35 protein-coding genes and 1 other annotated feature are annotated in these 47277 nt (G+C 55.3%); of the genes, 5 read left to right on the forward strand and 30 right to left on the reverse strand.

Going from position 1 to position 47277, the window contains the following annotated elements; genetic code table 11:
• Positions 1–209: 209 nt before the first annotated feature.
• The 3 genes from AC3Y2E_RS30345 to AC3Y2E_RS30355 all read right to left on the reverse strand — a co-directional run bounded on the left by AC3Y2E_RS30345 (position 210) and on the right by AC3Y2E_RS30355 (position 3680).
• Positions 210–974, reverse strand: coding sequence for a Cof-type HAD-IIB family hydrolase (locus tag AC3Y2E_RS30345; RefSeq protein ID WP_379217052.1), 765 nt, complete (start codon positions 972–974; stop codon positions 210–212).
• 78 nt (positions 975–1052) lie between these two features.
• Complete coding sequence (locus AC3Y2E_RS30350; RefSeq protein ID WP_379217053.1) at positions 1053–2396, reverse strand: ABC transporter substrate-binding protein; 1344 nt, start codon at positions 2394–2396, stop codon at positions 1053–1055.
• A gap of 126 nt (positions 2397–2522) precedes the next feature.
• Entirely contained in the window at positions 2523–3680 is a 1158-nt protein-coding gene (locus AC3Y2E_RS30355; protein ID WP_379217054.1) for an ROK family protein, read from the reverse strand.
• A 562-nt stretch (positions 3681–4242) separates the two neighbouring features.
• Here AC3Y2E_RS30355 and AC3Y2E_RS30360 point away from each other — a divergent pair.
• The gene (locus AC3Y2E_RS30360) at positions 4243–4434 is read left to right on the forward strand and encodes a hypothetical protein (RefSeq protein ID WP_379217055.1); all 192 of its coding nucleotides are present in this window, start codon (positions 4243–4245) and stop codon (positions 4432–4434) included.
• A gap of 149 nt (positions 4435–4583) precedes the next feature.
• Here the strand turns inward: AC3Y2E_RS30360 and AC3Y2E_RS30365 are convergent, their stop codons facing one another.
• From AC3Y2E_RS30365 to AC3Y2E_RS30415, 11 genes are all read right to left on the reverse strand, one after another.
• Positions 4584–5147 (reverse strand): NUDIX hydrolase, encoded by a 564-nt coding sequence (locus AC3Y2E_RS30365; RefSeq protein ID WP_379217056.1) that lies wholly within the window; start codon positions 5145–5147, stop codon positions 4584–4586.
• A 400-nt stretch (positions 5148–5547) separates the two neighbouring features.
• Positions 5548–6837 (reverse strand): UDP-N-acetylglucosamine 1-carboxyvinyltransferase, encoded by a 1290-nt coding sequence (gene murA, locus AC3Y2E_RS30370; protein ID WP_379217057.1) that lies wholly within the window; start codon positions 6835–6837, stop codon positions 5548–5550.
• A 27-nt stretch (positions 6838–6864) separates the two neighbouring features.
• Positions 6865–7491 (reverse strand): FHA domain-containing protein, encoded by a 627-nt coding sequence (locus AC3Y2E_RS30375; RefSeq protein WP_379217058.1) that lies wholly within the window; start codon positions 7489–7491, stop codon positions 6865–6867.
• 738 nt (positions 7492–8229) lie between these two features.
• Positions 8230–9150 (reverse strand): DUF6612 family protein, encoded by a 921-nt coding sequence (locus tag AC3Y2E_RS30380; RefSeq protein WP_379217059.1) that lies wholly within the window; start codon positions 9148–9150, stop codon positions 8230–8232.
• Positions 9151–9343: 193 nt separating this feature from the next.
• Positions 9344–13318, reverse strand: a complete 3975-nt coding sequence (locus AC3Y2E_RS30385) for an FIMAH domain-containing protein (RefSeq protein ID WP_379217060.1) — start codon at positions 13316–13318, stop codon at positions 9344–9346.
• A gap of 1076 nt (positions 13319–14394) precedes the next feature.
• Positions 14395–15450: a chorismate synthase gene (aroC, locus tag AC3Y2E_RS30390; RefSeq protein ID WP_379217061.1), complete on the reverse strand. Its 1056-nt coding sequence runs from the start codon at positions 15448–15450 to the stop codon at positions 14395–14397.
• Between the two features lie 108 nt (positions 15451–15558).
• Entirely contained in the window at positions 15559–15720 is a 162-nt protein-coding gene (locus AC3Y2E_RS30395; RefSeq protein WP_379217062.1) for a hypothetical protein, read from the reverse strand.
• Between the two features lie 17 nt (positions 15721–15737).
• Positions 15738–16892 (reverse strand): Ger(x)C family spore germination protein, encoded by a 1155-nt coding sequence (locus AC3Y2E_RS30400; protein ID WP_379217063.1) that lies wholly within the window; start codon positions 16890–16892, stop codon positions 15738–15740.
• Positions 16885–17991: a GerAB/ArcD/ProY family transporter gene (locus AC3Y2E_RS30405; RefSeq protein WP_379217064.1), complete on the reverse strand. Its 1107-nt coding sequence runs from the start codon at positions 17989–17991 to the stop codon at positions 16885–16887. Before AC3Y2E_RS30405 ends, AC3Y2E_RS30400 begins: the two co-directional genes overlap by 8 nt.
• Positions 17988–19505 (reverse strand): spore germination protein, encoded by a 1518-nt coding sequence (locus AC3Y2E_RS30410; protein ID WP_379217065.1) that lies wholly within the window; start codon positions 19503–19505, stop codon positions 17988–17990. The genes AC3Y2E_RS30405 and AC3Y2E_RS30410 overlap by 4 nt, the downstream gene beginning before the upstream one ends.
• A 228-nt stretch (positions 19506–19733) precedes the next feature.
• Positions 19734–20990, reverse strand: a complete 1257-nt coding sequence (locus AC3Y2E_RS30415) for an MFS transporter (RefSeq protein ID WP_379217066.1) — start codon at positions 20988–20990, stop codon at positions 19734–19736.
• A gap of 218 nt (positions 20991–21208) precedes the next feature.
• On the opposite strand from AC3Y2E_RS30415, the gene AC3Y2E_RS30420 reads away from it, so the two are divergent.
• Positions 21209–24496 carry a DEAD/DEAH box helicase gene (locus tag AC3Y2E_RS30420; protein ID WP_379217067.1) on the forward strand — a complete coding sequence of 1096 codons (3288 nt, stop codon included), beginning with the start codon at positions 21209–21211 and terminating at the stop codon, positions 24494–24496.
• A 503-nt stretch (positions 24497–24999) separates the two neighbouring features.
• On the opposite strand, the gene AC3Y2E_RS30425 is transcribed toward AC3Y2E_RS30420, so the two are convergent.
• The 8 genes from AC3Y2E_RS30425 to AC3Y2E_RS30460 form a co-directional block, all read right to left on the reverse strand.
• Positions 25000–26022 carry an FUSC family protein gene (locus tag AC3Y2E_RS30425; RefSeq protein ID WP_379217068.1) on the reverse strand — a complete coding sequence of 341 codons (1023 nt, stop codon included), beginning with the start codon at positions 26020–26022 and terminating at the stop codon, positions 25000–25002.
• A 142-nt stretch (positions 26023–26164) separates the two neighbouring features.
• Entirely contained in the window at positions 26165–27052 is an 888-nt protein-coding gene (locus AC3Y2E_RS30430; protein WP_379217069.1) for an STM4011 family radical SAM protein, read from the reverse strand.
• Positions 27049–28425, reverse strand: a complete 1377-nt coding sequence (locus AC3Y2E_RS30435; RefSeq protein WP_379217070.1) for an STM4012 family radical SAM protein — start codon at positions 28423–28425, stop codon at positions 27049–27051. Before AC3Y2E_RS30435 ends, AC3Y2E_RS30430 begins: the two co-directional genes overlap by 4 nt.
• Before the next feature lie 92 nt (positions 28426–28517).
• Positions 28518–29303, reverse strand: coding sequence for an STM4013/SEN3800 family hydrolase (locus AC3Y2E_RS30440; protein ID WP_190928516.1), 786 nt, complete (start codon positions 29301–29303; stop codon positions 28518–28520).
• The gene (locus tag AC3Y2E_RS30445; protein ID WP_379217071.1) at positions 29300–30574 is read right to left on the reverse strand and encodes an STM4014 family protein; all 1275 of its coding nucleotides are present in this window, start codon (positions 30572–30574) and stop codon (positions 29300–29302) included. The genes AC3Y2E_RS30440 and AC3Y2E_RS30445 overlap by 4 nt, the downstream gene beginning before the upstream one ends.
• A 1-nt stretch (position 30575) precedes the next feature.
• Positions 30576–31421: an STM4015 family protein gene (locus AC3Y2E_RS30450; RefSeq protein ID WP_379217072.1), complete on the reverse strand. Its 846-nt coding sequence runs from the start codon at positions 31419–31421 to the stop codon at positions 30576–30578.
• A gap of 141 nt (positions 31422–31562) precedes the next feature.
• Positions 31563–32216 (reverse strand): carboxylesterase family protein, encoded by a 654-nt coding sequence (locus AC3Y2E_RS30455; RefSeq protein ID WP_379217073.1) that lies wholly within the window; start codon positions 32214–32216, stop codon positions 31563–31565.
• Between the two features lie 51 nt (positions 32217–32267).
• On the reverse strand, positions 32268–33161 hold the full coding sequence (locus AC3Y2E_RS30460; RefSeq protein ID WP_379217074.1) for an AraC family transcriptional regulator: 894 nt from the start codon (positions 33159–33161) through the stop codon (positions 32268–32270).
• 156 nt (positions 33162–33317) lie between these two features.
• Between AC3Y2E_RS30460 and AC3Y2E_RS30465 the strand changes: the two genes are divergently transcribed.
• Complete coding sequence (locus AC3Y2E_RS30465; protein WP_379217075.1) at positions 33318–34148, forward strand: phytanoyl-CoA dioxygenase family protein; 831 nt, start codon at positions 33318–33320, stop codon at positions 34146–34148.
• Between the two features lie 57 nt (positions 34149–34205).
• Here AC3Y2E_RS30465 and AC3Y2E_RS30470 read toward each other — a convergent pair whose 3' ends face one another.
• Both AC3Y2E_RS30470 and AC3Y2E_RS30475 read right to left on the reverse strand, forming a co-directional pair.
• Positions 34206–34754, reverse strand: coding sequence for a hypothetical protein (locus AC3Y2E_RS30470; protein ID WP_379217076.1), 549 nt, complete (start codon positions 34752–34754; stop codon positions 34206–34208).
• A gap of 182 nt (positions 34755–34936) precedes the next feature.
• Positions 34937–35773 (reverse strand): hypothetical protein, encoded by an 837-nt coding sequence (locus AC3Y2E_RS30475; RefSeq protein WP_379217077.1) that lies wholly within the window; start codon positions 35771–35773, stop codon positions 34937–34939.
• A gap of 330 nt (positions 35774–36103) precedes the next feature.
• Here AC3Y2E_RS30475 and AC3Y2E_RS30480 point away from each other — a divergent pair, with 330 nt between their 5' ends.
• Positions 36104–36904, forward strand: a complete 801-nt coding sequence (locus tag AC3Y2E_RS30480) for a PSP1 domain-containing protein (RefSeq protein WP_379217078.1) — start codon at positions 36104–36106, stop codon at positions 36902–36904.
• A gap of 221 nt (positions 36905–37125) precedes the next feature.
• Here the strand turns inward: AC3Y2E_RS30480 and AC3Y2E_RS30485 are convergent, their stop codons facing one another.
• The 6 genes from AC3Y2E_RS30485 to AC3Y2E_RS30510 all read right to left on the reverse strand — a co-directional run bounded on the left by AC3Y2E_RS30485 (position 37126) and on the right by AC3Y2E_RS30510 (position 45360).
• Positions 37126–38280, reverse strand: coding sequence for a response regulator (locus AC3Y2E_RS30485; protein ID WP_379217079.1), 1155 nt, complete (start codon positions 38278–38280; stop codon positions 37126–37128).
• Between the two features lie 74 nt (positions 38281–38354).
• Positions 38355–38648, reverse strand: a complete 294-nt coding sequence (locus AC3Y2E_RS30490; protein ID WP_379217080.1) for a Dabb family protein — start codon at positions 38646–38648, stop codon at positions 38355–38357.
• 80 nt (positions 38649–38728) lie between these two features.
• Positions 38729–39709: a DUF3895 domain-containing protein gene (locus AC3Y2E_RS30495; RefSeq protein WP_379217081.1), complete on the reverse strand. Its 981-nt coding sequence runs from the start codon at positions 39707–39709 to the stop codon at positions 38729–38731.
• 66 nt (positions 39710–39775) lie between these two features.
• Positions 39776–41410 carry a methionine--tRNA ligase gene (metG, locus tag AC3Y2E_RS30500; protein ID WP_379217082.1) on the reverse strand — a complete coding sequence of 545 codons (1635 nt, stop codon included), beginning with the start codon at positions 41408–41410 and terminating at the stop codon, positions 39776–39778.
• A 48-nt stretch (positions 41411–41458) separates the two neighbouring features.
• Positions 41459–41724 (reverse strand) — a binding site (T-box leader).
• A gap of 131 nt (positions 41725–41855) precedes the next feature.
• A complete protein-coding gene (locus AC3Y2E_RS30505) occupies positions 41856–42665 on the reverse strand; it encodes an MBL fold metallo-hydrolase (protein ID WP_379217083.1) in 810 nt (269 codons plus the stop codon).
• Positions 42666–42930: 265 nt separating this feature from the next.
• Positions 42931–45360 carry a hypothetical protein gene (locus AC3Y2E_RS30510; protein ID WP_379217084.1) on the reverse strand — a complete coding sequence of 810 codons (2430 nt, stop codon included), beginning with the start codon at positions 45358–45360 and terminating at the stop codon, positions 42931–42933.
• A 442-nt stretch (positions 45361–45802) separates the two neighbouring features.
• Between AC3Y2E_RS30510 and AC3Y2E_RS30515 the strand changes: the two genes are divergently transcribed.
• Entirely contained in the window at positions 45803–46963 is a 1161-nt protein-coding gene (locus tag AC3Y2E_RS30515; protein WP_379217085.1) for an AI-2E family transporter, read from the forward strand.
• Positions 46964–47277 lie beyond the last annotated feature (314 nt).

Raw genomic sequence — 47277 nt, forward strand, 5'->3', positions numbered from 1 at the left:
GCCTTCGCTACCTCCGCACCCATCCTCACGGACTGAGCACTATGCGTCAGCTACTACTTCCGCCGCCACGCGGTGTAGAGGAGACTTTCACTCCTTAGTCGAAGCGCTGCCAAGCGCACAAAAAGCCTCCGCTCCCACTACAAAGTGGATATAGAGGCTTTCGTTCCGGTATGGATGCCTGGCCTGTCTAATTGCGTGCTGCCCTCCCCTTATCCCGCTTGCGACTCTGAAGGGTCCAATTGAAAAATATATTTCTGAATCGCCTTCGCCACTCCGTTGCGCTCGTTCGTATCCGTCACCCCGTCAGCGGCCCGCTTCAACGCTTCGTCCGCATTGCCCATCGCGATCCCGAGTCCCGCCGCGCGGATCAGCTCCATATCGTTATGCTGATCGCCGACCGCCATCACCTGGTCCATCGTAATTCCGAGCAGCCCGCACACTTTTTTTACGCCGGACGCCTTGCTGACGCCCCGTACCGATATTTCCATATTGGTATCCGCCGACCGGGTAACCTCCAGATGCCCCCAGCTTCGCACCTCTTCCCGCAGCGGTTCGATGACGTCAATCTCCTGATGATGGATGCCGAACTTCATCCAATCCCGGTCGAACATCTCGTCGTTCCAATGCTTGCTGCCGGTCAAGCTTTCGACGCTGTAGCCCCAGTAGCGCGCCCCCGACACAACCGCCAATTCGTGAAGCTTGCGGATATCTTCCCTGCTGAGAAACGTCCGTTCATGCAGCCGCCCCGGCCCTTCCCATATCTCCGCACCATTCAGCAGAACCATCGGAGACAACAAGCCAAGCTCGTCCCAGAACGCTCCGGCCGTCTGCATCCCGCGCCCGGTAGCGAGCATGACCGTGACCCCCGCTTCTCCAGCAAGCCTGATCCAGTGGGCCGCCTCCTCCGTTATCGTTTTATTGTCGGTTAACAACGTGCCGTCCATATCCAATGCCAGCAACCGGTATGCGGTCATGATATCCCTCTTTCCCTGTAAGATTTGCGAATGCAGTGACGCAAATGCGGGGCTCCGCCCGGGAGCCCCAACCTCGCATTATCTCGCCTTCACTTCTTCAATGTGTTTGTTCGCTTTCTCATTCGCCGTACGGAGCGCGGAGTTGATATCCACACCGCCAAAGATCATGCTTTCCGTAGCCTCGCGCAAAAACTTGTAGTTTTCGCTATCATACTCCGAGGCGATTGGCGCTTCGGCCGGTCTCACCGAGAATACACCCGATAAGTTTTTGTTTTTGAAAATGTTCGTCGTTGAAGCATACTGTGTGCGCAGCTCCGGCTTGTTCAGGATCGTCAAATTCCGGTCTTTGTTCATCACCTCCTGCGACTCTTCGCCGATCATCGTCAAAATGACGCGGTAGGCGGCTTCTTTGTTTTTGGCCGTCGGCGGCACCATCAGCGACTGGAACTCAATCTCTCTGCCCACGCCGGGCTTATCCGAGAATACCGGGTGTCCGGCGACGTCCCAATCGAACGTTTGCCCTCCTTCTTCCGCCGTCTTCAACCGGCTTGTAATCGCTGCCAACCAGGACGGGAACATGGCCAGCTTCTGATCCTTGATCAAATAATCGACACCGTACGTATATTTGTTCTTATCGCCGATCATCCCCGGTATCTCATAGACCGATTTCATAAGTCCGAACATCTTCTTGTAGCCGTCCGAATCGAAAGCCGCCTTGCCCTGCTTGTCGACCGTTCCGAGCGAATAGCCGCGGGCAAGCGTCCGGTCGGTCCCGAGATCGAGTCCGATAAACTGTGTTTCGCCGTCTTTGCGGGTCAGCCTTTTGCCCAGGTCGATCGCCTCTTCCCAGGTCATGCCGTCTTTCGGGAACGGAACCCCGAACTTGTTAAAAATCTCTTTGTTGTACAGCAGCACCCCGTAATTTAACGTATACGGAATCCCGTACAATTCGCCGTTTTTGCCATAACTTTTCACAGCATTGACGGCTTGGGGCTCGAACTGGCCGAGATCCACTTTGTATGTTTTGACGAATGCATTCAAATCGCTGGCAACCCCGAGAGGCAGCAGTCCGTTCATATAAAAATGCGTCGTAGCGATCAGATCGGGAACTTCGCCGGCTGCAATCATATCGTTCAGCGTAATTCCTTTAATCAGCTCGATCTTGATGTTCGGATGCTTCTGGTTGACGGTGCTGAACAATGCGTTCAGATCGTTCTCGTTGTTGATCGCCGCGTAGTGGGAGTATAGCTTGACGGTAACCGGCTCCGTGATGTTTAACTCGGGAACGGTCTGCGGAGCGCCCGGCTCCGTCGTTCCGGCGGACGGAGTGCCGCCACTGCCAGACTGGCTGCAGCCCGACAAAGCGATGGAAACGGCGAGCAGCATGGTGCCGTACGTTGCAATCTTTTTATGAGACAGCATCGGAATCACCCTTATTTGATTAATATATTTGATTTAGTAATGTGCCGAAAAAGAGGAACGCGCAGCTCCGCCTCATTAAGGGAGGCGCAGGAAGACGACACGTACCGGCATCCTCTCCCCCGTTCGCTACAGAGACAGCTGCTCCAGCGGCACCTCGAAAAAGTCGTTCATGACCAATCCGGCCGCCGATATCGATTCATTCGGGGTCTCCGGCAGGCATATGATTTCGACCCCTTTGCACGTATCCGGGACGGAGCTTGCGATCCGTTCTTTGACGGCATCGATCAGCGTGTCCTTGAACGCATCTACAAGAGCGCCGGTTACGAGCACATGCTCGGGATTCAGCATCGTTATCATGTTGCTCAGCGCCAGGCCGATACCGTCGATCATCGAACCGAATCGCGCTATCGCCTCCGGTTCCTGCTCCAGCACACGGGTCCGGAAATCGTCCAGCTTCCAGCCGGACCGCCGCAAGCTGCTGATCGAAGCGATCGTCGTCAGACAGCCTTTGCCGCCGCAGTGACATTTTACGGCCTGTTCGCCGACAACGACTTTGTAATGTCCGAATTCCCCGGCCACATGATTCGCGCCGGAGCATAGCTGGTTATTGGCTACGATCGCTCCGCCGATCCCGTAATCCAGCTTCAGCGTCATATTATTCTGGGATGCGGCCAGCCTGCCGTTCAGGTTCTCCACAAGCGCGAGCAAATTAACGTCGTTATCGAGCAGCACCGGCAGTCCGTACTTCTCCTCCAGCCGGTCTCTAAGCGGGAAATCGCGGTAGCCGAGCCCCGGCGAGTAAAGCACAATCCCTTGCTTGGAGTCGACAAGCCCTTGAATGCTGCAGCCGATTCCTTGCAGCCGGCTTTGGTCCGGCACGTGTTGCAGCAGTTCGTCCACAACTTGAATGATATACGATAGCGGATAACCTTCCCGGTCGATCTTCTCCCGTTTGACTTCAAAAATCCGTTTGTTCTGAAAATCCATCAGCGAGCCGCGGATATACTGGACCGCCACCTCGATCCCGATCGCGTACATGCTGCTTCCGTCGACGATGAGCGGGACCGGCTTGCGGCCGACGCTGCTTGTGGTCGGAGTCATCTCCAGCACGATCCGATCCTGCAGCAGCCGGTTCACGATATTCGTAATCGTTTGTTGGGTCAGTCCCGTTTTCTCCGCCAGCTCCACCCGGGAGATCGGGCCGTCTGTGAAGATAAGGCGCAGAACCTTTTGCTGATTAATCGATTTCAACAATTTATTGCTTGTCGGTTTGTTAGCTTGCATAGTTTCCTCCGGTTCGGTACTTCTTCCTTTCGTATTATAAATTAAATGATTTGAATAGGAAAGGAACATCCCCAGCTATGGATGGTTCGGAAAACCCGGAGGGTCCGGTCCTGTACTCTTTTACAGTGTATACGTTCATCTGCTGCTGTCATGCATAAATACCCAGTTGCCGTGCTTCTTCGCGATGTGCCTTTTTGTGTTCAGCGCGGCAGGTCGGAGGGTCATCTTCACCTTTTCCGATATCGCGCGGTCGAAACCAAAATACCAAACGCCCCCTTTTAATTAATAAATCAATTTGTTTTATTAACTACTTACAATCTCTATTATAAGGATCATTTGTTAAAGCACAATCCCGAATTTGTCATCGCAGTGTAAAATTTTTTCGCGGCATGTCTATCCTATCAAGTTCATAATCTCGATTCCCGGCAAGTATAGCTCGACTCTCCCACGTCCCCTTTCTTTACCGAACGGATACGGGTAGAATAGAAAGATGAACAGCTATTCGACTGAAACGGGAAGGGCCGAACGAACGATGTAAGGAAGAACGACCAGAGGGGGACCGATGATGAGGTTCGTCACGGAAACGAGGTTTAAACAGCTGGAAGAGATCATTCAGTCCATTCCCGACCAGTATGAACGAAGTTATGCGCTTCACCTGATCAAGTCGATCCAATCCGATATCGACGACAATTATGCGGAAATTCAGAGACCGATTCGCCTGGAACGCACTTCCAGAAGATCGGACAATTCGTAACCGCCCTGTCAAGCTAACCGGCTCCATCATCGATCGTCGTCGCGGTTCCGGGCTCCCCGGTGCTAGTTCAATTCGAAGGAGCCCGTCGAAGCATGTGCCGCTGCTCAGGCGCCGCCTGCGTATACGAAGGTTTCGGTCCGGAGGATGCGTCAATTGTCCGCGCTGCCGGGCTTCCTTTGTTCGAGCTTTTCCTTGTACAGCTTCAACGTCCGGGTGCTTCCGCCCCGCTTGGGCGAGACGGGCGGAAACCGGTCGAGTTCGAATACCGCTGCAATACCTTCTTCACTTCCCCGTAATACGCCGCCAACCGCTTTCGCTTCGAAATAAAAGTTAAGCATCGGCCCCGGATACGATTCGTTTCTCGCAAATTCCCAGCCTAACAATTGGGTGATCGCCACGTGCAGTCCGGTCTCCTCATAGGCTTCCCGTACAGCCGCTTCCTCCGGCGACTCGCCGTACTCTCCGTGACCGCCCGGCAGCGCACCCGGAAATGAAGCCGGGGCGTCCGGCGGCAATAACCCGACAATCCCATGATCCGTTGTTATCAGGACCACAACCCCCATCGCATTCGACGGATAATGCGTCCAGCGGCATGACGGACAGCTCACCCGCTCAATCCCGTCGTCGCCTATCACGGCCCGGATCAGCTTCGTGCGGCACATTGGACAATATTGATAACGCAGCCGGGGTAATACCAGTTCGGGATAATCCATCGGAATACCTCCTACTGTTTGTGGAGAAGCGGATATGTCTACGCTGAGTTTTATAAGTTATGGGACAATTTATGTCCCTATAGGTCATTTAACGACCCATATACAAATCTTAACACCTGTATACCCATAAATCAATTCAAATTATGTCATCTCCTCTTCTTCAAAAGCGGTTACTTTTCCGTAGCAGAGGGGCTGTTCCCTTAGTCCTTTCGCAATTTAGTGCCCGCCCGAAACGGCTTTTCCACGACTAAAAAGGACCCCGGCCTCCGTTTTGCAACGGAATTTGAGGTCCTTTTGTTTGAAAGTCGGGACGTTTCCCTGTCATCCGACACTTTGGGGATAGCATGATACGTGTGCCTGTTCGAATCTCTACGCGCCTGAACGACACATGGAGCCTTCTCTAGCCGATGTGCGAGCCGAAGCCCGGCTCCGCTGCCTGCTCCATAAAGCTAAGCTGCGCTCCTAACGAACGGAAGCTGCCGATGACATCGGCGTATCCGCGCTCCAGATGCTCGACGCCCGTAATACGCGTCGTTCCTTCCGCAGCGAGTCCGGCGAGCAGCAGGCACGCCCCTGCGCGCACATCGGTCGCATGCACCCAGTTGCCTTGAAGCGGCCGGCCGCCGCGAATCGTTGCAGTTTCTTTGCGTTGTTCGATATCGGCGCCCATCCGCCTCAGCTGCGGAATATGATTGAACCGGTCCGGGAAGACGGATTCGGTCACTACGCTTTTCCCTTTGGCCATGACGAGCAGCGCGGTCATCGGCTGCTGCAGGTCGGTGGCGAATCCCGGGTACATCGACGCCCGTATGCGCGCAGGCTTGATCGTGTCGGCTCCGTAAGCGGTTATACGGCTGTCCGTCGTCTCGATCGTCAGCCCGATCTCCTTCAGCTTGGCAATGCAGGACCCCAAGTGCTCGGGAATGACCTGATCCACCGTCACCTGTCCACCTGTGATTCCCGCCGACATCAGGAACGTACCGGCAATGAGCCGGTCCGGGATGACTGTGTGGTACCCGCCGTTCAGATACGGGACGCCATCGATCCGGATACGGCCTGTGCCGGCTCCGACGATTTTTGCGCCCAGCTGGGACAGAAATGCAGCCGTGTCGACAACCTCCGGGTCAACAGCCGCATGGTACAGATGCGTCCGGCCCTTCGCCCGGACAGCGGCCAGCATCGCGTTGATCGTAGCGCCGCATGTGATCGTATCGAAATAAATATCCGCGCCGTGCAGCTCGGCGGCTTCCACCCGGTAGCCCTCCTCCTGGAAGACGACCTTGGCTCCCATCGCTTGAAACACCTTGATATGCTGATCGATCGGACGCGATCCGAAATTGTCGCCACCCGGATAACCGATCGTAACTTGTCCGAATTTGGCCAGCAGGGCACCGGCAAAGTAATATGAAGCTCTGTACGAGGAAGCTCTCCCCGGATCGATCACGGCGCTGTGAATATACCGGGGATCCAGCTCGATCCGCCCGTCTCCGTGCCGGGTCAGCTTCAGCCCGATCTCCTTGCCGATCTGCTTGATGACCTTCACGTCCTCATTGTAGGGGACGCCTTCCAGCGTGACAATATCGTCCGCCAGACAAGATGCCGCAAGCAAGGCAAGCGAGCTGTTTTTGGAGCCCGGTACTTGAATAACGCCTTGAAGTTTGCCGGCAGGCTCGATCTGTATATATCGCATTCCCGCTCCACCCTCTTCTCATATGTCCTATGTCGATTGGTTGTCCATAATATATCCGCTCCCGCGTACCGCACGGATCGGAAACGTGTCTCTCCCGTACTTTTTACGAATCCGGTATATAAGGGCGTTCAGCTCGTCCATCGTAACGTCGGGGCTTCCGTCGGGACCGGGGTTGCGATCCGGCCATACGGTCTGCTTGATGACGGGGATGGTTACGAGACGCCCCGAATGATCCTGCAGCAGCTGCAGGAACAAATATTCCTTCTCCGACATCGCCATCCGTTTACCGTCGATGACGCATTCCCGCTTCTCCCAATCTACAACGGGCTGAACCGACGGAAGGTCTCCCGGCTCGGCCAGACGGATCGGCTCCATCTCCAGCGTCTGATCGCCGAATGAATACGAGAATTGAATGACGGTTAACCCTTTGGCCAGCTTGATCATATCCCCTGTCTCCAAAGGATAAGGCGTGTGGGCAACCGCTCTGACTCCGTTTATCTCGGTGCCATGACGGCTTCCCGAGTCGTACAATACCGCTTTCTGCCGTTCCTTGCGAATAACAAAATGGTTGCGGGAAATAAACGTGTTCGTAAATGCAACGTCCGGGGAATTGGCAGCCGAAGCTCTTCCGACCACGGTTTCTTCCGCCGTCAAGTTCAAGCATGTCCCGGGCTGAAAGGGCTCCCCTCTAACAATATATAAACAAGCGAACGTCTCCAAGTTGCGATTCCCTCCGATTCTGCTATCATCCTCATCTTATCCCATTTTGGCCTGATTAAAAATCGGGAATCACTGACGGCTCCCTGATAAATCAATAATAAGCCAAATCGTATACCATAGGCTTATACGCTTCAAGCGGTAATTTGTTTTACGGCCCCCTGTTTTGCCTCGTAATAGGGCTTTTGGTTCGGAGCTGACTGCCTTCCCGTCACCGGACAGGCTGCACGACGATAGGAAAAACCGCCCGGTGAAAGCGAAAGCCGGACGGTCCATTATTGGTGTTCTATTTCCGGTCATTTCGACAAGCGAAAACGGATAGAGGTGGTTTGTACCCCTTATTTCAACCAACTGATGGGGGGATGCCCGTTTCGAGGATTTTAGCAGTCTCAAACCGCTCTTATTTCTCCATCCAAGCGGGTTTTAAATAAAATAACGGGTACAAACCGCTCTTAATCGAAAATCGGTTGCTTCCCCGCTTGACCGGACAGCAAAACCAACCGGCCCCCGCGAGGAGCATCCTTGCGTCACCCGCTGACTCTGGCTGGACAAGGAAGTAGCCTTCTTCTCCGCTTTACCCCGGTGAAGAACTTACACCTTCGGGTCTTTCACAAAAAAACAGCTTTGCGGAGCCGTTATTCACGACTTCACCGCAAAGCTGTCCGGGACCGGCGCTTAGCCGGCTGCTGGAGCTTCCAGCGCTTCCTTCGGAACCGTAATTTCTTTTACGCCGTTGTAGTTGGCGTACGTGCCGTCGATCGCTTGAATCATGCGCATCTTCTGGCCTTGAACGTCCATGTCGAAATCCATGTTCACTTTCATGTTTTTCGGATAGTACGTCTTTTTGTCGATCGTAAACGAATACTCCATCTTCGTAATCTTCATGCCGGAAGCCGCCTGCTTCACCACTTCTTGCATCGCCGGATCGCTGCCCATGTTGTTTTGAATCTCTTTTTGGATAAAATCGTTGAATTTATCTCCGTTTGCTGACAAAACGACCGTGTACGTATCGCCGCTTTCCGTCATTGTGAAGTCATTGGCGAATTCTTTCAGCTTCTCGAACTGCTTGGCCGGATCGAGCTGCTCGCTGGACATCGCGCCCATTACCGCGTCCATTTGCTCCTTAGGCATCTTCATCCATTGTCCGGTTGTCGATTCCTTCATGAAGACGCCGTCTTTGGTCATATAAATCTCCATCTTCATGTCTTGGCCCATCATGTTCATCGACATCGTTTGTTTAAACGACATTTGCGGCTTCATGACGACATCCATATCGATTTTGGACTGGATGTCCATTTTGTTAGCGCCCTGCTCGATATTTTGCTTGGCGTTCATGTTTACCGTATAGCTGTCCAACTTGGCCGTTACTTCCATCGACTTCATAAAAATTTCCGAAGCGGAACTCGCTTTTGGCGTTTCCGCCGGTTTTGGAGTCTCGCCCGTCTTCGCCGGCGAAGACGCTTCCGTACCGTTCGGTGCCGCAGGCGTCTGGCCGGCAGGCTCGGCGGGTTTTTGGCCGCATGCGGCCAAAGCGGCTACGCAAAGTACCAGCAGTACAGAGGTTGCCGTTTTTTTCAGTTTTGTCTGTTTTTTCATATTTTTATCTCCTCCCTATCCGTTGAGGATTTTACCACACGGTTTCTTCCAAACATAGGGAGCTTAGGACCTATTCCCGATAAAAAATTCGTCACACTCCGACAAATTCCCCGTTCGCCTGGCGCGGAAAACGCCGCTCAAGCCTTACGGCTCAAGCGGCGTCCGGTTCTCCTTCCGCGTTGCGATAAAGGGGTCAGCCGCCCAGCAGACCGATCATTTCCTGGACCGCCTGTTGAATCTTCGAACGGATCTCCTGCGGCAATACGGTTAACAGCGGCGGTTTGTTCAGATGATCCTGGAGCCGCTCGAGACGCGCTATCGCTTGTTCGGTATTATCCCGATTCCAGTGATGCAGCATCTGCCGAACCGTATTCGAGACGATCTGAGAGGCCGGAGGAGTGAGTCCCCACGATTCGATCATCGCATCGATCCGTGCCGAGAGCGACACGATCCGCACCTGATGACGTCCCGCCGTCAACGCCAGCTCGACCGTCCCCGCCAGCTCGTTGACCGTGTAACTGCCTTGGCCCAGCAATTGACCGTCCACATAAATTAGAGCGTCGGCCGGCGCATGGATGCTGATGTTTTGCGCGGCGGCGGTGTCTACGATCCCTTCGGTCTCCAGCGTCTCGCTGCTCGTATCGAACGAGGCGCTGAACGCCGAGCTGCCCGCTAACAGGACGCTGCCGCCGGAGAGCAACGAGCTTCCCCGTGTCATCTTAAATCCGACGATATCGTCATTGCTGTCATAACTGACGACTGCTTGCTCGGCATCGCCGGTCACAGCGCCGACGGTGAATCCGGAAGTTCCGGTGCGGAACACGACGAGATCGCGCACGCCGCTTCCGTCCTCGCGGTCGACACTCGCTCCGACCCCGTTCGTGCCGGTAACCATCGCCGCGCTAACCTCCAGCTGCTCCAGCTCGGGAGAATTGGCAGGCAGCAGCGTAACCGCGTCAAGGCCGATAAAGTAGTTGCCCGACAACGCATTTTTACCGGTTACTTCGTACCGGATCGTATGCGTTCCGGCCGTCAGTTGAAGGTTGCCTTGATCGGCCGTAACCGGCCCCGTCACATCGGGAGCATAACCGTCGAACGCTCCGCCGGCCGGCTGTCCGTCGACGTACGTTTGGACGATGCCGTACAAGGGCGATTGTAAAAATCGGCTCTTCAGCGAATAGGTGCCGTCTTCCGGAACGTTGACGGTGACAGTCATGTAGTCGCCCGCCCCGGCTCCGCGATAGAAAATAACGGTGCTGCCCGACGCTTGAACGAGCTTCGCTTCACGGCCGGAGCTGTCTGTGAGCGGCAGCAGGTTGGACTCGTCGAACAGACCTTGCGGCTGGTACGGACGGGCCTTCAGCACGGTCAGGAACCGGTGATCGGCGGTGGCCGCGCCGCTGCCTACTTTCGTATAGTAGCCGTACGATTCCGCCCCCGGATGCTGGGTGACCGTGATCGGCAATGTCGTATCGGCCAAAAACTTGGCGGCCAGCTCGGCTCCGCCGCTGCGCACATACAATCCGTTGCCTTGCGTCGTCTGGCCGGCTTGCACCTCCTGGCCGTTTACCTCGAAATGGTTCAGCGCTCCGCTGAACAGCACCCAGTCGTATACATGAGGGGCGTCCGCCTCCAGTTCGTCGAGCATCACGAACGTATCCGGCTTCAAGTAGACGACGTGGCGGTCGAACCGGTCGAGCTTGGGATTGCCGTACGCGCCGGCTGCGGACCCTTTGATGTAATCATAGGTGGGAGCGAGAAGCCCTTCCGTCAAGGAACCTCTGCCCCGGACCGTCTGCCCTTGGCCGTCCACCTGAATGGTGCTGTGCCCGAGCCGGACGGTCAGATCGTTTGCCGGACCGGCTACGTAGTCTTGATACCCGGCGTCGCCGGCGATCCATGTCCGGTTTGTCGCAATCTGGAAGCTGTTCTGGTCGAAATGGTTGTGACCGAGATTCGAATTGTTGCCGACCATCCCGAACAGCATATCGTCGGCTTCCCAGCCGCTTCGAAGCAGTGCCCAGCCGATCTCGTCCAGAACGGCGGATGCCGGCCATTCGTCGGGAGAAGTGATCACGGCGTTCGGGCGGAAGTACAGGAAGCCGTCGTTGCCGCTGGCAGCCGCGCCCGTTTCCTGCAAATACCATCCGGCCTGACCGTTGTTCAGCCAGGCGTTGATGACGTTCATCGTCAAGCCGAAATAGTTTGCCGCGCCGGAATCCGAGAAGTTCGCAAGTCCGCCGCCGCCCGGAGCCAGGGCATACACGATCCAGCGGACGAGGAAATCGTTGATGAACGGATGATCGGCCAGCTCTTGAACGCCGGTGACGCGGTTAATATGATCGAACGCCTTAATCATGTTGTCCATCGCATAGCTCGTATACAGCAAGCCTTCCTGCTGGCCGGAAGTCATCCGCTCGTCCAGATACCATTGGTAATAATTCATCGCTCTCGTCAAGTAGGCGTTTGCGTTCGGGCTGTGCCCGAGCAGCACCGCCGCCCCGCTGCCCAGCGCCGCCGCGCGGAGCGACTGGATATTATGGTCCAGCTTGTTTCTGGCGTCTTTGTAAAGCGGGATCAGACCTTTATTCTCCAGCGCCGTCATAACCTGCGTGCGCTCCGCCTCGGTGAATACGTCGTACAAAATATCGAACGCCATGCTGACCCCGAATGTCAGGTGAGACGTATCGAGGCAAGTTTCCCCTCCGCACGGGTAGGTCGGGTCGGTCCAGCTGTTCCAGCCGGCGAGCGACAGCACGTATGATTTGGCCTTGTCCGCATAAGCCGTATTGCCGGACACCGCATAAGCGAGGCTAAGTGTCTCCAGCCGCTCTTGAATCGAGCGGGTCATCATCGTCCAATACGGATACGGCGATGTGAATCCCGGCGGATTCTCGATCGGTCCCGGCTGTACCGGCGGCAGCGGGAATGTCACGACTTTGCCGGCATAATACGTTCTGGAGAAGCTCGTTTCGGTCAAATAAGCGTCTGCTGTGCTTTTGATCGAATCCCAGAGCTGCTTGCCGGTTCTGCCGAAAGGGGCGTGGACCGTATCCTGGGCTCTTGACTGCAAGGAAGGAAGATCCGCGGGGGTGAAGTACAATCTCGGATGGCTTGCGTTCAGAAGCGGAAATTCCCTTACCGGCTCGGGAGGGGCCAACCGGAACATGGCGTCGTCGAAATAAGCCGTGCCCTGGTTGCCTACATGCTGATACATCAGCAGCGTAGCATAGGTCGCGCCTGCGGGGGCTTCGCTTTGAATTTCGAGTTTTTCCCAGGAGCCGATCGCGGAATTGGTAATGATTTTCGTAACAATCCGCACGTTCGAGCTGTTCCAGAACTCCAGATACATCTGCGAGACCCCGGATTCGTTATACGAATACACGGACGCTTCATACAGCTTGTCCGCAATTACAGGCATGCTACTGCTTCTCAGACCGGGACCCGACGTCGTGCTCAGATCCTCCATCTTCAAGCTGTACACGCCGCTGTGAACCGTAGTTGAATCGGAGCTATACACCGATGACGGGCTGAGGCTTGTCCAACCGACCGGTTTGCCTCCCGCCACTTCTTCAAATCCGCCGTTATAAGGCATGACTAGCGGCACCTCCTGAAGGGAAGCATCGTCAAAATAAGCAACCCCTACGTTCGACTGATGCTGGTAGAGCAGCACGTTGGCGCCCACCGCTCCTGCGGGGGCTTCGGCAACAATCTCAACGGCGTTCCATTGCGCGCCTGCCGGAACGGTGGCGATCTTCACGTCGATCCGCTGATTGGCCGCGTTCCAAAACTCCAGATACAGCTGGGAAGTTCCCGATTCATTTCGCCCGTAGACGGAAGCTTTATACAGGTTGCCGGGGACGGCGGGGATGGAGCTGCTGCGAATGCCGTTCCCTCCCTGGGGCGAGTTGTCCGTCAGTTTCACGCTGAAATTGCCTCCGTGAACGGGCTGATACACAGACTCGTAGACGGCTCCCGAGCCGAAGCCGATCCATCCGGCCGGTTTGCCGTTTGCAATTTCTTCGAAGCCGCCGTTAGCGATCGTCTCTGTCTCGGCCTCCGTGCCGGCAGGCGAATCGGCCCACACGGCCGCAGGCAGCAGAGCTGCCAATAAGCTGACGATAGCCGCAAGCGCGATCATTTTTTGCCGTAAGCGAACGGTCATCATAACGCTCCTCTCCGATCCATGGATTGTTCGGACTGACATGAAGTGTTTTCGCGAAACCAATCAGATTGCCGGCAGCAAATTCCCTGTACGATATCGGTTCTTGCCATGCGTTCCGAGCCATTCGGCGATAGCGGTCTGGATTCCTCCGTCTCTGTACAAGTACAAGGACGGATACGGCAGCAGGAGTTGCCCCTCCCGGCGACCAGACACCTAATATCTGCACAGCGTAACCTAGCTCCTCCGATTGCCGCCGCTGTTCGTACACGTCCGCTTGCCAGGCTGCATGCGGCTCCCCAAGTTGTATACGGTTCTGTATCCCTCTCCTTTCCCCGGACTTATTGACAGTGGCGGATGTAATATGCAGACACGGAAATTACCTGTATATAGCCGCCGTTGTATCCGCTTACATATTGAATTATACAAAATCTCCCTCATCCATTTCTAGCCAAATCGGTCATTTTTTTAAGCCACATTTTGCAATCGGTCCAAATCGCTCCTTGGTTTGGGATCGCAAAACGTTCTGTTCACTAAAAAAAACGTCCAGGTCCCGGAAAGGTCCCGGACGGTCCTTTTGCGTGCAAACCCATACGTCTATGAGTGGAAGGGAACCGGGGCCTTCGCTCCAGCCGGTCGTTGATGAGGTTGTGCGGGAACAATGCGACTCCGTAGGAAACCCGTATACCCTTTCTTGCGAACCGCCGCATTGGGCTTCGCTGAGACGAATTACATACGGGCTAACTCACCACATAAGAGTCTCTGGTACCTCCTATTTTCGGCATCTTGGGAGGAATGAGACAAATAGAGGCGGTTCGTACCCCTTATTTCCGCCCTTTGAAGGGGACTGCGCCCTTTTCGTGGATATTAGCAGCTTCAAACCGCTCTAATTCCGCGCCCGAGCCGGTTCTCGGACCAAATAAAGGCTGCAAATCGCTCCTATTCGGTCCCACCCCAGCTAGTAGCAGGACATAGGGCCGAACGGCCACGATAATGGACGGCCCCGGCTACGTGCGTTTCCTTGGCGATATCGATTCCGATGACCAGGTGATTCGTTGCCTCGCGGCCGCGCACGACATGGACTAGTCGCGCATAGCCGCAAGACGCTTGTAATGATCTTCAATGACGAGGCATGCCATCGCTTCGACGACGGGAACGATTCGCGGACAGATACACGGATCGTGCCGGCCCTCCGTAACGATCGTCTGCTCCTCGCCGGTGATCCGTACGGTCCGCTGAGGAACCGATATCGAGGAGGTCGGCTTGACCGCGACGCGGAAGACGATCTCCTGACCGGTGCTGATCCCGCCGACGATGCCGCCGGAATGGTTGCTCAGGAAGCCGCTGGCGTCCATCGGGTCGTTATGCTCACTGCCGAGCATACCCGCTGCGGCGAATCCGGCGCCGAACTCGATTCCTTTGATCGCGCCGATCGACAGCATCGCCTTCGCCAGCTCCGCATCCAGCTTATCGAATACCGGCTCGCCCAAGCCGGGAACGACTCCGCGAATCCGGCACTCCACGATGCCGCCGCAGCTGTCTCCCTTCAAGGCGAGCGCTTCGATCTTGCGGATCATCTCGGCCGCCGCTTCGGGGTCGCACGCCCGCACCGCATTACGCTCGATCTCGCTCTCCACGAACGATTCGCAGCGGATGCCGCCGATTTCTTTCGTATACGCGACAAGGCTCACACCCCGGTTCGCGAGCAGCTTGCGGGCCACCGCACCGGCCGCGACCCGTCCGGCGGTCTCCCGTCCGGAAGCCCTTCCGCTCCCCCGGTGATCGCGGATTCCGTATTTTTGCCAATACGTAAAGTCCGCATGACCGGGACGAAACGAGTATTGGATATCGTCGTATGCTTCCGGACGCATATCTGTGTTATGAAGGATGACGAAGATCGGGGTGCCGGTCGTTTTCCCTTCGAACACGCCCGACAGAATATGCACCACATCGTACTCTTTTCTGGGAGAGGTTACGGACGATTGTCCCGGCTTTCTCCGATCCATCTGAGTCTGGATGTCCGACTCGCTTAATTCGACGCCCGGCGTCGCTCCGTCGATAATGACGCCAACCGCTTCCCCGTGGGATTCCCCGAACGTAGTGATCCGTAACGTTTCTCCAAACGTACTGCCTGCCATATGACCGCCTCCTGCTAATCGATGCTGGTATAGCTCGATTTTAGCGGGGAACATGAAATAAATGAAATCGGAATGCCGCACCTCTGCCATAGAAAACATCTATATCACTTACGGCTTCTCCTCCCTATGTTCCGGCTCCTTTTTCCAAGGAGGATCGGCCATCCGGTGCAGCCAGCGGTTCACGGCGTAGACGACCCACGGAATAACCATAGACAGAAGCGCGTAAATCAGAACACTCAGCGAAGGAATCCGATCGCTCCAAAACTCCATCTCTCGCCCCTTCCTTATTACTCCGATTTCAAAATCGAACCGACCACATGCAGCTTCACTTTCGCATGGACCCGGATCGGGCATTTCGAGAAAATCTGCTCGCCTTGCTCCCAGTTTTCTTTCAGCGCCCGCCATACTTGGTAATGTTCCTGATACAAATGCTCGCTTAGCCCGAAAATGTCCGTCTTGTACACCTTCTGCACTTTGCGCGTAACGTCCGTCGTTAAATCGATCAGCTTCTGCTCCGCTTTTTTCTCCGTCTCCGCCATAATGTCCGGATCGATCAGCGACTGGCCGAGGTGAGACTCGCTTATATTGCCTTCGACAGTAACGTGCACATCGAAAGCCGGACGGCGCGGATCTGCAACGCTTGCCTTGATCGTTCTTCTCATTTGCTTGACCTCGAACACAACCACTTGGTCCTTCACTATAAGCTCCAGAGCCCCTGCCTTTAGCGTACCTGTCAATATGTTGCGGCCCGTCGCCTCGTCCTCGTTCAGAAATCCTTTCAGCAGATGCGTATGCCCGTCGAAGATCGCTGCGCCGCTTGTAACGACTTTGTTATCCAAGGACCGGACCTTGGGCAGCGCGAAGCTGGTGTTTTGCAGCAGAAACGCATGCACCTGGCCGATATTGGTAGGCGGGGTGATCGATTCACTTTTCTCGGGGTTTTGCGCCGTCATATCGATATATTGCACCGGCAGCGTCTCGATGAGCGGGTTGCTTTCCAGCAATTGCCGCGCTTCCCCCTCGGCGATCATCACTTTGGCCGCCCGTCTCGTCTCCGGGTCCCGCGTGAACAGATCGATCACCTCGCCCAGATGTCCTTTGCGAGCCAGCTTCTCGGAGATGATAATGACCCGGTTGTGCTCGAGATACGGAGGACGGCTGAACTCGTTGGACATGATCCGGGCCGCCTTAAATACGCTGTTCGCTTCCGACGTGATGTTGATAAACGGCTTGCCGCCGCCCTCCTTGGCGTCCGTCCCTTTCCCCTTCATCGCGCTCGGGATGGCAAACTGAAACGTCAACGCTACCTTATGATCCTTCGCATCGTCCAGAGCCGTGCCTACGACAAAACCCCGCTGCTCGATCTCGACCCGGTCCCAGCAGCCCTGCATCATCAGCATCGAGCCGATCGCAAGCACAACGACAAGCACCCGGTTAAGCATCTCCTCTCACCCCCCGAAGCTTGGCCGTCAGCAGCATCATCACCGGTACGATCCAGGCAATCCCGATCCCCATATAGCTCACCCACGTGGAGAACAGCCGCACCTCGACGATGTTTTTCGGCTGCATCGCGATCAGGAACAGCAGAGGGGCCATCCCGATGATGAACGTCATCCGGCTCGTCTTGCGAAAAATCTGCCGCAGCGCAAGCAGCGTTATGTCGAGCGCCATAGCGGCCGTCGAATACAGCGACATGACCCATACCGCAAAAAAAAGCGACTCGAACCGTTCGAAAAATCCGCCCGGCACTTCAATCTGCTTGGCCATCTCCGCCAGCGGATACATCGTATTGGCGACAACGACCGAACCGAACACGCCGATCACAAACACAAGGACCAGCTCGTACATGACAAGCGGCACCAGCAAGCCGATCAATACCGATTTTACGGTTTTTTGCGGCTTGTTAATGAAGACGTTATAAAACAGCAAAATCTCAAAGCCGAGAAACGAGATCGACGTTTCTTTTGCCGCTAAGGCAATCTCGGACCAAGGGGTAACGAACGCCGGCTTCAGCAGACGAATATTGAAGTCCCCCAGGCTCATGATAAGCACCGCCAGCACAATGAACACGATGACCGGTAAATAGAGCAGATTCAGCCGCAGCAGCGACACGCTCGGACCGGCCACTCCGTACAGCAGCACGAGCAAAAAAAAGAAACAGATCGCTTCCACGGGCGTCGTGTCGAATAAATACAGCTTGGATATGCTGGATACGCCCCGCACCTCGATGCTGACAAACAAAAACATATACAAGGCAAACAATAGCGTGACAATCGAAGCGACAGCCGGATTCGTAAGCTTGGCTGTTATCTCGTAATAGTTCATCTTCGGAAACCGCATGACCAGCTTGGCGATAGCCCACGCGCAGCCAAGGGCGATCAGCCCGCCGAGCAGGATGGACATCCATCCGTCCGAGGAGGTCGTCGCCGCCACGATGGTGCTGGGCAGCGTCAGAATACCGAGCCCGATTACCATGTTGCTGATCGCGTACGCGACTTCCTTTTGTCCGATTTCTTTATCTCCGTATTCGAAGTTTTTCATCGTTTCCCACCGTTTGGATCGACGCGGTCCTCGTCCCGGGTCTGCATAAACCGGGGTCTTCTCGTCAACACCGTAATCGGCGCCCGGATAAATAAATCCTGCCAGTCACCTCGCAGCGAAGGGGCGAACGGTGCCGAATAAGGAACTCCGAAGCTGTACAGTCTCAACAGATGGATCGTGATCATAATAAACATCAGAACGATTCCGTACAGACCTAATATGGCAGAGGCGATCATCGTGGCGAACCGCAGCATCCGGAAGGCGATCCCCGCACTGTAGGAAGGTATCGTAAACGATGAAATGGCGGTAACGGCGACCACGATTACCATGATCGGACTGACGACTCCGGCCTGCACGGCGGCTTCGCCGATAACGAGCCCGCCGACGATACCGATCGTCTGGCCGATCGGCTTCGGCAGACGGATTCCCGCTTCCCGAAGCAGCTCCAGCGTTGCTTCCATCAGTATCGCCTCGATGACGGCCGGAAACGGCACGCCTTCCCGGGACGCGGCGATCGATGAAGCCAGCTTAAACGGGATCATCCCTTGATGAAACGAGATCAATGCGATATAAATCGCCGGAAGAAACAACGAGATTAAAATGGCCGCATAACGGAGCAAACGGATTAACGAGCCGATCATCCACCGTTCGTAATAATCTTCCGGTGATTGGACGAGCGAGATAAACGTCGTCGGCAGGACCAGCGCGAACGGAGTCCCGTCCAGCAGAATTGCCGCTTTTCCTTGGAACAACGCGGCTACGACCTTATCCGGCCGTTCGGTATGCAGGATTTGCGGGAATGGCGACAGAAAGCTGTCTTCGATCCACTGCTCGACCGTACCGGATTCGGGCGCCATGTCGATCCCGATCGAGTCCAGTCTGAGCTTCACTTCGTTTACGATATCCGGATGAATGATCCCGTTGATATACATCACGGACAGCGTTTGTTTGGACCGTTGCCCGACGGCGTACGTCTCGAAGCTCAACTGCGGATCGGTGATCATTCGCCGGATCAGCGATACGTTGGTCTGGATATTTTCCGTAAATCCGACTCTCGGCCCGCGGACTAACGCTTCCGTTTGAGGCTCTTCGACGCTGCGCTCCGGGCCGCTTCGGCTGCTTATCACAAGAGCTTGTCCGGTTCCTTCGGCGATCAGCACCGTATCACCCGTAAGCAGAAAGGGTACGATTTCCGCCAAGCAGCGCTCACGGCGAATAATTTGCACAGCGAGCAGCTTGTTCTCAAGCTCATCCAGCAGCGCATTGTCGTCCCGAAGCGGCATCCATTCTTCGCTGGACAGCCTGCTCTGCTGGATGGGCCGGATAATATGATCGTGAATGAGACCGGTATCCGAAAGGCCGGATAGGCAAATTACCGCGAAGCTGGCAGGACCGTCTCCGCTCTTGATCACTTTCACGAACAGATCGCTTGGCTCGTTCAGCAGGCTGCGGATCAAAGCCAAATTATCGGAAAGGTTCGTCGACAGGACAGCAGACTGGGCTTTATCGTTCATTTGTCCTCCTATTCTGTGTGCCGGCATCTCCCCTTATCTATTACCAAAAGCGTTGAACGTAAACCTGCTCCGCCCGCTCCGGAGGCCGTCGCCGTCTGTCCTTAGACGCCAAAAAGGCCGATCCCCCAAGGGTTCGGCCCAGATTCAATTTTTATCAATTCCTTTCACGTTCCATGTGACCTATACGAGTTCCGGAGGCGGGAGAATAGCTTGCTTTCTCTCTTTCTCTCAGACAAGCTCTCCGGCTTTTTCGTCCCCGCCTCTTCCCGACGCCCGGGATTCGCGCCACGCAAACAACGCTATCAGAACAAACGACAGTCCCCCGTATACAAGCACCATCCGCTGCAAGCCGATCGTATCCAGGAGCAGACCGGTGCTCAGCAGAATGACCTGGAACATGACACGATCCAGCATTGCCCGGAACGAGAAAAAGCGGCCATGATACGGCTTCGGCATTTGCTTTTGAAAGATCGTCGACGCCACCGGAAAAAAGCAGCCGGCCGCCAGGCCGAATAAAGCGAACGATACGAGCGACCATACCGGGGAATCGGCAAAATACAGCAAACATTGGGCAACGGCTACAACAGCGGCGAACAGAAACAACCGGTTCAAAGGTTTGCCCCGGTCCGCCACCTTTTTGACGAGAAAACCGGCGAGTATGAAGCTGACTCCTTCCGCCGCATATAGCAGCCCTTTGATCTGCGCGCTTTGCTGAAGCTCGCTTATATTGATGACCATCAAATTAAACGCCCCGATGAACAGCGTCGGCACGACCGACAGCAGCAATACGGCGACGATCACCGGCTGCCGGCGCAATACCGGCATAAGCGATTTGAAGCCTCCATTACCGGCGGCTTCCGAACTGGTTTCGGCTGGCGGGACCGATGACGCTGCTTCCCGGTTTGTCCGAGCCTGCTGCTTCCCGTTCTCCGGCACGTTGAGAAACCAGGTGGTCAGCAGAAGCGCAGCGTAAGCGACGAACGAAACGATATACAGCCCCTGGAGACTCATCAGCGTCAGCATAATCCCTGCCAGCGTAGTGCCCAGAATCCGGGCCATCGTTCCCGCATTCATATGAACGCCGTTCAGGGCGAGCAGATCTTTCTCCCGGACGATCAGCGGAATGACCGACTGGAGCGCGGGAAAATAAAACGCAGCCGATATTTGCAGCGTCACGGCAAAAAGCACCATCCACCACACCGAGTCGAAATACAGGGCGATGAACATAAAACCAACCGCCACGAGCCGGCCCGCCCCCGATAAGAGCAGCACCGTTTTTTTCGGATTCGTATCGATGATCCGGCCGGCGAGCGGTGCGAACAGTACGCCGGCGAGCAAACCGGAAAATAAAATTAACGATTTCAGGAAATCGGACGGTACTTTTTGCTGCATAAACTCCAGATTGGCGATAATGGACATCCAGAGCCCTAACCCGGCGATAAATTCACCGACGAGGACGATCCAAACGTTGCGATTTCTCCACATGATGTTGTTACTCCTCAATGATATATAAAATAATAGACTATCTTGGGATTTTAATAGACTTCGGCCTAAAAAGAAAGCCCAACCTCGTATTCGGGGATGGCCGCGAGCCGAATCGATCATACGTTCGACTAAAAACCGGAAACATTGTACACTATTCTAGTATCGCACCTCTGCCGCTCGAATGGCGGCAACGATTCATTCAAAGGATGATGGCGGTTATGAGTTTGTCGCTTCATAATAAAATTGTGGAATCCATGTGCGGCCGGATGGCCTACCATAAAGGAAAAGCCGACTTTCAGTCGGGGAAAGTGTCCGTTGTTCGGTACCAGCCCGGGCAATTGTTCGAAGCGGCCGTAACGGACAAAGGGCGGAGCGAAGTATCCGTCAGGCTGGACGATCCGTCCGGAACGATTGCGGCAAGCTGCTCCTGCCCAACGCTCGGCTCTTACAGCAAACATTGCAAACATATCGCGGCCGCGCTGCTGTGCCTGATCGAGATCCAGCGCAGCGACCGGCCCGAGTCCGCTGCGGATGCCGGCGGCTTGCAGCCGCAAGTGCAGGACCCGCCTGCCGGCACGCCCCGCGAGGAGGCCCGGCTGGTCGAAAGCATGCTCGGGCTGTTCCGCAAACAGCCGGCACGATCCGCCGGCAGCGGGCTGCTGCACGATCCGAGAGACCCGCTCCACGTCCAGTTTATATGTACGCTGCTTCCCTACGGCTACCGGAAACAGCTTTTCGGCATCCAGATGAAAGTGGGGCTGGAACGGCTTTATATCGTTCAGAGAATCAGGGAATTTCTCGAACAGCTCGATAAGGGGAAATCGTATCCGTTCGCTAAACTGTTCACGTACGATCCGGAGTTCCACCGGTTCAAAAATGAAGACGAGTCGATCATCCGGCAATTAACCGATATTGCCGAGAACGAGCAACTGTATCGGGATTCGAACGTATTCCCCGTCCGCAGCAAGCACCAGACAGACCGGACCCTGCTCCTCCCTCCGCTCTCCTGGGACAGTCTGCTGCCGCTCCTGACCCGTGCGGAGACGTCCGTGCTTGTTGAACATCCCGGCGGTTCCGTCCATCCGCTGCAGCTGTCCGATGAGCCGGTGCCGCTGCACTTTGACTTCCGGCAGACCGGAAACGGGAATCACGCCTACGAGCTGGAAGTAACGGGCTTGGACGACGTGACCGTACTGGAATCCTACGGGGTTGTTCTTACAAACGGCAAGCTGCTGCAGCTGCCGTCCGAATCATGCAGCCGGTTATCGGAGCTTAAGCAGATGTTCGGCGACGCCGGCAGACGGCAGCTTCCGCTGTCTCCGGTTCAGCTGGAATCGATGATGGACAGAGCCGTACCCGGATTAATGAAGCTCGGCCGCGTTCAGATTGCGGAAGCCGTGTCCGAGAAGTTCATAAAGACGCCGCTGAGAGCGAGCTTGTACCTGGATCGGGTGAAGGAGAAGATGCTGGCCGCCCTGGAATTCCATTACGGGGACATTACGATCAACCCGCTGGAGCCTTGGTCGGCCAAACGAAGCTCCGACCGGATTCTGGTGCGGGACGGCGAGTTGGAGCGGCAAATCCTCGAGCTGATGGAGCAGTCGTCCTTCGTCCGGACGGAAAGCGGCTACCGGATGGACGACGAGGACGGCGAGTACGATTTCCTGGTTCATACCGTGCCCCGGCTTGAAAAGCTGGTTAAAGTGTATGCCACCTCCAACGTGAAGGAACGGATCTATCCGGTTCATGTTCCGCCCAAGATTACAGTGGATGTCAATGACAAAGTCGACTGGTTAGAGGCGCGGTTCGATATTGAAACGATTCCCGAAGCGGAAATCCGTAAAGTGCTCCAGTCGCTGGAGGAGAAACGCCGGTATCACAAAATGCCGGATGGGGCTTTGCTGCCGCTTGAATCCGAGGAATTTCAGGAAATCGTGCGCTGCATGAACGAGCTCGGCGTCCGGATGGGAGAGGCGGACGGTACGACCTTCCGGCTGCCGGTCGTTCGCGGTCTCCAGTTTATGGACACCGACCGGCAGAGCCACGCGGTTCGTCTGGGCAAAACGCTCCGGCGCCTTCTTACACACATGCGCAATCCGGACCATCTGGACTTCCCGGTGCCGGACAACCTCGCCCCCGTGCTGCGGGATTACCAGCAATACGGGTATCAGTGGCTGAGGACGCTGGCCCATTACCGTTTCGGCGGCATATTGGCCGACGAGATGGGGCTAGGCAAGACGGTTCAGGCGATCGCCTTCCTCGTCTCGATGCTGCCCGAGATCCGGGCTCAGGAGCTGCCGGCGATCATCGTCTCCCCCGCTTCGCTGGTGTACAACTGGCAAAACGAGCTGCACAAGTTCGCGCCGGACATCCGGGCGGCGATCGCCGACGGCAGCAAAGTGGAGCGGAACAAGTTTTGGAAAAACGCAGCAGGATTGGATGTGATTATTACCTCCTACCCGCTGCTGCGCAGAGATATCGAGGCGAATATGATGCGGTCGTTTCATACGCTGATTTTGGACGAAGCCCAGTTTTTCAAAAACCACGCGACCCAGACGGCGCATGCGGTCAAACAGCTGCAAGCCCCCTACCGGTTCGCACTGACCGGAACGCCTGTCGAGAACCGGCTGGAGGAGCTGTGGACGTTGTACGATGTCGTATTTCCGGGCTTGTTCCCGGGAAGAAAGGCGTTCAACGAGCTTTCCCGCAGCACGGTAGCCAAGAAGATCCGCCCCTTCCTGCTCCGCCGGCTGAAGAGCGACGTATTAACGGAGCTTCCGGAAAAAATCGAAACGCTGCATACGTCGGAACTGCTGCCCGAGCAGAAAAAGCTGTATGCCGCTTATTTGGCGAAACTCCAGAAGGAAGCTTTGAAGCATCTGAGCGAAGCCAGTTTTCACAAAAACCGGATCAAAATATTGGCCGGCTTGACACGGCTTCGCCAGCTGTGCTGCCACCCTGCCCTGTTCGTGGAAAACTACAACGGCTCTTCGGCCAAATTCGAGCAGCTGCTGGACATTGTGGAGGAATGCCAAAGCGCGGGCAAACGGGTCCTGCTGTTCTCCCAGTTTACGGAGATGCTCGGACTGATCGGGCGGGAGATTGGGGCGCGGGGGATTCCGTTCTTTTATCTCGACGGCTCGACTCCGCCTGCCGAGCGCGTCGAGCTGTGCGGCCGCTTCAACGAAGGAGAACGCGATCTGTTCCTCATCTCGCTGAAGGCCGGCGGCACCGGGCTGAATCTGACCGGAGCGGACACCGTCGTTCTGTATGATCTGTGGTGGAACCCCGCCGTGGAACAGCAGGCAGCCGACCGCGCCCACCGGATCGGGCAGAAAAAAGTGGTGCAGATCATCCGGCTGCTCGCCCAAGGCACCGTGGAAGAAAAAATGTACGACCTCCAGCAAAAAAAGCTGCATCTGATCGAGGATGTAATCCGGCCGGGACAGGAATCGTTGTCGTCGTTTACAGAGGCGGACATCCGGGAGCTGCTTTTGCTTGGGTAAAACAAACCGTCCGGTACAAGTGAAGTCCGGACGGTTTTTTGATGTGCAAACCCATACCTATGCGCATCGAAGGGAATGGGTACCTTCGCTCCAGCCGCTCGTTAAAGTCGTTGTTGTCTTCATGCGGCGGTATGGCTAACGAACCCAGCATTCGTTATCGGAACCGAATGCGTACGTTTGAATTCGTAACGAACTCTTGTATTGTTATTCCTCGCAAATCGGATCGTTTTTTTCCGCTTTCGGTTCGATAACGATACCCGGATTCGTTACGTCTGAAATAACATCGTTTTTCAGCCATAAGAACGATACGATTCGTTAATCATCGAACCTGAGTATACGTTCTCTAATGCCAAGTCAGGGGAACCCTCCCCTTCCCTTCCCTTACCAACTGGCGGGTTTTGCACCCTTCTCGCCGATTTTAGCAGCGCTCTGCAGCGATAAATGACTAACGAAACCCGTCGAGCGATTCGACAGACTGTACGCCGGGCGGCGTGCCCCCGCCCTTATTCGTCTTCCTCCGAGTCCACATGTTCCACGAGCCGGTCCAGCCGTGCCGTCTGATGACCGTAATCGTACATAGCCGCAGCAACGATAAACAGCCGCAAAGCCCCTTCCCGTTCTTCGGCGTAACCGTCCGTAGCTTGCTTCATGAACAGATCGTTCGCCTCCACGACCGAATCCGATTTCCAGCTCTCCGGCTTCAGCTTGTCTTCGAACTTAAGCAGCACATGCTCATGGAACTTGATCAGCTTCTCCATGTGCCGGTCGTACCTTTTGTTCATATCGTCCGTCCGGTCGGCCTGGAAGAAATGCTCCTCCACTGCCTCCAGCACCTCGTAGCCTTTTTGCAGCGTATACAGCATCTGCTTGTAGACGACGAGCTGGCGCGTCTGCCGGTATTTGGCTCGCTTCAGCTTTTTGACTTCCTCTTCAATCAGCTTGTACTTGCCGCTCAGCGAATTCAGGCTGTCCGCGAGTCCCTGCTTCTGGCTGCGGAACACTTTCTCCTTCATCTCGTCGGATACCGCTGTCCGCAGCAGGAGTGACAGCTTGCCGAACACCGTATGAACCTGGTCGGTAAATTGCTCTTTTGGTTTTGGCGGTAAAAAGACGATATTGATGGCAAACGCCGATACAATTCCAATCATGCTCAGCAAAAAACGGTTCAGCGCAAATCCCCATTGCCCGGATGCATCCATCACCGCAACGACCGTGACCAGCGTCAGGCCGATCGTCTCTTCCATCTTCAGCTTGATGCACAGCATGATGACCAGGATACAGACGACCCCGATCGCGATCGGCTCCTTGGAGAAATAAGTGCCGGCCAGCATCGCGATCACGGCTCCGAGCGTATTCGTCTGCACCTGCTCCAGAAAATAGCGCCAAGACCGGTAGATCGAAGGCTGCACGGCGAAAATCGCGGCGATGGCGGCAATAACAGGGGGAGAAAACTGCAGCCATGTACTGATGTATAAGGCCAAGGTGACGGCGATTCCCGTCTTGAGCATACGTGCTCCGAATGTCATGGTAATGGCGTCTTCTCCTCCTTGTTGAATGGGCAATTGTAGTCAGGAGCCGACAACAACAAGCGTCATTCGATTCTGATAACAAGGAAATTATACATTCGGGAGAAGGACGTTTCAACAGGAGAGGCGTAAGCCTCCTGCTTTAGGACGGACTGATCTGCGACCCCACGAGAACCGCCGGGGAAGCGATCCTCTCCAGCAGCTTGTCCCCGTACACACGATCAAGCTTCAGCTCCGGCATATGAATGTAGCCAATGTAACAGTCGCAGCATTTCATCCGGCAAGCCCGTCTCTTGGACAAACCTTCCAGTCCGTCCCGGTACAGATGTCCGATCACTTGCCGGTCTTTGTAGCAGCGCTTCACGATTCCCGGCCCCTGAACATAAAAAACGCTGTGTCCCGTTTCACATGGTTTACCCATACTGTCGTAATCCGACACATTGTAGTCGAACAACGGATCGATCGCACGCAGGAAGATCAGGTCTTCGGCGGAGTAATAGTCCTTCTTGTCTTTGTACGCATTGACCCACAGGTAGACATCGTCCGGCAAAGCCCGGCGCAGCGACCGGATCGCCCCGAAGGCGCTTCGCACGCCTACCGAGCCTACGCTGAACGGAATGTTCCGGCGGTGCAGCTCCAGGCATTGAGCGAGAAAGTCCGCTTCCTTCGTCTGCCCCGGGTGATACGTAACCCAGAAGGCGGCCTTATCTCGATTAAGCTTCTCCGTCCAATCGAGCTTGGCGGACAAATTCGTCTGGATCGCCACTTTCTCTATATGATCCAGATGGGACAGCTCTGTGATCGCCTCCCGGTACCACCGGTGAATCAGCGCTTCGCCGTAAGGGTTGAAGAACACCGACAGCCGGTCGCCTTCCCCGGCCCGACCGCGTACCCAGTCGACAAACTGCATGACATGATCGCGGTCTCTGGCCAGCGTTGCCCGGGTATCGACATTTTTGCTGAACGGACAATACGGACAATCGTAGTTGCAGGAGGTCAGGCTGCCCCGGAAGTACAAGGTCGCCATCATACCAGCACGTACCCTTCCATCCGCTTCCGCACCTCCGGCGAGATGAACCAGTCGCCGATCGCGTCGGAAAAAGCCATCCCTTCGTCCGTCAGCCGGAATACGTTATGTTCGAGTACGGCCAGTCCGGCACGCAGCAGCCGTTCCAGCTCAGGGTGATCGTCCAGCGTTCGGCTCCCAAACCGGTTCTCGTAAGCCCCCAGATCCAGCCCCTCGCGATGCAGGATGGCCTTTAATATATATCTCCGCTTCTGCTCGGCCTCGGACAACAAGAACCCGTAATCCGCCGTATCGTAACGCTCCGCCGCGACGTAGTCGGCTATGATGCTTGCCGTCGCCCGGCGGCTAACCCCGTAGCGGGAAGCGTAGTGCACCGATCGGGTATAAGAGCGGGCTCCGCAGCCAAGCCCGACCATTCCTTCCTCCTGACAGCCGTAAGACAGCACCGTTTTGTCGGAAACGGCTTCGGGCTTTGCGAATCTGCGCATCGAGTACTGGGTGTAGCCTTCCGCCAGCAGTTTCTCCCTCGCCGCCCCGTAACAGGCCATCCGGATATCTTCGCCGCTGTTCCGCACATCCTCCGGCTTCACGATCGTATGGTCCCGCGTATATAAAGGATAAATAAACAGCTCCTCCGGAGCGTATTGAAGTGCACGGTCCAGCGAGTACAGCCAGGAATCGACCGTCTGGCCGGGAAGACCGTAGATCAGATCGACATTCAGGATTGAAAACTGTTCCCGCTTCAGCAGCTCCAGCGCGCGTTCCGCTTCCGCCGGGCCTTGCGGCCGGTATACGGCTGCGGCTTCCGACTCGACGAAGCTTTGAATACCCATGCTTACCCGGTCGACCTGCCGCTGCTTCAAAATTCGGAGCCGCTCCGCCGTAACTGTCTCGGGCGAAGTTTCAACAGAGATGGACGATTGCTGCGGATTCAGCCCCATCACGTTTTCGGCGATATCAAACAGCTTCTCCAGCAGACGCGGCTCCAGCAGCGTAGGCGTCCCCCCGCCGATTGCAAACCGGGCGAACGGCTTATGGCCGACGAATCGGGCCCATTGCACCGCTTGTCTGTGCAGCGCATCGACGTAAGTCTCGTGGACGTCCGCCCGTTTGTCCGGCAGCGTGAACAGATTGCAAAAGCCGCATCTCGCTCCGCAGAACGGGATATGCATATACAGAAAGAAGCTCTCCGCCGGCTCGTCCCGCCACAGCTCCCGCAAAGACCGCTTCGGTTCCAGCTCCGAGTAAGCCGTCTTATGTGGGTATGAATATAAATAAGACCGGTAAGGATCGGAGATCAGCCTCTCCTTCCAGTCGCGGATCTCATCCGGACCACCGCCTGCGCTTCCCGAGCGGGCAGCAAAAGATTCGAACAAAAGGGCCACATCCTTTCCGGGTAATGGTGCAAGCAGTCATCCATACATATAATGGAAGTTAGTAGTTGCCGGCTGTATGAAACCATTGACGCTTACAGCACGAACTCGCGGTACGGCACGTTCCAGACGACCTCGTGGGCTAGCCGGTGTCCCTCATAACCATCCTCGCCGTAAGCGGTGCCGTGGTCGGAGAAAGCGAGGCAAAAAACCGGCCTCTCCCGGCAACGCATCGCCTCGAATAGCCGGCCCAATTGCCCGTCCACATAACGAAGAGCGGCGCGCTGCGTATCTACGGAGTCTTTCTTCGCCCCCGGAACAAAGTAATGATTCGGCCCGTGAATGGCAGACACGTTGAGAAACAGAAACAGCTTCTCCTCCATCCCCGCGCGTTCCAGCAGCTTCAGGGCGTGATTGACCTGATGCTCCGTAGACCGGGAGTTCGTCACGCCGAAGGTCATGCGCCAGTAGCTTTCCTGGAAATAACCGGGCAGCACTTTGGCGAGCGGTACCTTTTTCGTGAAGAAGATCACTCCGCCGATGCAGATCGTCCGGTAGCCTTCCGCCTGCAGCCCGGAGACGATATCTGGCGTATCGAACAGCCACGTATTTGGGTGAGTGGGCAAGCCGGTATGTTTGGAGTGGAACAGCCGGATATGGTCTTTTTTGTTCGTAGTCGCCGGTGTTGGCAGAAATCCGCCGAAAAAAGCATGATGCGCCGCATAGGTAAAGCTGCCGGGGGTATGACGCTTCTCCCAGGACCCGCTTCCGCACAAATTCGGACAATGGTTCTCCTCCAGTACGGCGGCGTCGTAGCGCAGCGTATCCAGCGTAATCATTAAAATGTCGTGGCTGCCGACGATGTCATTCATGTTGATCAATACTCGTTCTTCCTCTCTGCCGGTTCGGACCGTTCCTTGCCCATTGGGGAAAACGGCGAAAATGTCTCCCCCAGCCTGCGCATCTCCCATTCGTACGGATTGCAGCCGCTGTACTCGACGCGATACAGCAAATCGCCGAAGGGATTCACATCTACTATGTAAGGTTTCTTCAATCGGCTATCGAGCAGCACATCGACCCCGGCTACCGTAGAGCCGCCAAACGCAGCCAGCGCCCGCTCCGCACAATCCTTGACCGTATCTTGTTCGCTCGAATTCAACCCCACTTCGTCCAGCGTTTTCTTTTGGCTTCGCAAATGCAGGTTCGTAATCGGAGTCGGACTGACACGGGCGATCCGATGACAAGCTTCCCCGCCTATGACGAGCTGACGGATATCGTAGGAATGACCCATGTACGCCGCTTTGGCGATCCATTGCTCGATATGTGCGCCGTGCGCCAGCAGCCAATTGATGATGGACCGGATCTCCTGGCTCCCGGTATACCGGCGCAGCTTCACCGCATTGTAATAAGCCGGAGGCCGGGTATTGTAGGATTCCACGCCGATCGTCGTAAACGCCAACTCGGCGCCTGTGACCGGATTGGTCTGATAAGCGATCACGCCGCAAGCGCCCGATCCCGCAGCCAATTTAATAAATAGGCGGTGCAGCCGGCGTTGGCTCATCATTTCGCGGAGCGTTTCGTAATCCGGCAGCTGCTCGGGGGGAGCGAGCCGTTTGGGAACGGAGACGTTCGCAGCCGTTAATACACGGTGCGTGTACCGTTTGTCGAACATGGCGGCAATATCGTCCGGGGCATTCATCCACCGTCCGTGCGGCCACAGTTCCTTCGCCCTCTTCTCCACCATCGCAAGCAGACGGCCGTAGCCGCGAAACCATTGGGACGGATGGTACAGCCGACCCCGCTGCTCTTGAATCGACAGCGCCGCCTTGACCGGCAGCGGCTGCGGGTCGTTCCATGCCCCGTAGGGCAGCAGCCGGTCGTCGGCAAGCTCGGCTGGCGCATCCGGGGCTCCGAGCGCGATGAGCTCCCGCTCCACCTCGAACAGCTCGCCAGGCGCGTCCAGGCGCAGCACCGGAGAGCGGCTGCCTCGAAGCTCCGCCAGCTCGGCCGTTTGCTCCAGCGACGTACGGCCGCGAAGCAGATCGAGATAAGGAACGACGACGGCCGGCGGCATTCCGAGTTTTCTGCGGGCCTCCTGCAATCCTTCGGTGCGCCGGTTGCCGGGATTGCCGATTAGGATCAAACGGTCCATCTTACTCGGTTAAAGCGGGGAAGCGATAGTCTTCATCGTCGTCAGCTTCCTGCTGGTCGCTCGTATTAACGTTCAGACCCGACTGTTTCCACTTCAGCATCATCTTATCGGACATAAAGTGGTAGCTAAGGTCCAGATGTTGCAGCTTTTTCACTTTATCGCTTTGCAGCAGCGCCTCCGCCCCTTTGTCCGACAGCGTGCCCATCGACAGATCGAGCGTATGCAGCTGGTCGAGAATCGGCGCTTCGGCAACCGCGATCGCGATTTCATCCTGAATCTCGCTGTCTTTCAGTCCCAGATATGTAAGCTTCGGGAATTTCCCCGGTTCGATTAACGGCAGTATCGTATCCAGCGATCCGTCGAAGCCGTAGTTGTCAACCCCTAAGTAGAGCTCAAGCTTGTTCAACTGCGGAAATGATCCGTTGCTTATGCTCGTTATGACGTCCGACCCAAGACCTCCGCAGATGATGACCAACTCCTCCAGCTTCTCGTGTCGGGCCGGATCGAGCGCCAATCCGCTGCTTCCTTTGATCGTCAGCGACGTCAGCTCCGGATAAGCGTCAAGGACCGGTCCGATATTCGATTGCATGATCCAGGACACTTCGCACTCTTCATACCCCATGTCGCCGATAAACAGTTTGCGGAGCTTCGGAAAGCGGCCATTTAAACGAACCAATGCCTCCACGATATCGCTAGAATCGTTCTCGTAAGAGCCGCCCCAATCGCCGATAATCAGACTGGTCAGACCCGCAGCTTCCGGACTGTTCGCCAATTGCTCGAGCAGTTCGGTCATTTTCACGTTTTCTTCATATTGGTCGTAATCGATCGTTAGTTTTACTTCGGACATTTGCAGTTTCCTCCCTGCTGATTATGGGTATCGTTATATATTAATACTAGTCGCAGTTATAAATCCACTACCAAATCGCCTATATTGAGGAAGATTAGTAGGACCGCGGGGCTAGGATCGGTTATTGCGGCAAGCTTGCAATCAGCGGGAATGGCTCAGCATCCATTCGTACAGCTCCGGATTCTCGTACGTCTCGGTCCAGGAATTATGTTTCGCTTCGGGATACACCGTAAAGCGTACATCAGATCCGCACGCCTGAAGCTGCTCGACCATTCGTTCGGACTCCTCGATCAGCACGATCGTATCTTGAGCCCCGTGAAACGCCCATACCGGCGTTTTGACCAAAAGCTTCGCCCGGTACGGATCTCCGCCCCCGCAAATCGGCGCGATCGCGGCGAATTTGTCCGGAAAGTCGCAGGCAAGATTCCAAGTGCCGTATCCGCCCATACTGAGTCCGGTTAGGTAGATCCGTTTGTCGTCGACGTTATAGTTGGCCGTTATTTCGTCCAGGAGCGCCATCACTCCGTCTTGCTTTTGGTGCCAATAAGCGTTTTTGGGGCATTGCGGCGATACGGCGATAAACGGGAAGGACGGATTGCGTTCCGCCAGCATCGGGATGCCGTGTATTTTTACTTTCTCGATATCGTCTCCCCGCTCGCCGGCGCCGTGCAGAAACAGGATCAGCGGCCAGCGCTCGGACGATTCGGGATCATACGATTGCGGCAAATGCAATAAATATTGAAGCTGGATCGGCTTAATTATTTGTTTTTCCAAACGGTTTACGGTTTGACTCATTTTGGTTTGCCTGCCTTTCTTCTGGAACGTTCCAGTTATCAATGTAGTTGCTTACCGTCCGGTATGAGGCTCTGCAGGCAGCGCCTTCGCCCGGAGCGTGGATGGCGGTATGCCGCTGTATTTCTTGAATTGTTTGCTGAAAAAGAAAATATCCGAATACCCCAGCGTCTCGGCCACTTGTCCGACCGTCATCGACGTCTCTGCGAGCAGATGCCTGGCGCGCTCCACACGGGTGCTCGTGATATAAGCTTTCAACGATTGTCCCGTATACCTCTTGAAAAGCCGGTTGAGATACCTTGGGGTTAGTCCGGTGAACTTTGCGATTTCGTCATAATCGATAGGCGAAGCGATGTGTTCCTTAATATATTGCTTGGTCTGAAGCAGCAGCCGCTTCTGTTTGTGCGAGATCGGGGGTTCCGCCTCCGTTTCGGGTGAACCGGCTTCACCGGCTTTGGACAATTGCAGCAGGACGAGCTTCATCAGACAATGAAACCACTCATCCCGCATCTCGCTCTCTTCTTCCTCGGCGTCCGCCTCCAGCACTTCGTTCATCCGGCTTTCAAGCGGATAGGCGTCTTCGGTATATACGTATCCCGGAGGAAGCCAGCTTGACTCCGGATCGCACGGTTCTCCGGTGCGCAGATCCGTCACGTCGAAATGAATGTAGATCACTGTAAGCCGGTCGTCCGGGTGCTGGGTCGCTTCGATCCGGTCGCCGGGTCGGAACACGAAGCAGGAGCCTTGCCGCACCGGGAAAAGCTCGCCGTTTAACCGGACGTCCCCTTTGCCGGATACGACATACCACAGGTCGTAATCGCCTAGCGGAGCCGGACGCCAGTCCCAACCCGGCTCGCACCGGGCTTTCCCCGACCTTCCTCCGCTCCCGATCCGCACTGCCGCCAGCTTGACGCTGCCCGGCGCCCGGCCCGGTTTCACTTCGCTCATAAGCGCCCCCCTTCCGCAGCAGTCCGCCTGTCGCCAGCGGCTCCACAGTTGTAATCTCGATATGCCTTACGGTACAAACCGGCAGCTTTGCAGACCATTCCCCGACTCTTGGTTCATTTATATAATGAAAGAAACCAAAGAACGGAGGAGATGCATTTGGCTACAACCGACAAGTCGCCGGAGGAAATCGCCCGGCTGCTGTACCAGTACGACAACATTGCAACCAGACTGGATTCACCGGTTACGATCGGCCCGGACGAGATCAACCTGTACCATGAGCAAGGGTACTTGGCCGTTACCCGGGTTTTGTCCGAGGATGAGACGAACCGTTCCATCCAAGCGCTGATGTCCATCCTGTTCCAGGACGCTAACGGCGCGAAAATCCAGTTCACCAAACCGGAGAACGAAATTCTCACCGCTGAGGAACGGGAGCTGTCCGTCCGGAAAATATACGAATTCGTACATGGCAACCGGACGCTGTACGAGATCGCCCATCACCCGGAGCTGCTGGCATGCGTCGAGAAGCTGCTGGGCGAGGAAGCGGTGCTGATTCAAGATATGGCGCTGCTGAAGCCGCCTCACGGCGGCGGAGAGAAGCCCTGGCATCAGGATATGGCCTACGGGCCGCTAGCCTATGACAAGGCGGTGGCAGGCGTATGGATCGCCCTGGACGAAGCCGCGCTCGACAACGGCTGCATGCATGTCATCCCGCGCTCTCATATGAACGGCGGTACGCCTCACTACGCCAAGCGGGACTGGCAAGTCTGCGACGACAACGTACAAGTGGAGCGGGATGTAGCCGTACCGCTGCCTCCCGGAGGCGTCCTGTTTTTTCACGGCCTGCTTATACATGGCACTCCGCCGAACTTCTCCATCAAACGCCGCCGGGCGCTTCAGTTTCATTACGCCGCCGCGTCCTCGGTCAAGATGTCGCCCAAAGAGTACAAGCGGATGTTTACCAACGAGCTGACCGGCGCTACCTGCTAGCCTGAGTGTTGCGGGCCTCTTCCGATGGAGCGGCCCTTCTTTCGCTTGCTCATCTGTTCACGACTGTTCACGATTCAGCGGCATGTATCTCCTCAGCACCGCATCGTCCCACACCTGCACTTCGATATACCGCTCCGGCCCGCCCTGGCCGTCCGGATTCCACTGCTGCGGCAACCCGTGCCGGGCGATGAGTTCTTCGATCTCCCGCTTCGTGTAGACGTTCTCCCTGTACGGTTTGCCGTCCTTATAACGCATCGTCGGGAATAAATCTCCGTAGGTGAAGCTGATCGAACTTTCTGCAAACACGCCTAAGGGAATGCGAATATCTCGCCCGTCTCTATACCATTCCTTGATCCATGCGCATTCTCCAACGGTCATATAGTGGGGATAAGAAAGAACCGGCATTCCGCCTTTCTGAATAAACATCGCCCTGGCCTTTGCTTCCAGCTCCCGGCGAATGTCCATATAGCCGTCCGGGCGGCGGCTGGCGAACAAGACGGAGTCTTTTCTCAGCTCCTCCATGATCAGCCGGGCCTCTGATCGGTTCAAACCGGATAAGTTCCGGAACGGTCCCCGATCAGCTTCATAATAATGATACAGATCCATTCGATTACCGTCCCTGCAAGGCTCTCTCTTTCTTGCTTATCCTGATACGAGCCCTATTGTTGGCAGTTCTTGCCTGCTGAATTCATTCGATGCAACAGGGAGCGATTCCTTCTGCGAACGTACGATCTCGAATATTTACAACAATCGGCCGGATACGGGGACGCGGGAACCGTTCTCTCGGGTCATTGCTTGTGACGGGCCGACTTGTTCTTCCGCCGGTCCGCCCATCGTACAGCTCCCCCTGCGGCCAGAAGCAGAAGCCCGAGCCCGCCGGTCGTCCACGGATACAGAATGGGAAACCATAAAGAAGGCCACACATGCAACATATTGGATCGGTAACCGAATGAAATCGGCGATGCCGATGACTGTTGAATGTACTTCACCCGAATCGGGTCGTCCGCCCGTTCGCCATACTCGAACCGCTCCTCCCGGACTTGACCGTCCGAAGCGATGGAGAGCACCCGCCATGCCAGTGACGGCACATTGAAATCTCCGATCTCCGATATACGCTGTACGAGGACGAGCTGATCGTGATCGCGGTGCCGAACGGTCAGCATTCCAAAATAACCGTGATACCGGTTCTCATCCAAAAAATAAGGCCTCACCTCAACCGGGTCGGATACGCTCCAATCGTTCTGATTGATCGTAATCCGCAGCGGCGAGCGGCTGCGGCTATCCCTACTGCGCACACCCGGCGCGGTTTCGTCCTCGATTCGAATCACTTGGTTTTCCCAAGTGTACTCCCTCGTATACCGGACCGTTTCCGAAGCGGTATTCTCCATATACCTGTAGTAGTCATCGTATGACAGCGGCTCTCGGCTTTCACCGGCTGCTTCCACCCGATTACGGACGGAGATGCGGGTTACCGGAATGGGAACGCCCCTGCCTAATATTTCGACTTTGCCCAGTTCAAGAAAATTCACATAAATCCGATCGATGTCGGCTTGCTGCCGCACCTTTCGTTCCAAAAACAACTCCTGCCCCATCAAATAAAGCGGCCAAGCCGAAAACAGCAGCAAGACGGCTCCTGCAAGGATAAGCCCTATCCCCTTCACGCCCATGTCGGTACCCGTTCCTCTCCCTGTTTGTGGTGTCCGCAGATTGCGTCCTCTGCACCTATAATCGTATCCAGCCGTTCAGGATTGTTGTAGTTCCAACTTTTGTAGAACCCGAACGCCTCATGCCTCCGTCGCAAGTGCTTGATTTTAGGAGACGATATGGTAAACTTTCCCTAAGTCGCTTATTTTCGGGGAACCTGACCTGATCCTGCTGCGACTTTCGGGCTATCATAATTGCGGCGTATAAACGCTTCTACATTCCAAATTACAGAGAAGGCGGTGGTACACATCTTGTATCGGGTAGTTGGCGTCCGATTCAAGCCGGCTGGTAAAATTTATTATTTTGACCCCGCAGGCAGCGAATTCGGGGTACACGCTAACGTAATCGTGGAAACCTCGCATGGAGTCGAATTCGGAACGGTCGTACTTCCTTCCAAAGACGTGAAGGAAAGCGATATCGTCCAACCGTTAAGGAAGATCATTCGGTCAGCGACGAGCGACGACTATGCCCGGATGAAGAGAAACAGCGTCGAGGCCGTACAGGATTTGGCCTCTTTAACCGATAGATTCAAGCAATTAAAGATGAAGCTGCTTCAGATCGAATATACGTTCGACCGCAGTAAAATGTATTTTTATTATACGGCGGAAGGCCGGGTCGATTTTCGGGAGCTGGTCAAATATTTGGTTAGCCTGTATCGGCGTACCCGGGTGGAATTAAGACAGGTGGGCGTCAGGGATGAAGCGAAGCTATTAGGAGGAATCGGGCCGTGCGGCCGTATACTGTGCTGCTCGACCTTTCTGGGCGAATTCGAGCCCGTGTCGATTAAGATGGCGAAGGATCAGAAGCTGTCTCTCAATCCTGTCAAGCTATCCGGTTTATGCGGACGATTAATGTGCTGTCTCCGCTTCGAGACCCACAACTATGAGAGCGGGAAATCCGGCTTCCCTTCCCCTGGCGGTACAATCACGACCGCTTACGGCCAAGTGAAGGTCGTTGCCGTCCATCCGGAGACGAATAAGATCGTGGTTCAATCTCCATCCAGACCGGCTCCGATCGAGCTGGATCTGGATGATCCTGAGATTAGCTGGTAACGAACAAGTAACGGGGGTTGTCCGGATCTCGCATTCGGGCAGCCCTCTTATTCATGCTTCCGGTTCGGGATAAACTCCCAAATAAGAAAAGCTTCTAAACGAAGCCTTATCCACGATGAATGACCCTGCGTAAGAGGAGGCTTTTCTTAGTAAAAAATGTTTCATTTTACCGCTTTAACGCTTTAGTAAACTTAAACATTCTTTAACGTTCAAAAAAAAACTCACAACGAAAATGTGTCGTCGGAGAGGCCGCTGCGCAAATGCTCGTATAACAATACCGTTCGTTGGAGCGGTTCGATGCCAAGCTCCTGCTTTAATTGTTTCGTAAATTTCTCATAATGACGGATCATCGACAATCTGTCGCCCATTCTGGCGTAATACCGGATCATCAGCTCGTTGATGTCGTCCAGAAACGGATTTTTGTCCGTAATCTTGCGCAGACATTCGATGGCTTGCAAATACGACTGCACTCCGGCATAATAGGCGGCCATTCGTTTCAGCAGGCTGATGTATCGCTCCCGGTATCGTTCCTGCAGCTGCATCGCCCAGAAATAGCCGTCTTCCTCCATATAATCTCCGCGGTACAAGGAGACGGCCCGCACCATTTTTGCAATCGATGCCGCATCGACCGGCTGCTCGCCTTCGCATACTTTGGAAAACTCGGCCGCATCGCAACCGATGCTCGACACGTCGAGCCGGTATCCGTTCTGCTCCGACTGCAGCAGCCGCTCGAGCCCCATGGCGCTCAGCTTTTTCCGAAGCGTGTAGATGCAAGTATACAAATACGCCCGGGACTGATCGATATGATCCTGCCCCCACAGCGCATCGAGTATTTTCTCCTTCTGGACCCACTCGTTGCCATTATGGACCAGAAGCGCCGCCAGCTCGCGCTCTTTGGTCGTACGCCACTTGACGGCTCCGCCCGGCTCGTTGTCCCGGAGCCAATCGAATCGGCCGAAGCAGCGGATGCCTTCGCCTGCTCCGCCGCTTTTCACCGCGGGACCGGCCGATTGGCGCCGTCTGGCCGAAAGTTTCGCTAGCGTGGCGCCGATCCGGTCAGGGGAGGCGGGCTTCAGCACGTAATCGACCGCATGGCGTTCGAAGGCTTCAAGCGCATATTGATGATAGGCGGTTACAAACACGATGTCGGTCGAGGGACTGATTTCCACAATATGGCCGGAAAACTCCAGACCGTTAATGACAGGCATCTCGATATCCAGAAAGACGACGTCGATCGGCTCCGATCCGAGCTGCTCCAGCGCATCCATCGGATTCGTGTACGCGCCCGCCAGCTCGACGCTTCCGCTGCCGGTCAGAAGTCTCTTCATCCAGTCCAGTGCCGGCAGCTCGTCGTCGATAATGATCGTTCTCAGCATGCTTTCCCCTCCACGCATTCACTTGCAAGACTGCCGCCCGTCTGCCCCGCCGGACGGCGTCTAATCCGGCCCAATTAAATCTCGATGTCGACTACGATGCTGTCCACTCTGCCGATTTCACGGATATAGGCCGCCACTTCCTGATGAAGCGGATGAGGCCCGTAGTTTTCGAGAGCGGCACGGTTTTCGAAGCGTACGGTTAGCGCCAGCTGGTAGCCCTGATGTTTGCCGGTGAAGCTGATGCCGGCCTGGATATCGGCAATTCCCGGCAGCTTCCCTTGGAGCGCCTTGAACCGGGTTACGACTTCTTCCAGCTGCTCCCGGGAGGTTGATTCTCCGAATTTGACTAAGACGATATGATCGATCATGATAGGGTCCACCTTCCTGAATTTAGCCATATTCCAATATACCATTTGTTCGTCTGTTAAACCAACCCCGCTCCTTGGTTTTACACGGTATAACAGCGGTCGTCCTGGTACAGTCGTTCTATTTTGGCGTCAGGGAATACCCGTTCGATATACAGGCAGACGGGCAAATAAATCATCGGTTTCCCTGTTGCGAATCTCGCCTCGCTGGCTCCGTGCTCCCGGATCAGCAGCTCGCAGATGACCCGCGCGCTTCGCACGTCGTCCCGGACATAGCTCTCCACCTTCTGCTGCAGATAGGGCGGCAAGCTCTGCACCGAAATGGCGGAAGCTGCGGATACCGGCTCCGCCTGCTGCCCGGGCTGCTCCGGCTCTTCCTCCGGCTCCTCGAACCAGCTGAACAGATCGTCGACCTTCTCTTTCTCCTTCTCTTCCCGGCGGGACGTGCCGGTCCCGGAAGGAGGCGCCCCTTGCGGCAGCGGCGGCAATATTTTCGGTTTCAGTCCTTCGGACCTCAACTGGCGAAGTTTCCGGATGTGCCTTTCCAGTAAAGGCAGCCCAAGCTTCTGATGCATCCGGATCTCTTCGGGAAGCGAAGCCGGCGGGTTGGCCAGCAATTCCGGTTCGGGCTTCCAGCCGCTTCGGAGCTTGATCAGGATCTCATCCAGCTCATAGTCGATCGCATCGAAGCCTTGCTTAATAGCCGACACGATGGAAGCGTCGATACCGAGATGCTCCTTCAGATGCTCGATCCCGAACTTTTTCTCTTCGCCCGTGACCTTATGGGTTACATGATGCTGGTATCTCAAGGGCCTCCCGCACTCGCAGCGCAAATCCGGAGTAACGGCTCCCGCATCGATATAGCCGGTATACAGCCAATCGTCCAGCAGCACTTCGATCGTTTCCGGGTCCGCATGCTCGGGGATATGATACCCTTTCTCCCTGGCCATCGCATTGGCAAATACGGTACGGCGGCTGCGGACCATCTGCTCCGACAAATAATGCCGCTGCTCCGCATTTAATTCCGCCAATAACATTTCTCTGTCCTGAACGGATAAAATCATCCGCAATCCCTCCTTGCGTCCAGCTTCTATTGTACTTGATCCGCCGGTCGGTTTTCGACGTTTTTTTTACAAGCTGCCCAAACGCAGCGTCTCCTCCTCGATCCGCCCCGGCTCGATCCGCTCGAACAAATGACCGAGATCGCGTATCGTCCGTCCGGCCGGAACGGTCACCGGTTCCCAGCTCGGCAGCTCCAGCGACAGAAACGTTCGAATCCGGTCGCACGAGAAAGGTAAAAAAGGCTGCAGGACGTTTGCCAAATTCGCAATGATAAAGACGCAGGTGAGTATCGTATCGTTACAGCCGGACCTGTTTTCTTTCCACTCGGCCCAGGGCTTTCGCTCGTCATAATATTTGTTGGCGGCGCGGACCGTTGCGAATATGGTTTCCAGAGCTTCTTTCAGGTTCCCGCTGCCGATCCGCTCCCCGGCCTCCCGGTATAACGACTCGATCCGGCCGGACCAGTCTGCCGGAACTTGGCCTGCAGGAACGGTCCCCTCCATCAATTTCGCTATGAAAGCAAGCGTCCGGTTGACGAAATTGCCGAAAGCGCCCAGCAGCTCGCCGTTATGGCTGTGGATAAACTCCCTCCACGAAAAATCCGAATCGCGCTTCTCCGGCCCGTTGGCAAGGAGGAAGTACCGGATGGAGTCCGGGTGATAGCGGCTCAGCAGGTAAGGAACCCAGACGGCCCAGCCGCGGCTGGTCGAAAACTTTTTCCCTTCAAGGGTCATATATTCGCAGGAAACGATCCGATCGGGCAGATGAAGCCCGCCGGCTCCGAGCAGCAGCGCCGGCCAGATGATCGTATGAAACGGCACGTTGTCTTTGCCGTGGACGTAATAGGCGGTAATCTCTTCCCCGCCGTCCGCCCAGAACGATTCCCAATCGCCGCCCGTCTCGGCTGCCCACTGCTTGCTCGCCGACAAATAACCGCATACCGCTTCGATCCATACATACATTTTCTTCCCCTTGTACCCGTCCAGCGGCACGTCGACGCCCCAGTCGAGATCCCGAGTCACCGCCCGGTCGCGAAGCCCTTCCTTCAAGTAACGCTGCGTCAGCTGCACCGCGTTGTCCTTCCAGCCTTGGGCACATTCCGCATAACGGGCCAGCGCTTCCTGGAACCGGGAAAGAGCGAGATAATAATGCTCGGTCTCCCGCTCTATCGGCGGATTTCCGCACAATTTGCACGTTTTGCCGATCAGATCGGCAGGATCGAGGATCGTGGAGCACGCTTCGCATTGATCGCCGCGCGCACGCTGCCCGCATACCGGACATTCCCCCTCCACGTAACGGTCCGGCAGAAACCTTTCGTCGGTCTCGCAATACGTCTGCGACACGGTCTTTTTGTACAGATGCCCGTTCTCCAGCAGTTTCAGGAACAGCTCCTGGACGACCTGATGATGAAAGCGATCGTCGGTCCGGGTATAGAGATCGTACGTAAATCCGAGCCGCTCGAAGCAATCGAGAAATTCGCGGTGATACCGGTCTGCGATCCGGTCCGGAGTGACACCTTCCTGATTCGCTTGCACGGCGACCGGCGTACCGTGACAGTCGCTTCCCGATACATAGAGCACCCGCTCCCCTTTCGCCCGATAATACCTTGCCAGCACATCCCCGGGCAATAAACTCGCCAGCCGGCCGAGATGCAGCGAACCGTTGGCATAAGGCCATGCGCCCCCGATAAAAATAGAAGCCATGCTGATAACCTCCTTTTTTGTGTAAAAACGACAAAAAACTCTCATCCCCAAAGGGACGAGAGTTCGACTCACGCGTTACCACCCAATTTTATTAATGCCTTGCGGCATAAACCTCTTCGGGTACGACGCATACGGAGAGCGTGTATACCCTAGCACAGTAACGGGTGCAGGATCCGGCGCAGCCTACAGCCCGTCAAGGCTTCGATGCGCAGCTCTGAGACCATATTCCCGGACGTATTCTTTGCTCCTTCTCAGCAACCGGAGCTCTCTGTATAAGACGTTCGCCAGGTACTCTTTCTCTTCATAGCTTTGTTTGAATATTCAATTTATTGGGATTATACGGAAAGTTCTCGCTGCTGTCAACTCCATCCCTAAAAACGCCTAGATCCGTGATCAACGAGGGGCCTCAAAACCTTAGTTACAAAAGGAGCGACAGCCGAATCGGTCAAATGTACAAAACCATCCCGTCGTAGGCGACTGTGATACCGTGCGGTTCAAAGGCGGCGGCAAAATCTTCATGGAGCATGTGGGCGTTATGGGAGAAGTGGGTCACTGCGACTTGCGCGTCCGGCTTCAAAACGCCGTTGCCAGCCAGCCACTCCTTCGTCTCCACCGTGCAGTCGATATCCATATGGTTGTTCCGGCACGGCTTGCGGCCCGTCGTACACTCGAGAATAGCCAGATCCAGCTTCTTGTCCTTGAGCCAGTTCAACGTCGCATCCGGAAACCAGCCGCTGTCGTGTCCGTACAAGATCGTCTTGCCGTCCTTCTCGATGTAATACAGCAAACAAGTTTCAGTCTTGTCGTGATCTGCCAGCAGCGGGACGATCACTGCCGTTTGCGTCCGCACCGGAACGAAAGGCTGGACGATGTGGAAAACGAATTTTTGCTGCGCCGTTCCGACTACGTCGATACATTTGCCGATCGGACGGTCGTGACCGTAGACGTGAATCGGCCGGTCCTCCGATTGAGCGAAGCCCGGCAGCCGCATATACAGATCTTCCGGCAGCAGGTGATCGGAATGCGAATGGGTAATGACGAGATCTTGTACCGTCTCCAGATCGAGCCCGTCCCGGATCATATGGAAGTACGTATCCGGAGGAAAGTCGATCTTGAGCACATCATCGATCATCACGGACGTGCGGGTCCGAATATTTTTGCCGCCTCTTTGCTTCGCCTGCCTGCACGTCTCGCACCGGCAAAACAAAGAAGGAATGCCCTCGGCCGCCGCCGTTCCCAAAAAGTGAATTTTCATCTGATTTCGCTCCTCCTGTTATGGCCTGATTCGCTCATCTGGTCGAGCCGTAACCGGTCCCTACGTTCGGCTGAGCACCGCGGTACCTCTCGTCCCAATCGATGATTCTTATTCATTCCACCTTACCGAACCAAACTCCTCCTGCGCGGTTATGAGGAAGATATCGATAGCACATCATGAACCGTTTGGCACAAACAAACATTGTGTGCGTACCGAAGGCGGAAAGCCGTTCCCCCTCCGGGAGGAAACGGCTTCTGCTTCGCGATTATACGTTCAATTGCTCTAAAGTTCCCGAAACGCCGATACGTATGCGACGGTTCATTCCTTCACTGAACCATTCGCCGGCGCCGGAAGTCCCCTGTACGAATCGCATTCCTCTTGCGCTCATCTCCAGCGCTACTTCGAGAATTCGCTTGTCCGGGGCAGAGCTCGCCACGTTGCGGCCGGATTCCGGTTCGGGCAGCTCCAGCAGCAGGCTTCTGATCGCTTCATATCCATCCTGACATACAGCGAATTCCAAGGCGGAGCGCTTCACAGTAAAAAAAGCCGCGTAAAATTCCAGAGGATAGTACAGTTTATAAAACGCATGGCGAATGGCGGACATCACGTAAGACACCGCATGAGCTTTCGGGAACAGATAGCCGATCTTCCGGCAGGAATCGATGTACCATTCCGGAACGTTTTTCGCACGCATCTGTGCGGCTTCCGCCTCTTCGATCCCTTTCCCTTTCCGCACGTTTTCCATGATCTTGAATGCGGCTTCGCCCTCCAACCCATAGGCGATTAGTGTTAGCATCACGTCATCCCGGCAAGCGATCGCGGTTTGCAGCGAACAGGTTCCTGTCCGGATCAGCTCTTGGGCGTTTCTTTCCCATACTCCTGTTCCGTGCGTCAGTCCCGATATCTGGAGCAGCTCCGAGAAAGAATCCGGCTTCGTCAGTTCGAGGATCTTACGGACGGCAGGCGTCCCCATCTCGGGCAACCCGTATGTAGCGACCGGAGAAAGGAGCTGCTCAGGGGTTACGCCAAGCTCTGCCGTAGAGCGGAACATACTTAATACACGCCTGTCATTCATTGGGATCGTCTCCGGATCGATGCCTGTAGAGGTGTGAAGCAGCCTCATCACGGACGGGCCGTCGTGACCCATTATATCGAATTTGTGTACCGTATGATCCAGTAACCGGTAATCGAAATACGACTTGCTCCATCCCGGCCTGCTGTCGCTTGAGGCGTCCCGGACGGGTGTAAAATCTTCGGCGGCCATCCCGTCCGGAATAAGCAGAAGCCCTGACGGATGCGGGGTTCCGTCGCTTCTTCCCGCCAGGAGGACGTTATTCTCTCCAAGCAGCTCTCTTACCCCGGACTGCGCCTGCGTCTGATACTCGCCGGCTACGTTCAGATCGATATCGGGCACTTTATTGCCGTGAAGTCCGAGGAACGTCTCGTACGGAATGTCGTGTCCGTCGCCCCGCATTCCACCCCCGCACCGGGAGCAGAACCGGTCCGGTCCGTCAAAGCCGCTTCGCGCTTCCTCTGCCGGAATCCACTCGATCTGTTGGCATGTTCCGCACAAAGCGTGGGGAGGCAGCGGGTTCGTGTCCGTAATCCCAAGAAAATGTGCGACAAGGGACGACCCGACGGAGCCGCGCGGGAGAACCGGGTACCCGTCACGCTTGGACCGGTTCACAACACTCCGCGCTATCAGATAAATCGAAGCAAATCCGAATTTGCAGATGGAAAACAGCTCCTTGTCCAGCCGGTTCTGAATCGGTTCCGGGATCAAATGGCCGTACCGGGCCTGGGCTGCTTCGTAGCTTAGCGTACGTATATGCTGGTCTTCGTCCTCCAGTCTAGGCAGGAACAACTCTTGGGGGATCAGCTCGAAGGTTTCGAACCGGGCGGCCAGTTCCCTCGTATTGCGAACGACGACAGCGTAGGCTTTCTCCGCACCCAGGTAGCCGAACTCGCGGATCATTTCGGAGGTCTGGAGGTGGTGTGAATCCTCTTCCTGATGCACTGTCACCGGCTGATCTACGGCGATTACAGCTTGTCCGGACCGCTCTCCGTAGTCGCAGACGCTGCGGACAACTTCCTCCCATTGCTGGCGGGAATAGAATCGGCCGTTCGGGTCTCCGAGATCAGAGTGCCAAGCTCCGATCGTCAAAACGTCGAAGCAACGGGCCAGCTCCTCCGCTTCTGCTTGCGTTCCTCGATGGATGGCTTCCAGAAGTTCCGCATCGTCCGGATCGCTTACCAAGAGAAGATCTCCCCGATCAGCTTGAAGCGAGTCCGACGATATGGCCAGCCCCGAATCGTCATGAAAACCTTTCGAGAGCGAGATCAGCTTATACAAGCATCTCTTGCCTCTCCCGTTTCTAGCGTAGATGCAGCAGCGAACGGTGCGTCCCGATCCGGTCCCCAGCGCCGCACGGATTCCGAATATCGGCTTAATGCCGGAAGATTTCGCGGCTTTTTCCGCTTCGATAAAGGCGTGGATTCCGTCATAGCCGACCAGTCCGATTGAACTCTGTCCGCGGAGCGTTGCTTGTTCTATCGTTCTTTGCGCCACTCTTGACAGAGCTGCCGATTCTCCTTCCAGGGCGCATCTTACGTGAAACTCGACACGCTCCATATCAGCCTGAGTGTTCGCTTCCCTATCATTGCTGTTCATGTTCGGGTTCCGATTATCCATCATCCTGCCTACCTCCACCAATAGGATTCTATTCTATAACCCAAAGTGCGGGATTATATTTGAGTTGAATGTCAACTCAACATTTTGAGCGTAAAAATACGCCGTTCCAACAATTCCCATGCTATCACATGTTGAATTCTGAGTCAACAACATCACAGGCGATTTGCAACCGGTCCATTTTTTTGAGAAGATCGTTTTTTTATGTATCTGCTCATCGGCCTAACCGGCAGCAATATCCGATAGTTGCTTGCTTCTTTCCGGTGGATTAGCAGACGCTACACAATCGGCACGAAAACGAGCCTTTTTTCATTAAAATCGCACGTCTTCTCTCCGCAAAACTTGACTCTGTTTTTCGTGTTCGATATGCTATTTTTCATCGGGTACCTCACTTGGCCTTGTAATGGCAATAGCGACTGTGGTTTTCGTTACGGAAGGATGCGGTGGTATGAAAAGTCCAACCAACTGGAGCGACAGGTTCAGGCTGTTTTTTTTGAACAACCGGTTCGTCCTGGTTCTGCTCGTTCTGTTGCTCATCGGATTAAACATTATGGTGTTTACGAAAGTCTCTTTTATTTTTCTTCCTTTCATCGCGCTGATCAAGTCGGTGCTGCTTCCGCTTCTGCTTACCGGCGTCGTCTTTTACTTATTGAACCCGATCGTCGATTATATGGAAAGCAAAAAAGTGAAGCGGGTATATTCGATCCTCGTCCTGTATTTGCTTATTATCGGGATCATCACTCTCTTATTCGTTATCGTCGTTCCGTTCATCCGCGGACAAGTCGAAAGCTTGATTCAGAACGTTCCGAGATACAGCAGAGAAGTGCAGGCCCAATTCGAACGGCTCATCGGCAGCGGGTATTTCTCACAAATCCAGCAGTCGATCAACTTTGATGCCGTAAGTTATATCGAGAAAATTACGGGCCGGTTGACCGCAATCGTCAATAACGCTTGGACGAGCATCGGCGCCTTTGTAGGCGCAGTAACGGAAGTGATTCTCGCTATCGTGACGGTTCCGTTTATTCTGTTTTATTTATTGAAGGACGGAAAGCAGCTGCCGCCGTTTATCCTTAAGTTCGTACCGACCTCCCTGCGCGGTCAGACGTACACGGTGATGACCGAGATGAACAGTCAGATCAGTTCCTATATCCGGGGCCAGATCATTGTCAGCTTCTGCATCGGCGTGCTGCTTTATATTGGTTACCTCATTATCGGCCTGGACTATTCGCTCGTCCTCGCCATCTTCGCCGCTTCGACCAGTATCGTTCCGTATCTGGGACCGGCGATCGCGATTACGCCCGCTCTGATCATAGCGATCGTGACCTCGCCTATTATGCTGCTCAAGATGATCGTCGTATGGACGATCGTGCAACTGATCGAAGGTAAATTTATATCGCCGCAAATTATGGGGAAAAACTTGCACATCCATCCAATTACGATTATTTTCGTCATTTTGACCGCCGGCAAACTGTTTGGAATATTGGGAATCATTCTCGCCGTTCCGGGCTATGCCGTTCTGAAAGTAATCGTCACCCACCTGTTCCACTGGTTCCAAAACCGCTCCAGTCTGTACGAGCAGCCTGCGGAACAACCGCTTGACCGGACGTGAAGAAGGAGCTGCCTCCAAGTCGTTTTGCGATTTTTTGAGCCTCGCTCAAAACCGCTTTTCCTTGAGAAATCGAGTAGGCCCATGCACAGTTGCATGGGCCTCTCACAGATCCGGACGTGCGGGTCATCGCATCCGGCTCCTCCAAGAATATCCCCTTTGGGGGTGATGTTCATTGTAAAGCTCAAGTAGACTGCATAGACCCATTTCCTCAAACCACTTGTTTGGCATCGCGAACTGAGCATAGGTTGAATGTGAACTCCTCCACGCCCTCATACGTAGACCAGGCATATCACTGTTATCCCAACCTCGGCGCC

This window comes from Paenibacillus sp. MAH-35 (genome assembly GCF_058135425.1).

Bases quoted from the DNA above. Each gene is read 5' to 3' on its own strand.
- AC3Y2E_RS30460 (WP_379217074.1), bottom strand. From the start codon at position 33,161: ATGAGCGAAGTGAAACCGGGCCGGGCGCCGGGCAGCGTCAAGCTGGCG.
- AC3Y2E_RS30360 (WP_379217055.1), top strand. From the start codon at position 4,243: ATGATGAGGTTCGTCACGGAAACGAGGTTTAAACAGCTGGAAGAGATC.
- aroC (WP_379217061.1), bottom strand. From the start codon at position 15,450: ATGGCAGGCAGTACGTTTGGAGAAACGTTACGGATCACTACGTTCGGG.
- AC3Y2E_RS30395 (WP_379217062.1), bottom strand. From the start codon at position 15,720: ATGGAGTTTTGGAGCGATCGGATTCCTTCGCTGAGTGTTCTGATTTAC.
- murA (WP_379217057.1), bottom strand. From the start codon at position 6,837: ATGCGATATATACAGATCGAGCCTGCCGGCAAACTTCAAGGCGTTATT.
- AC3Y2E_RS30470 (WP_379217076.1), bottom strand. From the start codon at position 34,754: ATGGATCTGTATCATTATTATGAAGCTGATCGGGGACCGTTCCGGAAC.
- metG (WP_379217082.1), bottom strand. From the start codon at position 41,410: ATGGCTTCTATTTTTATCGGGGGCGCATGGCCTTATGCCAACGGTTCG.
- AC3Y2E_RS30490 (WP_379217080.1), bottom strand. From the start codon at position 38,648: ATGATCGATCATATCGTCTTAGTCAAATTCGGAGAATCAACCTCCCGG.
- AC3Y2E_RS30380 (WP_379217059.1), bottom strand. From the start codon at position 9,150: ATGAAAAAACAGACAAAACTGAAAAAAACGGCAACCTCTGTACTGCTG.
- AC3Y2E_RS30425 (WP_379217068.1), bottom strand. From the start codon at position 26,022: ATGACATTCGGAGCACGTATGCTCAAGACGGGAATCGCCGTCACCTTG.
- AC3Y2E_RS30430 (WP_379217069.1), bottom strand. From the start codon at position 27,052: ATGATGGCGACCTTGTACTTCCGGGGCAGCCTGACCTCCTGCAACTAC.
- AC3Y2E_RS30515 (WP_379217085.1), top strand. From the start codon at position 45,803: ATGAAAAGTCCAACCAACTGGAGCGACAGGTTCAGGCTGTTTTTTTTG.
- AC3Y2E_RS30385 (WP_379217060.1), bottom strand. From the start codon at position 13,318: ATGATGACCGTTCGCTTACGGCAAAAAATGATCGCGCTTGCGGCTATC.
- AC3Y2E_RS30445 (WP_379217071.1), bottom strand. From the start codon at position 30,574: ATGGACCGTTTGATCCTAATCGGCAATCCCGGCAACCGGCGCACCGAA.
- AC3Y2E_RS30350 (WP_379217053.1), bottom strand. From the start codon at position 2,396: ATGCTGTCTCATAAAAAGATTGCAACGTACGGCACCATGCTGCTCGCC.
- AC3Y2E_RS30485 (WP_379217079.1), bottom strand. From the start codon at position 38,280: ATGCTGAGAACGATCATTATCGACGACGAGCTGCCGGCACTGGACTGG.
- AC3Y2E_RS30455 (WP_379217073.1), bottom strand. From the start codon at position 32,216: ATGAGTCAAACCGTAAACCGTTTGGAAAAACAAATAATTAAGCCGATC.
- AC3Y2E_RS30405 (WP_379217064.1), bottom strand. From the start codon at position 17,991: ATGAAAAACTTCGAATACGGAGATAAAGAAATCGGACAAAAGGAAGTC.
- AC3Y2E_RS30505 (WP_379217083.1), bottom strand. From the start codon at position 42,665: ATGAAAATTCACTTTTTGGGAACGGCGGCGGCCGAGGGCATTCCTTCT.
- AC3Y2E_RS30345 (WP_379217052.1), bottom strand. From the start codon at position 974: ATGACCGCATACCGGTTGCTGGCATTGGATATGGACGGCACGTTGTTA.
- AC3Y2E_RS30510 (WP_379217084.1), bottom strand. From the start codon at position 45,360: ATGATGGATAATCGGAACCCGAACATGAACAGCAATGATAGGGAAGCG.
- AC3Y2E_RS30365 (WP_379217056.1), bottom strand. From the start codon at position 5,147: ATGGATTATCCCGAACTGGTATTACCCCGGCTGCGTTATCAATATTGT.
- AC3Y2E_RS30415 (WP_379217066.1), bottom strand. From the start codon at position 20,990: ATGTGGAGAAATCGCAACGTTTGGATCGTCCTCGTCGGTGAATTTATC.
- AC3Y2E_RS30450 (WP_379217072.1), bottom strand. From the start codon at position 31,421: ATGTCCGAAGTAAAACTAACGATCGATTACGACCAATATGAAGAAAAC.
- AC3Y2E_RS30495 (WP_379217081.1), bottom strand. From the start codon at position 39,709: ATGATTTTATCCGTTCAGGACAGAGAAATGTTATTGGCGGAATTAAAT.
- AC3Y2E_RS30355 (WP_379217054.1), bottom strand. From the start codon at position 3,680: ATGCAAGCTAACAAACCGACAAGCAATAAATTGTTGAAATCGATTAAT.
- AC3Y2E_RS30420 (WP_379217067.1), top strand. From the start codon at position 21,209: ATGAGTTTGTCGCTTCATAATAAAATTGTGGAATCCATGTGCGGCCGG.
- AC3Y2E_RS30410 (WP_379217065.1), bottom strand. From the start codon at position 19,505: ATGAACGATAAAGCCCAGTCTGCTGTCCTGTCGACGAACCTTTCCGAT.
- AC3Y2E_RS30400 (WP_379217063.1), bottom strand. From the start codon at position 16,892: ATGCTTAACCGGGTGCTTGTCGTTGTGCTTGCGATCGGCTCGATGCTG.